This is a genomic window from Halomonas sp. IOP_6 (assembly GCF_021151565.1).
GTDB lineage: Bacteria > Pseudomonadota > Gammaproteobacteria > Pseudomonadales > Halomonadaceae > Vreelandella > Vreelandella alkaliphila.
On sequence record NZ_JAIRBO010000004.1, the window covers coordinates 56,579 to 114,249 of the forward strand.

Sequence of the window (57,671 nt, forward strand, 5' to 3'; positions counted from 1 at the left end):
TCCAAAGGGTCGGTTATCTCAGGCGTCAGTGCAGCAAGCTCAAACCGATTGGGCGTTACGATATCCACAAGCGGTAGCAAACGATCTATATAAAGTTGCTGCAAAGCGGGTGTGGATAACTTAGCGCCGCCACCTGCTTTTAATACCGGATCTGCGACGACGGGAATTCCTGGAAAACGGCGGATAATTTGTTCCGCTGCGCGCAGCGTCGCCTCATCAGCCAACAGCCCCAACTTAATAGCCGCAATTTGCATATCACCTAACGCTTCAGCCATTTGCCGCATTGCAGCAGGATCTGCAGGCAGGGTGCGTATCACGTTATGGCAATTTTGAACGGTCAGTGCGGTTGGAATGGTGACTGCCCAACCACCACAGGCAGCTATCGCTTCGCTATCAGCCACTAACCCAGCCCCCCCGGTGGGGTCATGGCCAGCTAACACTAAAACAACGGGAGGAAGAGGATGGCGCATCAAAAGGGCTTCACCACCGCCAGGATAATAATCGCGATTAACGCAATCACGGGCGCTTCGTTAAACCAGCGGAAAAACACATGGCTTTTGGTGCAGCGGGCTTGATCAAATTGCTTCAAATAAATTAAGCAAACGTGGTGGTAAGCGATTAATAGAGCGACAAGCGTCAGCTTAGCGTGCATCCAACCTTGGCTAAACCAAGCGGGCACGAGATAAAGCATCCAGCCACCAAAGATCAGCACAATGATCATCGATGGCGTCATAATTCCACGGTAAAGCTTACGCTCCATGGTTTTAAAGTAAGTGATCGCTTGCTCATCGCCTGTGTCCCGCGCCATGGCGTGGTACACATACAGTCGCGGTAAATAAAATAGCGCGGCAAACCAGGTAACAACCGCCATCAAATGAATGGCCTTTACCCATAAATACATGGTCTCTCCTTAGGCGTTGGGCTCATTGCTGGGAATCAGCACCGCGGGGGTCAGTGTAGTGATAATAACGTTCGATAGCGCCACGCGTAATGATACCTGAAATTCGCTGCTGCTTTGGCCGATAGCCATGCACGACATAGAGTGCACCTAGCGCATTGTCCTGAAGTTTTAGAAACGCTTCCGATAGCGTTGCTTGTAATCCGATAGGTGCCATTTCAAGCCGTTGCCCAGGGATCTCAAGCAAATCAATGAACTCGTCTTCTGGAGGGGCTTCGTCTTGCAGTGCTTCATCATGCTCCAGTAACCAACGCGCAAGCTCAGCGGCTTTAAGCGCCAGCACTGGTTTTTCTGCACTGGAGCGCTCAATCACTAGCCACACAGGATTCGTTTCCAACAGACGCCGTGCCTGATCAGGCGTAATCATTCGATCTGTGCGCACTAAGTGACGCTCCATTACCGCTGGCACCGATACCCGCGAAAGCGCCTGCATTAAAGGCTGCTGTAACGGATGCAAGCCGTAGCGCACCGAGCTAATAAAAAAGCCCTCACAGCCAGTAAGCTGACGAGATGTTAGGCAGGCAACCACCACAACGAGCATGCCAGGCAACATGATATGTGGCGAATGCGTTAGTTCAAGCAACGCCATCAAAGCGGCAAGCGGTGCTTGCAATACAGCGCCCATCATTGCCGCCATGCCCAACATGGCATAAATGCCGGGGTCTGCCGCTTTATCTGGCCATACCCAACCGCCCAGCATTCCCCCTAGAGCACCGGTGGCAGCACCGACCACTAGCACGGGGCCAATAATGCCGATTGGTACACCACCTGCCACGGTAATGGCAGTAATCAATAGCTTAGCGATCATCAACGCCAACAACACAGTAATCGCCAGCTGATTATTCAACATAGCCGCAACGCTGTCGTAACCAATGCCTTGTACTTCAGGAAACCACCACGCAACAGCGCCCGTTATCACCCCGACTGCACCTAACCTAAGCCATAGCGGCCACTGCTGTAAGTACTGGCTACGCGAAAGATGAATAAATACGCCCGCTAATAGGCCAATCACCAAACCAATAATGACCACCCAAGGCACATTCATTAACGAACCTAGCGCAACTTCAGGAATGCGAAACGCCGGTTCGTTGCCATACACCAATTGAGCGACCAATGCCCCCATGGTAGAGGCGAGTATCACCGGCATAAAGCTCATCAGGGTATATTCCATCATCACCACTTCCATGGCGAAAATCACCCCTGCGATTGGCGTATTAAATGATGCAGATATACCTGCCGCCGTGCCGCAAGCAACCAACACCCGTAAACTGTTATTGGGCAAGCGAAGCTTGAGACCTAAGCCGCTGGATGCCGCTGCGCCCAGATGAATGGCAGGGCCTTCACGTCCTGCTGAGAGGCCACCCAGCACAGAAACAACGCCTACCCACCACTGGTTAAGCCAGTTGCGCATAGGGAAACGTCCCTGATGATAGGTGAGACGCTCAATAACATGGCCAACACCTAACTTACGGGCAGCGGCCTTTTGCCGATAGAGCAGCGTGCCAATCAGCGTCACGGCAATTATCGGCAGCAGCGCACGAAGCCATGGCGCGAGCCCTTCAAAGGCCTCAGGATTGCCCTCAGGCATATAAAGGGCAGCACCTACCTCTAGCAATAAGCGAAAAGCCACCATCACCGCGCCTGTGATCACCCCAGACACTAACCCCAGCACACACAGCTGAGGCAGGGCATCAACATTCGCCAGCTGGCGACGAAAACTTTCCAAGGTGAAATCTGACCGGGAAAAACGTGCCACAACGTCCGTCCTTGCGCCTATTATTCGCTTTTACGCATCATGTTCGCGTTAGTGAACATATGCCTGTTTCCCTATAGCGCTCTTACGCGCCTGCTCTCTTGTGTATCATAGCTAGCTACAGTTCAACAGCCTGAGGTATCTCATTAGGCTGTTAATTATTGTTGGGTCTGACTGTGCGTAATGCGCAAGGAGTGGTTTGTGATTAAGGTTGGCATTGTAGGCGGTACCGGCTATACCGGCGTTGAGCTGTTACGGTTACTTGCCCAGCATCCCCAGGTAAGCGTAGAAGCCATTACCTCGCGCTCGGAAGCAGGCGTGAAGGTATGCGATATGTATCCCAACCTGCGCGGCCACTATGATGCGCTCACGTTTAGCGAGCCAGACGCCAAGAAACTGGGTGCAATGGATGCGGTGTTCTTTGCGACACCCCACGGGGTCGCCCATGCACTAGCAGGCGAACTGCTCGACAATGGCACGCGAGTAATCGACTTATCTGCGGATTTCCGGCTGCGCGACGCCGCCGAATGGAGCCAGTGGTACGACCAGCCCCACGGCGCGCCGGAACTGCTAAAAGAGGCTGTGTATGGCCTGCCAGAAATGCATCGTGAGAAAATCAAAAAGGCCCGCTTAATTGCCGTACCAGGATGCTACCCAACGGCTGTTCAACTCGGCTATCTGCCGCTTTTGGAAGCTGGTTTGATTGACGCAAGCCAGTTAATCGCGGACTGCAAATCAGGCGTTACCGGCGCAGGCCGTGGTGCCAAAGTTGCCTCGCTGCTAGCCGAAGCCAGCGAATCGATGAAAGCCTACGGTGCGTCCGGACATCGCCATTTGCCTGAAATTCGTCAAGGCTTGAGCGATATGCAGTCAAACGCCGTGGGGCTTACCTTTGTGCCGCACTTAACGCCTATGATCCGCGGCATTCATGCCACGCTCTATAGTACGCTGACTGAAGAGCCAGGCGATTTACAGGCACTCTTTGAGCAGCGTTACGCCCACGAGCCGTTTGTTGACGTCATGCCTGCAGGCAGTCATCCGGAAACTCGCAGCGTCAAAGGCAACAATACCTGCCGAATCGCTGTTCACCGTCCTGGCAATGGCAATACCGTAGTAGTGCTCTCGGTAATTGATAACCTCGTTAAAGGCGCATCAGGCCAAGCGATTCAAAACCTCAACCTCATGTTTGGCTTTGAAGAAAATATGGGCCTCAACGCCCCAGCGTTGATGCCTTGAATCACACCAAATACCAGCATGCAGAGGGCAGCTCAAAGAGGAGGTCATTTGCCAGGGAAGGCAAATGTAGCGTCCAAGGAAGGATTCAAAGCGCCTCCTCGGCGAGCTGCCCTCTGCTTGATACCCCAACACAATAGTTGACCATTTTGCTGGGAATTACCCATAATCACACTCCGATGCCGATTATTCGTTCTTAAAGCTCGCGGGAGGTACCCATGAGCGGTGCAGAAGCTTTTGTTCCAACGCCTCTACTATTGTCTGATAGTGCTCGGAAACGCATCCAAGCACTTATAGCAGAAGAGGCTAACCCTGCGCTGAAACTCCGCGTTTATGTCACCGGTGGTGGCTGCTCGGGGTTCCAGTATGGGTTTGATTTTGCTGAAAACGTGGCCGAAGACGACACATTAATTGAATTTGGCGATGCGATCCTCGTCGTCGATCCTCTCTCCTACCAATACTTGGTGGGTTCAACCATTGACTATGAAGAAGGGTTAGCAGGTGCCCGTTTTCGTGTTCAAAACCCCAACGCTACGACCACCTGTGGCTGTGGAGCTTCCTTCATGGTCTAACCAACGTTGGTAACAACCCCCTCCCCGTGACTTGACGCCTTGGTGGTTTCTCGCCAAGGTTAAAAGGTCAATAACGGTTGCAGACGGAATTTATAAGAGTAAATCTTCTTTAAATCGCGTCGCTAACCAAATAAAACACGGGGAAACGAATGAATTACCTACTAAAAAAATCTGTCATTGCTACCGCCCTTGCACTGGGCTTAGGCAGTACCACTGTCGCGTTTGCACAAACGCCTACTGTCAATGTGGCCACTGACCCAAGCTTTGTACCGTTTGAAATGATGGATCCAGAAACTGGCGAAATGATCGGTTTCGATATGGATATCATCAACGCAGTCGCCGAACGTGCAGGCTTTGAGGTTAACCTCACCACTATGGAATTCTCTGGCATCATTCCCGCCGTCCAAACCGGCAGCCAGGAAATCGCCCTTGCAGGCATCACCATTACAGATGAGCGTGCCGAAGTTGTCGACTTTTCCGCTCCCTACTATGACTCAGGTCTGCAAATTATCGTGCGCGCCGACAACGAAGAGGTCTCTTCGCTTGAGGACCTAGCGGGTCTCACCATTGCCACCAAAATCGGCTCTACCAGCTACGACTTCCTTCAACAGGAGCTCGGTGAAGATGCCGACATTACTCCCTATCCAGGCACCGCCGATATGTACATGGCGCTGTTAGGGCGCAACGTTGATGCCGTGCTGTACGACGCCCCTAACGTTGCCTACTTCTCACAAACCCGTGGCGAAGGCCGTACCAAAGTGGTTGGCCCGCTGTATGAAGGCCAGCAGTACGGTATCGTTTTCCATAAAGGCAGCGAGTGGGTAGAACCTACCAACGAAGCACTTGCTTCCATGCGCGAAGACGGCACCTATGATGAAATCTACACAAAGTGGTTTGGTGAAGCCCCCAGCGCTGAATAACATCGCTGTTCGCTATCACTAACGAGCGCTTTTCATCTCAGGGCCGGGCGGCTATACCCCCGGCCCTGTGTCGTTGTTTATTTTTCTGGAGATAACGCGTGGACGTTAACTTTCAGTTTGATTGGTCGGCCGCTTTTGGGTCGATCCCTTATCTGTTACCAGGTATTCCTTGGACGCTGCTTATATCATTCGGCGGCCTAGCGATCGGCTTCTTTATTGGCATATTCTTTGGTTTATTACGTATTAGCCCAGTGCGCTGGCTGCGCTGGCCAGCAGTTTTATACGTCGAAGTGTTTCGCGGCACGCCCATTTTAGTGCAGGTTCTGTTTATCTTTTATGGCTTACCCCAATTGCTGGGAGGCCCGATCAACGCACTCGTTGCTGGCATTGCCGCGATCGCCATTAATTCAGGGGCTTATATCTCTGAAATTGTACGAGGCGGCGTGCAGTCTATCGAACGTGGCCAGCGAGAAGCATCACTTTCGCTAGGCTTGTCTCGAACTCAATCTTTTCGCTACGTAATTTGGCCCCAAGCTCTACGGCGCATGATTCCTCCACTGGGTAACCAGGGCATCATCAGTATCAAAGATACCTCGCTATTTTCTGTTATCGGGGTCGGTGAATTAGTCCGCCAAGGGCAAATTTATATTGCCACTACCTTTACCGCACTAGAGGTCTATTTCATGGTGGCGCTGATGTACCTTGCCATCACCTGGACTCTCTCTTTGATTCTGCGCCAAATTGAGCGCAGAGGCCTCGCAGGACAATAAGGAACGTGCAATGACCTCTACCCAATCGCCAATTGTGCGTATGCAGCAGCTCAATAAGCATTTTGGCAGCCTGCACGTACTCAATAATGTTGATCTTGAAATTGTGCCTGGTGAAGTCGTCGTTATCATCGGTGCCAGTGGCTCTGGTAAATCAACGCTCATCCGCTGTATCAACGGCTTAGAAGAGTTTCAAGCCGGCTCTCTTGATGTTGATGGCAACCAATTACTGCCCAATGGTAAAAGCAGTAAAGCGCTGCAAACTATCCGTACTGAAGTCGGCATGGTGTTTCAGCAATTCAACCTTTTTCCCCACTTGAGCGTGCGCGACAACGTTACCCTTGCGCCCATGAAAGTGCGGGGATGGAGCCGCCAAGATGCCGAAGAGACCGCTGAACGACTGTTAGAGCGCGTTGGTATTGCCGACCAAGCAGATAAGTACCCAAGCCAGCTCTCGGGTGGGCAGCAGCAGCGTGTGGCATTAGCCCGGGCGTTAGCCATGGAACCCCGCCTGATGCTGTTTGACGAGCCTACATCAGCGCTTGATCCTGAAATGATTGGTGAAGTGCTGGATGCCATGCGTGAACTTGCAAAAGAAGGCATGACCATGGTGATAGTGACCCATGAAATGGGCTTTGCCCGTGAAGTGGCAGATCGCGTTATTTTTATCCATAAAGGCGAAATTGCCGAGCAAGGCCCTCCCGAGCAACTGTTCGATACGCCACAACATGAGCGAACACAATCCTTCCTTGCACGTGTTTTGAAGCATTAATGTCGGAATTAATCTGACTTTTTTGCCCATTTTTGCCCCGTAAAATGGTCTGTCATCGCGACAGGCCATTTTTTTTGCCTGTGGATACTATTTTTTACACGCTGCATCATATCGCGCTACGACGCCTAGCATGAGCGCTAACCAGGTCTTTATAAGATACCAATCGCACTTGTTCACAGGTGCGGTAACAAACTCGGTATGGGTCGGTGGATAACCCGTTGTCTGTCATGCCTGTGTGTAAGTTGCACTTTCATCCACAGGAGTAGCACCGCTTCTGCGCAGGTACTCCTCCGTTTAATCATGCAAAAACTAACAATTTAAGCAACTGAAATATAATGGTTTATTTAGGTTATCAACAGATTTTGTCCACACTAGTAGTTACAACATCAACAGAACTTCTCTTATATATTTTTATTTTGTTATTAATAATAGATTGATGCTTAGCTTGGGGTGTGGAAAAACCTGACGGTTACCCACAGGAGGTTTATACTGGCGGGCTTACTCAATCAGTGAACCAATACTGACTCACATCATCCGTGCCAAACGGCGCAAGACGAGGTGCCTCTTGAACTATCCCGACCGCTTTGACGTGATTGTCATCGGCGGTGGCCATGCGGGAACCGAAGCCGCATTGGCCTCTGCTCGTATGGGTTGTCAAACCCTATTGCTAACCCACAACATCGAAACGCTCGGCCAAATGTCGTGCAATCCAGCGATTGGTGGGATTGGCAAAAGCCACCTGGTAAAAGAAATTGATGCACTCGGTGGTGCAATGGGGCTAGCCACGGACTTAGGCGGCATCCAGTTTCGGGTATTGAACGCTCGTAAAGGTCCAGCCGTTCGAGCAACACGTGCTCAAGCAGACCGAATTCGCTACAAAGCTGCTATTCGGGGAATGCTGGAAAACCAGCCGAACTTAACGATTTTTCAGCAAGCCGCTGGCGATCTGGTTGTGGATAACAACACTGTTAGAGGCGTTGTGACCGAAACAGGCATCCGCTTCCATGCGGAGTCCGTTGTGCTGTCAACCGGTACGTTTTTGGGTGGCGTTATCCACATTGGGTTAGATCAAAGCCGCGGTGGCCGCGCCGGTGACCCGCCTTCCAACGCGCTAGCTGAACGCTTACGCGCACTACCGTTTCGCGTTGATCGGCTAAAAACCGGGACGCCTCCACGAATTGATGCCAAAACCGTTGACTTCACATCGTTGGAAGAACAGCCAGGTGACACCCCAACACCGGTCATGTCATACCTTGGTTCACGGGAGATGCATCCGCAGCAGGTGAGTTGCCACATAGCGCACACCAATGAGCGCACCCATGAAATCATCATGGCGAATCTTGATCGCTCGCCTATGTATTCCGGTGTGATCGAAGGTGTTGGTCCGCGATACTGCCCATCGATTGAAGACAAAGTTCACCGCTTTGCCGACAAATCAAGCCATCAGGTATTTATCGAGCCTGAAGGGTTGGATACCCATGAGCTCTATCCCAACGGAATCTCGACGTCGTTGCCTTTCGATGTTCAGTTACAAGTGGTTCGCTCAATTAAAGGGTTAGAAAACGCTCATATCACACGGCCTGGCTACGCTATCGAGTACGACTTTTTTGATCCCCGGGATTTAAAACACTCCCTGGAAACTAAATTTATCCACAACCTGTTTTTTGCCGGGCAAATTAATGGTACTACCGGCTACGAAGAGGCTGGAGCTCAAGGGTTGCTGGCAGGTTTGAATGCCGCTCGTCGCGCCAAACAGTTAGAGGCGTGGCATCCCCGCCGTGATGAAGCTTATCTCGGTGTGTTGGTGGATGACCTGATTACTATGGGCACCAAAGAGCCCTACCGCATGTTTACCTCGCGTGCGGAATACCGTCTTCTGCTACGCGAAGACAATGCTGATCTACGTTTAACGGAAAAAGGGCGTGAGCTTGGGTTAGTCGATGACAAACGTTGGGCGTTGTTTAGCCAGAAACGCGAAGCCATAGAGCGTGAAACAACACGGTTAGCTACTGTTTGGGTGCAGCCCAATACACCAGCCGCCGCGAAAATTGCTGAAAAAACCGGTAGGCCGCTTCCCCGAGAATACTGTTTAAGTGACTTGTTAAAGCGCCCAGAGCTTAGCTATTCAGATATTACATCGCTGCCTGGCATTGAAAGCGGTGGTGTTGACGATGAAGCGGTTGCCGAGCAAGTACAAATTCAAGCGAAATACCAGGGTTATATCGACCGTCAACAGGATGAGATCGATAAGCTCAAGCGCCATGAAGCAACACCGCTGCCAGCCGAGCTGGATTATCAACGGGTAGAAGGACTATCCAATGAGATCCGCCAAAAGCTTAGTGAAACGCGTCCTGAAACCCTGGCGCAGGCGGCTAGAATTTCAGGCGTGACTCCTGCAGCTGTCTCTATTTTGCTAATACATTTGAAAAAACGTCGCTTAGTCAGTATTACCGAGGTCGTTAACGGATGAGTCAATTAACGCCGTTGATTAACAGCTTGCCTGAAACCGTTGCCCCTCGGTTAGAAGAAGGATTAGCAGCACTAGGAGCCACTGTAACCCCACAACAGCGCGAACAGCTGCTAGGCTTGCTCGCGCTGTTGCACAAGTGGAATCAGGCTTATAACCTCACCGCTGTACGCGATGTTGAAGAGATGGTCTCACGGCACGTGTTGGATAGTGCTGCTGTCGCACCTTATGTTCATGGGCCACAGATACTTGATGTAGGCGCTGGCCCCGGTTTGCCCGGCCTTGTGCTTGCTATCATGAAGCCTGAACTGCAGGTAACGCTACTCGATAGCAATGGCAAAAAAGTTCGCTTTCAACGTCAAGCAGTGATGGAGTTAGCGTTGACCAACGTCACGCCAACTCAAGCGCGTGTCGAGCAATTCAATGGCCAGACGTTTGATCAAGTGATTTCCCGAGCCTTTGCCAGCTTGGTAGACTTTATCTCGCTAACCCGAGCGCTACCGGCAGCTCATGGGCAGTGGCTTGCTATGAAAGGCCCTGGCGCTGATGATGAACTGCGGGAGTTGCCTGACTATGTTGAGCTCCAGGCGCGTCACCTACTGCGTGTACCCTTCGAGACGGCCGAGCGGCAGCTGTTGATTCTGACCCCAAAAGGAGTTGAGTAGTGAGCCAGATCATTGCCCTGACCAACCAAAAAGGCGGTGTGGGCAAGTCCACTTCAGCCGTTAATCTCGCCGCCAGTTTGGCAGCACTTGATCGTCGTATCTTGCTGGTAGACTTAGACCCACAAGGGCATGCCAGCATGGGCAGTGGCATCGACAAGTACGCACTCGAAAAAAGTGTACTTGATGTGTTGCTGGGAGAAACAAGCGCAAGCGATGCCATTGTTCGCGGGCTTCCAGTGAAATACGACGTCCTACCAGGTAATGGCGACTTAACAGCCGCTGAAGTAGAGCTGCTCGATAGTGACCAGCGGCAAAGTCGTTTGTCGTTAGCACTGCAGACGGTGGCAGATGACTATGATGTCGTCCTCATTGACTGCCCGCCGTCGCTGAATATGCTTACCGTGAATGCGTTGACAGCCGCCAATGGTGTGCTTATTCCCTTGCAGTGCGAATTCTACGCATTGGAAGGGCTATCAGCGCTGCTGGATACTGTTGAGCAGATTAAACAGAGCGTTAATCCTGATCTAGCCGTTTCTGGCATTCTGCGTACTATGTACGATAAGCGCACCAGTTTGACGCGTGAAGTTGACAAACAGCTGAGAGATTTTTTTGGCGATGCGCTGTTAAAAACAACCATTCCGCGCAATGTAAAGGTTGCCGAAGCACCAAGCCATGGCTTGCCTGTTACTCAATACGCACGTTTTTCGCGGGGTAGCCAGGCTTATCGTGTGCTTGCAAAAGAGATGATTCGGCGGCTATCGCTGTAACGTAAAAAGTACGAGGGGAAGCGAATGACGCGTAAACGCGCGCTAGGACGTGGCCTGGATGCCCTGATTGGTGCGGGCGCCCGTCGTCGTGACAGTTTAGATCTTACCGGTGGCGTGACGCTGGATAGTGCAGACACGTCACTGTTGCCTGCAGCACCAACGGAAGAAGCGGCGGCTGAACGGCTAGAACGGTTACCTCTTGGCCAACTTACCCGTGGTAAATATCAGCCGCGTCGGGATATTCAGCCAGAAGCATTGGAAGAGCTTGCCGATTCCATTCGTGCACAAGGGGTAATGCAACCTATTGTGGTTCGCCCAGTGGGTGAAAACCGCTATGAAATTATCGCGGGTGAACGCCGCTGGCGTGCTGCTCAGTTGGCTGAATTAGATGTTATCCCCGCCGTTATCCGCGATGTCAGTGATGAAGTAGCACTTGCACTGGCGCTGATTGAAAATATCCAGCGCGAAAACCTTAATGCCATTGAAGAAGCACTTGCCTTAAAGCGCCTTGGCGATGAGTTTGAACTTACCCAGCAGCAAATTGCTGATGCAGTTGGTAAATCACGCACTCAAGTCGCCAATTTATTGCGCTTGTTAGCGTTAGACCCTGAGGTGCAAACGCTGCTGGAACGTGGCGATTTAGATATGGGGCATGCGCGAGCCCTGCTATCGCTTACCAGTACCCAGCAACGCCAAATTGCCCATGAAGTGGTCAATAATGATTTGACCGTTCGTGACACAGAAGCGTTGGTTAAAAAAGTCCAAGCTAACCAGACGCCTGCCCAGACACCGCCGCGTACTGCTAAAACACCGGATGTTGCACGACTTGAAACACATCTGGGGGAATTACTTGGCGCGCCCGTCTCTATTGATCACGGGCAAAAAGGTAAGGGGAAAGTTACAATTCGTTATACCAGTCTTGAAGAGCTCGATGGGATTCTAGCGCATATTAAATAGCAGGCTTACTAAATAGACGCTTATTTTAACCCTTTGGTCGCAAGTCGACACTGAATCGCGCGAAATCGGCGCAACTTCGGTTGAAGGTATGATAGCGCTTCCCTATAATCGCGCAAGATTTGTGCAGGTGACTGATGATTTATTGAGCAACAAGTTGTAAGCGTGACTCATTTATTGTGCTGGGGAATCATGTGCTGAAGATCTATCTGAAGAACTATGCAGCGACTTGAGACCCAACGACGAAAAGCTTACTTCTTCAGGCTGACAGCAATTCAGCTGCTAATGACGCTTGTCGGTATGCTATTGGCTTTCCCTGTTGCTCATATGGCAGGCGTATTGTCGGTAGTTACAGGAGCATTAGTGGCGCTGTTGCCGCACATTTTTTTTATACAGCGAATGGGAATTTTTCGAACAAGGCATCGCGCTCCGCGCGCAATGGACCTATTTCGCGCCGAAGCAGGCAAGTTTGGTTTGACGGTGGCACTTTTTTCATTGGTGTTCGTTGTAGTGCCCCCCTCAAACCCCGCTTTCTTTTTTTGCGCTTACGTTGCGATTGTTCTGACGCATTGGTTAGCACCATGGCTAATGCTAGGGAATCGCACAACTAATTGAGGTGACATGTCTATGGCCGCAGGAAACGAAGTCTCAACGACTTACTATATCCAGCACCACTTGCAGAACCTAACCTTTGGCAAGCATCCAGAAAATGGTTGGTCGCTGGCACATTCGGCAGAAGAAGCGAGTGAGATGGGCTTTTGGGCTATCCATCTGGATACCATGGGCTGGTCCATTGCGATGGGCTTGTTGTTTATCTGGCTTTTCCGTAAAGCTGGTAAAATGGCAACCACTGGCGTGCCAGGCGGACTGCAAAATGCCGTAGAGATGGTGTTTGAATTTGTTGAAGATATGATCAAAGGGGCTTTTAAAGGGCATAACCCGATTATTGCGCCGCTTGCATTAACGTTGTTCGTGTGGATTCTGTTCATGAACACGCTGAAAATTATCCCGGTCGACTATTTCCCAGTGTTGTTCAGTAAACTGGGCGTCGATTACATGAAGATTGTGCCGACTACTGATGTTAATGCCACATTGGGGTTAGCACTGGGTGTTTTCGGTCTGATTCTTTACTACAGCTTCAAGGTGAAAGGCGTTGGTGGCTTTGCCAAAGAGCTTTCATTGACACCTTTCAACCATTGGGCCTTGATTCCTTTCAATTTGCTGCTTGAAATCGTTGCCCTACTTGTTAAACCGTTCAGTTTGGCGATGCGTCTTTTCGGTAACATGTTTGCCGGTGAAGTTATTTTTATCTTGATTGCTATGCTGCCGTTCTGGGCGATCTGGGTACTCGACGTGCCGTGGGCGATTTTCCACATCTTGATTGTCGTTCTTCAGGCATTCATTTTTACCGTATTGTCAGTAGTGTATTTAAGCGCTGCGCACGAGCATCACTAAGACGTGCTGCTTGTTAGAAATTAACCCTTAACATCAACCCTCAACCTTGACCTTTAACTTGAAAAACTAGGAGCATTACCATGGAACTAATCTACATTGCTGCCTCCATCATGATCGGCTTAGGCGCTCTGGGCACCGGTATCGGTTTCGCTATCCTCGGTGGCAAATTGATCGAATCTACGGCTCGTCAGCCGGAGCTTGGTGACCAACTTCAAACCAAAACCTTCCTAATGGCTGGTCTGCTGGATGCTGTACCGATGATCGGTGTTGGTATCGCGATGTACCTGATCTTCGTTGTTGCCGGTTAATGACAGCTTAGCCGGGCGGCAGTCCCGCTCGGTTTTGTTTCACTCCGGTCGCCACGAACTTGTCAGAGGTACATCCCTGTGAATATCAACATGACGCTTATCGGGCAGACGATCGCCTTCGCGATCTTTGTCTGGTTTTGCATAAAGTATGTGTGGCCTCCGATCAGCAACGCGCTTCACGAGCGTCAAAAGAAAATTGCTGATGGCTTAGACGCAGCCAGCCGTGCTACTCGCGATCTTGAGCTTGCTCAAGAACGTGCAGAGCAAACACTGCGTGAAAGCAAGGAGCAGGCTTCTCAAATCCTCGAGCAAGCCAATAAGCGCTCTGCCCAAATGGTTGAAGAAGCACGCGAACAGGCCCGCGCCGAAGGCGAACGCCTCATGGTTAGTGCACGTTCTGAAATTGAGCAAGAAGTTAATCGTGCAAAAGACGAGCTTCGTGCCCAAGTTTCTCATCTTGCCATTATTGGTGCCGAGCGTGTGCTAGAAGCTTCGGTCGACGAGAAAGCACATCGCAAGTTACTTGATGAGCTTGCTGCTGAACTGTAAGGAGGTGACCCATGGCGGAATTACTTACCGTCGCTCGTCCTTACGCTAAGGCGGCGTTTGAATACGCGCGTGATCATAAGGCGCTTGATAGCTGGACCCAAGCGCTTGGTTTTTTAAGCGCTGCGGTAGCTAACAGCGATCTACGTCGTCTGTTGGGTAGTCCAAAACTTGAAAACGACAAAAAGGTAGCGCTGCTTTCGGATATGTTGCCCGAAAAGCAGGAAGACCTGTCGCGGTTTTTGGATACCCTGGCTGACCAAGGTCGTTTGTTAGCACTGCCCTTCATTGCTGAACAGTTCGAGTACTTACGTGCCGAATATGAACAGCGTGTTGATGTGACGGTTACGTCAGCTTATAAGCTGACTGCCGCACAGCAGACCAAGCTAGCGAACGCGCTTAAGAAACGTCTGAATCGCGAAATCTCCATTACTACTCAAGTGGACAAGACGCTTATTGGTGGTGTCATCCTACGTGCTGGCGATACCGTTATTGACGGTTCGGTACGTGGTCGATTGAACCGCCTTTCCGAAGCGCTGACCGCTTGAGTCTGAGGGACATGGCATGCAGCAACTGAATCCTTCCGAGATCAGCGACATCATCAAGCAGCGAATTGAGAAGCTTGACGTCGCATCCGAAGCCCGTAATCAGGGCACCATCGTCAGCGTTTCCGACGGTATCGTGAAAATTCACGGCCTCGAAGACGCGATGTTTGGTGAAATGATTGAATTCCCTAACAGCATTTTTGGCATGGTACTGAACCTGGAGCGTGACTCCGTTGGTGCCGTTGTCTTGGGTGACTACCTGCAACTTCAAGAAGGCATGACCGCTCAGTGTACGGGTCGTATCCTAGAAGTGCCGGTAGGCCCTGAGCTGGTAGGTCGTGTGGTCGATGCGTTGGGTAATGCCATCGACGGCAAAGGTGATATCAACGCCAAAATGACTGATGCGGTAGAAAAAGTAGCGCCTGGCGTTATTACCCGTCAGTCCGTTGACGAGCCGATCCAAACAGGTTTGAAGTCTATTGATGCTATGGTGCCAATCGGTCGTGGTCAGCGTGAGCTGATCATCGGTGACCGTCAGATTGGTAAATCTGCCATTGCTATCGATGCGATCATCAACCAGAAAGGCAAAGGCGTTACTTGTGTTTACGTGGCGATTGGTCAGAAGCAGTCGACCATTGCTAACGTGGTACGCAAGTTAGAAGAACACGGCGCTCTGGAACACACCATCGTTGTGGCTGCTGGCGCTGCTGATCCGGCACCGATGCAGTTCTTGGCCGCTTATTCTGGTTGCACCATGGGTGAGTACTTCCGTGACCGTGGTGAAGACGCACTGATCGTTTATGACGATCTTTCCAAGCAGGCTGTGGCTTACCGTCAGGTATCACTACTGCTGCGTCGTCCGCCTGGTCGTGAAGCCTATCCTGGTGACGTTTTCTATCTCCACTCACGTCTGCTAGAGCGCGCTGCGCGCGTTAATGCTGATTACGTTGAGAAGTTTACTAACGGTGAAGTAAAAGGCAAAACCGGTTCTTTGACCGCACTGCCGATTATCGAAACCCAAGGTGGAGACGTTTCTGCGTTCGTTCCGACCAACGTTATCTCGATCACCGATGGTCAGATTTTCTTGGAAACCAACCTGTTTAACTCCGGTATTCGTCCGGCGATTAACGCAGGTCTATCGGTTTCTCGTGTTGGTGGTGCTGCGCAGACCAAAATTATCAAGAAGCTGGGTGGCGGTGTTCGTCTGGCCTTGGCTCAGTACCGTGAGCTAGCGGCGTTCTCGCAGTTTGCTTCTGATCTTGATGAAGCGACCCGTAAGCAGCTTGAGCATGGTCAACGCGTTACCGAACTGATGAAGCAAAAGCAGTACTCGCCGATGTCAGTGGCGGAAATGGCGCTGTCTCTGTACGCCGCTAACGAAGGTCACCTGGATGATGTGAGCGTCGATAAAGTGCTGGACTTCGAACGTGCTCTGCACGATTACATGAAGTCTGAGCACAACGATCTGCTCGATAAGATCAACCAGACCGGCGACTACAACGGCGAGATTCAGGACGGCTTGAAGTCAGGTCTCGAGAAGTTCAAGGCGACTCAGAGCTGGTAATGTCCGGCCCGCCTGCGGGCGGGCTTGCATGCTTTCTGAGAGCCACGAACGAAGGGTAGATCGCTATGGCAGCTGCAAAAGAGATACGCACCCAGATCGGGAGCATTAAAAATACGCAGAAGATTACCAGCGCCATGGAAATGGTAGCTGCATCTAAAATGCGTAAAGCACAAGATCTGATGAAGGCTGGCCAGCCGTATGCCAAGCAGATTCGTAATGTGGTAGGCCACATTGCTGACGCAAACCCCGAATACAAGCACGACTACATGGTCGAGCGGAGTGAGGTGAAGCGCGTTGGTTATATTGTGGTATCTACTGACCGCGGTCTGTGTGGTGGCTTAAACGTCAACCTGTTTAAGGCAGTGGTGAAAGATGCCGTTGTCTGGAAACAGCAAGACGCTGAGCTAGACTTCTGCGCCCTCGGCTCTAAAGCCGGCGCCTTTTTCCGCAACTATGGAGGCAACCTGGTTGCTGCCAAGAGCGGATTGGGAGAATCGCCGTCTGTCGAAGGACTGATCGGTAGTATAAAGGTCATGTTAGAAGCGTACGACGCAGGACGTATTGACCGCTTGTTTGTGGTGTATAACGAATTTGTTAACACTATGACGCAGCGGCCCGTCGTACGTCAGCTTCTTCCGTTGTCGTCCGATATGGGCGAAGACGCGAAGCATGACGAAGAAAACGCCCGTCCCGGAAGCTGGGACTACCTGTATGAACCGGATGCCAAGGCGTTGCTAGACAGCCTGTTGGTTCGATTCATCGAATCACAGGTGTATCAGGCGGTAGTCGAAAACGGTGCGTGCGAACAGGCCGCCCGAATGATCGCTATGAAGAGTGCCACTGATAACGCGGGCAACCTGATCGACGATCTGGAGATGGTATACAACAAGGCCCGTCAGGCCGCCATCACCCAGGAAATTTCCGAGATCGTCGGCGGCGCTTCTGCCGTATAACGCCTAGGGGGCTAGCTATCGCAAAGGTAGCTCCCGGCAGACAGGTTTCATTTGCAGGTTTTTGAGAGGAACCAAGATGAGCGGACGTATCGTACAAATCATCGGCGCGGTGATTGACGTAGAGTTTCCGCGGGACTCTGTGCCCAAGGTCTACGACGCGCTGAAGGTCTCTAATGCTGAGACCATCCTCGAAGTCCAGCAACAGCTGGGCGACGGCGTGGTGCGCACCATTGCCATGGGCTCTACTGAGGGCTTGAAACGTGGCTTGGACGTGACCAACACAGGTACCGCGATTTCCGTACCCGTTGGTAAGGAAACGCTAGGTCGCATCATGAACGTGCTCGGTGAGCCGATTGATGAAGCTGGCCCGATTGGCGAGCAAGAACGCATGCCAATCCACCGTAAAGCACCAAGCTACGCTGACCAAGCAGCTTCCAATGAGCTGTTGGAAACCGGTATCAAGGTTATCGACCTCGTTTGCCCGTTCGCTAAGGGCGGTAAAGTTGGTCTATTCGGCGGTGCGGGTGTTGGTAAAACCGTTAACATGATGGAGCTTATCCGCAACATCGCCACCGAACACAGCGGCTACTCTGTATTCGCCGGTGTAGGTGAGCGTACGCGTGAGGGTAACGACTTCTATCACGAAATGACTGAATCCAACGTTATCGACAAGGTATCGCTGGTTTATGGTCAGATGAATGAGCCGCCCGGCAACCGTTTGCGTGTTGCGTTGACCGGTCTAACCATCGCTGAGAAATTCCGCGATGAAGGCCGCGACGTTCTGCTGTTCGTCGATAACATCTATCGCTACACCCTGGCTGGTACTGAAGTATCTGCACTGCTGGGTCGTATGCCATCTGCGGTAGGTTATCAGCCGACGCTGGCTGAAGAGATGGGCGTTCTGCAAGAGCGCATCACCTCTACTAAAACGGGCTCTATCACGTCTGTACAGGCCGTTTACGTACCTGCGGATGACTTGACTGACCCATCGCCGGCGACGACCTTCTCGCACTTGGACGCCACCGTTGTATTGGCACGTTCAATTGCAGAGCTTGGTATTTATCCTGCGATTGACCCGCTGGACTCTACGTCGCGTCAGCTAGATCCGCTGGTCGTTGGTGAAGAGCACTACAATGTAGCACGTGGTGTACAGAACGTTCTGCAGCGTTACAAAGAGCTGAAGGATATCATCGCGATTTTGGGTATGGACGAATTATCTGATGAAGATAAGTTGGCTGTATCTCGTGCGCGTAAAATCCAGCGCTTCCTGTCGCAGCCGTTCTTCGTCGCTGAGGTATTCACTGGTTCGCCCGGTAAGTATGTTTCTTTAAAAGATACAATTCGTGGCTTCCAGGGCATCCTCGCGGGCGAGTACGACAACCTGCCGGAACAGGCCTTCTACATGGTCGGCTCCATCGACGAAGCTGTCGAAAAAGCCAACCAGATGAAGAAGTAATCCCGTCCATTAGGGGGATTCGCTATGGCGAATAGCTTCACTTGCAATATCGTCAGCGCTGAAGATTCCATCTTCTCAGGTACTGTCGAGATGGTGGTAGCTGCAGGGATTATGGGTGACCTCGGCATTTTGCCGGGGCACACCCCGCTGCTGACCGAGCTTCAACCGGGCCCGGTTCGCGTGATCCACGATGGTGGCAAGGAAGAGAACTTCTTTGTCTCTGGTGGCTTCATGGAAGTACAGCCGACCATTGTTACGATCCTGGCAGATGCAGCGACGCGTGCTAGTGACCTCGACGAGGCCGCTGCTGAAGAAGCGCGTCAGCAGGCGTTGAAAGCCTTTAATGAAAAGTCATCGGAGCTGGATTATACCCGTGCTGCCGCTGAACTTGCCGAAGCCGTTGCACAGCTGCGAACGATTCAGCAGCTGCGCAAAAAGGCGGGTAAAGGCTAAGACACGCGCTAGCGTGCATAAAGCGCTCCTTGAACCCGAGAGGGTTTAAGGGGCGTTTTTTTTGTCTGGTACTATGAGAAAACGCATTCAGCGTAGGGATGCTCGTCTGTAACACTTCACCTGCACAATATGCGTCTGCACAAAGGGAGATAGCGATGTCATTGAACGATGAAGCCTTGCAGGAATTAAAAACCGAACTGCTCAACGAGTTGGCCAAGGAAGCGCCTAGTAAATCAGTACTATCTTTGCGTTTGGCCGAAACCCGCTCGGCGGATATCGGTGAAGTGCTTGAGGAGATGATTGAAGACGATGAGGAGTTGCCTGCGGCACTTTGTCTGTTGGATATTCTGTCTGCCGAGCGCGCTGCTAATGTCTTGGGTTATTTACCAGGAGAAAGCCAGCTTGAGGTAGTTGGTAAGCTGTCTGATACCCAAGTGCTTAAGCTTCTCGAAGAGATGGGGTCTGATGAGCGAGCGGATCTGTTTAATCTGCTTGGTGAGGACCGTCGCGAAGCGTTGTTGCGTCGTATGGCCCACCAAGAACGTGAAGATCTTAAACGCCTAGCAAGCTACGAAGAAGGCACGGCAGGCGCCATCATGACCTCTGACTATGTCGCCATAGCCAGTGGCATGACGGTGTCTCAAGCCATGATGCGGGTTCGCCAAACGGCCCCAGATGCGGAAACGGTGTATCAGCTTTATGTGCTCGACAGTAATGGCCAGTTAATAGGGACTATGTCACTGCGCCAGTTGATGGTGGCTCGTCCTGGTGCGTTAGTTGACGACATTATGATTAAAGACGTTATCAGTGCACCGGTCGATGAAGAGCAAGAAGAGGTGGCGCGCATTGTGGCTCGCTATGATCTGCTGGCATTGCCTGTGTTGGATGCTGATGGCCGTATGGTAGGCATCGTCACCCACGATGACGCCATGGACGTTGCCGAGTCGGAAGCTACCGAGGATATTCATAAAGGGATGTCTATCGGCCAGCTAGAGGATGGTGTTAGCCGTGTTCCGCTGTGGAGCCTTTACCGCAAGCGTGTTACCTGGCTGGTACTGCTGGTATTTGCCAATCTTTTTTCAGGAGCTGGCATTGCCTACTTTGAGGACACGATTGCAGCCCAAGTTGCGCTGGTGTTTTTCCTGCCGTTGCTGATTGGTAGTGGAGGTAACGCGGGGGCTCAGGCAGCCACGTTGATGGTACGCGGTATGGCGACTGGCGATATTGGTGTGAAAGACTGGAGTAAGATGTTAGGCCGTGAACTGCTGGTAGCTGGCTCGCTGGGCATCACCATGGCAATTGCAGTAGCACCTATAGGGATTTTTCGTGGCGGTGAAGCAGTCGCTATCATCGTGGCATTAAGCATGGTGACCATTGTTCTGTTTGGTAGCATGATCGGTATGTGCCTACCGTTTGTACTAGAGCGCTTTAAGGTCGATCCTGCTACTGCTTCAGCCCCATTGGTGACAACGTTAATTGACGCCTCTGGAGTATTGATTTACTTCACTATTGCCACCGCCATATTAACAAACGTATAGCTTGTTTTTGGGCAGCCAATTTTAACTTAGACAGTTTTAACGCATCGCACTGCTGGCAGCGCGGGTAATAAACATAACTTCCACGTGGCCTAGCCACTCAATATCGCTGGCGAGCGCCTTTAGTTGGCTGGCTAAGCACTGGGGGGGCTGGTGTACGGAATCGCCGATAATCAGCGATACCGACACTTTATCGTCTAAATAGTGGAGTTGCAGCTCGGTTAATGTGCGCCAGACAGGATGCATATACCAGCGCTCGTTCAGTGCGGCTTCCACTTCGGGCCGCAGCGGGAGGCCGGGGAGACGGCTGGGATCGCCTTCTCCAGCATCATCTTCGGGGTCAACGTGAAAAATAACATCGGTGAGCAATGGAAACTCATGCCGTAAACGTCGACTTACTTCGTTGCCGATTTCATGGGCTTCAGACACAGTGATTTTTGGCCCGACCACCACATGTAAGTCGACCATGACCCAGCCTGCAGACTGGCGGGTGCGTAAGTCATGAACACTGTCTACCCCTGGGACGCTTTGAGCAACATTATGCATTTGTCGTTGAACGCTTTCAGGTAGCGCGGTATCCACTAGTTCTCTTGCTGACTCCCAGAGTAAATCCCAACCTACTTTGCCAACTAGTAAGCCAACAATGATAGCGGCAACAGCGTCTAGCCAGCCCAAACCAAACTGTGCGCCAATTAATGCAACCAATACTACTGCGGTGGAGAGTGCATCGCTGCGGGAATGCCAAGCGTTTGCTTCCAATAGCTTAGATTTAACGCGTTTAGCAACGCGCATGGTATAGCGAAAAATCCACTCTTTACTGAACAAGGCAATGATTGTAATGACAATAGCCACCATGCCAGGGGCACTAACCTCAGTACCACTAAACAAACGATCAAGGCTAGACCAGGCGATACCACCTGCCACAAATATCAGTACGCTACCCAGCAGTAGCGTCGTTAGGGTTTCGATACGGCCATGACCGTAATGATGATCATCGTCTGGTTCCTGGCGGCCGTAGTGGATAGCAGCTAGTACAAAACCGTCGGTCACAAGATCTGAAAGTGAATGGATACCATCGGCAATCAGCGCCGCCGAGCCCACCCAAAAGCCTACCACGACTTTAACAATGCTCAACAAGCCATCCAGCCAAGCGCCAATATAAGTAACACGCTTGGCCTCTCGGCTATCTAGCTCATGCTTGGGAACCACTGGCGATTCTACGGTCTGAGTCATGAGGAACCTTGCTGGGGCACATACTTCCAATAGATGTCTATTGTAGCGCACAGTGTCTAAGCTCTATACCTTCTTGTGAATTTGCTCGTATGCTGGATGCGGACAATGAATTAAGGGATGTGTATCCTTAGCGCCATTGCGAGCGCATGAATGTCACAAAGCACATAAATATCATTAATAGTTAAGCACAGGATAACCCATGGATTGGTTACAGGTAGTTGTGTTAGCGGTAGTTCAGGGGCTCACCGAGTTTTTACCTATATCGAGTTCAGCCCACCTTATATTGGTACCTGTTTTGACTGCCTGGGAAGATCAGGGCCTTGCCTTCGATGTGGCGCTGCATCTTGGCAGTTTAAGCGCTGTTGTGATCTATTTTAGGCATGAAATTGGCAGAATGATCGCTAGCAGCTTGGCCGCACTTCGCGGCCAAGCGGTTAATGATGATGCCATGTTGGCGTTTTGGGTCGTTATTGCCACGTTGCCAGTGTGTATCGTCGGTTTTTTGCTTCACGATGTGATCTCAGGTTACATGCGCTCTACGCTAATCATTGGTGCCAGTTTGATTGTTTTTGGTCTGCTACTTGGTTACGCAGACTGGAAAAAACGCGGCACGCGTAGCGAATACCAGATGACGTTAAAAGATGTGCTCATCATTGGTGGCGCTCAAGTATTGGCACTTATTCCTGGTACCTCGCGCTCAGGCATCACCATTACGGCGGCATTAATGGTGGGGATGAGCCGAGAGGGCGCAGCACGGTTTTCATTTCTACTGTCAATTCCTGTCATTGTGCTGGCAGGTGGCCTTGAGGCAATAAACTTACTGAAAGACCCTCAGCTTATCGATATACCGGCCATGCTGGTAGGTACTTTACTCTCGGGCATTAGCGCCTATGTGTGTATCCACTACTTCCTGGTTGTGATTAAAAAGCTGGGCATGCAGCCATTTGTGGTGTATCGGGTGCTGTTTGGGGCTTGGTTGCTATGGTTTTTCCACTTCTAGTTCTTTCAGCGATAGAGGTTTTCCATTGTTAACCCAGTGCGTTTTATTCAAGGAAAAATAAAATGAAGATTAATTCTCGGTGGTTAAAATGTTCGGGACTATTGCTCATTGCTGCTGGGGCATTAATGGGGTGTTCAGAAAATGATCGGCCTTTAGATACTCCTGTTCGCTTTGAAGGCGGTATTTTTGGGACGTTTTATCAAGTCACCATTGCGGACCCGCTAACCCAAGGCGAAGCGAATGCATTGGAAGAAGGTTTCCTAGCGGAACTCAACGACGTTGATCAAGCGATGTCGACTTACCGCGATGACGCCGAGCTTGTGGTCTTTAATGATGCTCCCCTTAATGAATGGCAACCGCTTTCTAACGAGTTAATTGAAGTGCTTGCGATTAGCCATTCGGTATCAGAAGCAAGCAACGGCGCGTTTGATATTACCGTTGGCGATGTGGTCAATTTATGGAGTTTTGGCCCTGAAGCACGCCCTGAAGAGGTGCCTTCAGACGCGGAGCTTAGCGAACGCATGGCCACGATTGGCTATGATGCGGTTGAAATCGATACTCAGCTTATGCAGGCGCGGCGCTCGCGGGATGTATTTGCTGATTTGTCGGGTGTGGCTAAGGGGCATGGCACTGACCGCGTTGGGGCATATCTGGATCAACAGGGGATTGAAAACTACCTCGTTAATATTGGTGGCGAATTAATTGCCCGTGGATACCGTGACTTAGAAGAGCAAAGCCCTTGGCGTGTTGGGATTGAGGTACCACATAACGGCGTACCAGAAGCACAGCATGTTATTCCTCTTGAAAGTATGTCGGTTGCAACATCTGGGGATTATCGCAACTATTTTGAAGTAGATGGTGAGCGTTTTTCCCACACTATCGATCCTCGCACCGGTCGGCCGGTTAAGCATCAGTTAGCGTCCGTGTCTGTTTTTCACCCCTCTAATGCATGGGCCGACGCGTGGTCCACGGCTATCTCAGTCGCAGGTAGCGAAGAGGGGATGCAGATGGCAATTGAGAATAACCTCAATGTATTGATGTTAGTGAAAGAGAACGATCATTGGCGAAGCGTGGCCAGTCCCGCCTTCGTGGAATACTTCGATGAAGCGCTTATAGATGAACTGGGTATTGAAGCCTGGGAAGCTCCCGCCGCCAACCGTTAAACCGTTACAGGTGACTAAAATGCAAGACCTTGATGTCGTTATCCTTGCCGCTGGAAAAGGCACACGTATGCGCTCACAAACACCAAAAGTGCTGCATACGCTGGCAGGCAAATCTATGGTGCAACATGTGTTAGATACTGCCAGTGGTCTTACACCTACTCGTACGCATGTCGTGATTGGCCATGGTGCAGACCAACTACGCGAAGCGCTAGCAGAGAGCAATGTAACGTTTGCGGTTCAGGAAGAGCAAAAAGGTACTGGCCATGCAGTTGCTCAAGCGCAGTCTCAATTAGGTAATGGGAACGTGTTGGTTCTGTATGGTGATGTTCCTATGATCCGCCGTGAATCACTGATGGCACTTCTCAGCCAGGTTGATGAGCAGCACATGGGGCTACTGACCGTTACGTTGGAAGATCCGTCTGGTTACGGACGTATTGTTCGTAATGATGACGGTGAGGCAGTGGCTATTATTGAGCAAAAAGATGCCAGTGCCGACCAGCTTGCCATTACCGAATGCAATACCGGCATCATGGCGATGACCAGTGCTCAGCTTAAACGGTGGCTACCACAGCTTTCTGCCGAAAATGCCCAGGGCGAGTACTATTTAACTGATGTGATTGCGATGGCGGCAAACGAAGGCATCAAAGTGTGTACTGCCCAGCCAGCCAGTGCAGTAGAAGTTGAAGGCGTGAATAACCGTTCACAAATGGCTCGTTTAGAGCGCGCTTATCAACTGCAGCAAGCTGAGGCGTTAATGGCCCAAGGCGTTGCATTGGCCGACCCGGCAAGAATTGATATACGCGGTAAGCTCACCTGTGGTCATGATGTGTTTATCGACGTGGGCTGCGTGTTTGAAGGTGACGTAGAGCTGGGTGAAGGGGTGCGGGTTGGGCCTTACTGCGTGATTAAAAACAGCACGATTGGCGCTGAAAGCGTTATCGACAGCCATAGTGTGATCGACACAACAGTCGCTGCTGGATTGAACCAAGTTGGCCCCTTTGCACGGCTGCGCCCCAGCACACGCCTAGCAGTCAAAGCTAAAGTAGGAAATTTTGTTGAAACCAAAAATGCAGATGTCGGTGAAGGAAGTAAAATCAATCACTTAAGCTACGTTGGTGATGCTCGCCTGGGGCGGGATGTGAACGTGGGCGCGGGCACTATTACCTGCAACTACGACGGCGTGAACAAACACCGCACCGAGATTGGTGATAACGCCTTTATTGGTTCTAACACCGCCTTAGTAGCCCCTGTCACGGTGGGTAAGGGAGCCACTGTTGGTGCGGGCTCAACGATTGCTAAAGATGTTGCTGAGCACGCATTAGCGGTAACCCGCAGCCGACAGTTAGAAAAACCAGACTGGCCTCGCCCGGTTAAAAAAGCTAAATAAACCGGTAATTGGTATCGTCAGTTATCGACATAAAAATGCCCCAACGGTCAGATAGTTGTCTGACCGTTGGGGCAATAAGCGAGCATACCGATCAATATTGTCGTTAAATCTGCCTACCTATTAACGCGTACCGAGCCCAGAAAGCGGCGAGAGAATATCCTTCCACACCCTTTCTTCCAAATGCGGCAACTGACGTTTCTCCAACTCAGTCAAGCCGTACCCATCCGGGTTTCTCAGAACGTCATCGAGCTTGACGATACGGCAATCGTAGCGCTTACCGCTCAGATGCTGATTAACAATATAAATGGGTAAGGCCTGAAGGTTTGTTAGGGAAACACTACCCATGCCAATTCCGGAGAGTTTCACGATGTTGAACTTCACAATATAGGAAAGCTTTGAATTGCGGCTTTCTGGGTGATAACTGACGAAGTCACCGAACGCGTAAACCACCAGTGCATCTTGCTTGCCTTCGCGCGGGATAAGTTCCGCTGGCTGGCTGACATGAGCGTGATTGCCAAGAATAGTGTCAACGCCGCAGTCAATCACCTTATGGGCGGCTTCCCTGATATTCTCATGGGGGTACATCTCAAACTCCCACCCCCAGTGGCAGTAAGCGATGATCCAGTCCGCGCCCTTCGCTTTTGCCGCCGCTACCTGCTTCTCAATAAGAGAGTAATTGGGCTTTGGCTTGGCATCGTTGAAGCGAACGACATTCACCAGATAGGGCATGTCGGCGGGGATCTCTTTTTCGTAGCCGTTGAGGTCGAAGGTGTACGCCAGCATGGCAACCTTGATGCCGTTTTTCTCGATAATGACGACATCATCCTGCTCAGCCTGGCTCTCGGAGGTGCCAGAAAAGTAGGCGCCCGATGCTTTAAGCACCTCAAGTGTTTCCTCTACACCGCTGACGCCCCAATCCATGGCGTGGTTGGTTGCCGTGCTGAAGTAGTTGATTTTCGCTTCATTGCGGAATTTATCAAACATCGCCTGTGACGTATTCATTTGGGCTGGCTGGCCTGCATTCTCTCCATCGTCTCCATTGTAGCGTCCTATTGGTCGACGCTCATCGACAGTTGACTCCAGGTTAGCACTGACAATGTCGGCGGTACTGTAGAAATCGGTTATTTCATCAAACAGGTGTGGCGTGTTTTCCGGCGTTAGAACGTCGACGGCGAGCAGATCCCCTGCACATGAAATAGAGGTGTATTGACTAACGGGAACGCGCGTATCACTGTCCACCAGTTTGAATATGTCGAGATATTGTGATGCAAAGAAGTCCTCTAACCCTGCCCCTTGTTCGGCCACTTCAAGCTGATTGAACCAGTAACGGTAGAGCCACTTGAGTTTATCGAAGTCATTACCAGCTATATCATACTCTCCAGTCTCAGGTTGCGGGTAGTGGAACTCATCGTAGAAGATATAGCTTGTCAGTAGTACTGCTTGTCGGGTTAGAGTTCGTCCATTAAATTGTTTAAGACGATTAACTAAGTCAAGTCGTTTAATTATCTCCATCTCAGGAATATCATCAAGCGTAATACCTCTAGTTAAAATACTAGGGTCATTTAGCACTGGCTGAGCAATCGCCAAAAACTGTTCCAGTCCAATTGAAACAATCCAGCCGCACAGGGCTCGAAAATGATTCTCTTCCTCAGGGCTAATGGTTTCGGGCATCTCCAGTTCACCGCTTGCCACGCTTTGCAGCGTTGCTGTTACCTCTTCTTTATTCTCCCCAATGTAATTTTTAAGTAACTGAATAATTTTTTTAATACTTTCTTCATTTTCTTTATATTTTTTATATATTTCTTGTAAAGTCATCATAATATCCTTTGTTGTTTGAGATGTATTTCACAGGTGAACATCCGGGTTACATACACATGGATGCCCTTATCTGACGGGCTATTGCGTGAGAAGACCACGCCGAGTCAGTTCCATCACTTCCCTGGCCTGCTCCAGTACCTGTTGCTTCCATTCGTTAGTGTCGATGTAGAACGCATCGCGCAGCTGGCGCTTTATCCTCGAGCGTTGCGCATCGTCTACGCCGGGGTGATTCTGCAGCCATTGGTCGGCGCGCAGTGCCTTGAGCACCGCTGGCCCAGGTTTGGTGCCATATTCCAGCGTCATCCCGTTGTATTCAGCCTGCGGGCATTCATTCATCACGGCTAAATCCAAGGTGCCGTTAAGTACCGTGGATGAGGAAGTTCCATCGGTATTGGTGGTTACCTCTTCGCCCCACCAGCGCCGTGCCCGTGCAATATCGTCAGGGGTAGTGCGTCCTTTATAGATGCGCTCTCCCACACCACATGGGCCAAGCCCGGTATGTACGTCTATCCAACCGATGCGCTGGCATTGACTGCCCAGGCGGCGAAGAATCTGGCGTAACTGCAGGTTGCTCCAGGAGGCTTCGGTACCTGCGAAAAACAGCCCATCAGGATGGCTGTGCTGACCACGTGAAATGGCCGTTTGCAGGGCTTTAGTGCCGTGACGCAGGGCGTAACCCGCCAGGCCAAGCGTGCTGTAAAGCGTTGGCGGTTGACGTGTTGGCAGAAGCAGCGAGGCGATGGAGCGGTAGTCGGGGTTGTCGGGTAGCGGTTGGCTGAAGTCAATAAAGTTACGGTTGAGATCGACATTGTCTTCATTGACCCGGCGCAGCCAGGAGAATCCGTAGGGATTGATGGCATGCAGAAAAAGTACGGCCAGATCCTGATGGCGACAGCTCTCCATCCAGTCACTATTGCGCAGGTGGTCTACCTGAATGGCTGAGCCGCAGAAGCCTTCTACCCCGTGAACACCGCTGCTCAGTACCAGCAGGTTGACGGCTGTCGGTGACCCTAATAGCGCCACATCAAGGGCCAGTTCTTCACCCTCACTGCCGGGTAATGGATGCGGGTGAGACTCAACATCCAGGCCTGCGTCTGCGCAGGCCTGGAGAAACTTTTGACGCGCCGCTGTGTAGCTTTGTGAGAAGCTGGATACGTCCATCAAGGGATCCCTGTTAATCAATGGTACAAGTTGAAATCACTTGATTAAGCCTGGCTGGCAGACGGTGATTCGATGGGAGAAGGTGCGCTGTCATTAAGCTCACGGCGGCTGTGTTCCGGGTCGATCAAGATAAGACCGATCAGAGTGAAGGCCAGAAGAACGACACCAAAGAAGCCGATGGCCATTTCAAAACCGGCGGCCAGGTTATCGTTCTGCCAACGGATTGCCTGAGCAACGACAAGCGGTGCGAGCATGCCGGACGTCGTTAAAAGAGAGATATGAATAGCCAGCATGCTGCCACGCTGCCTGGCTGGAGAGATAAAGGCGACAATGCTGAATCCAAACGCTGAGAGTAGATTGAGCAGTATGCTTCCCGTCATGAAGAGTCCCAGTGTCATGGCGAGACTGGTGGCTGTGAATCCCATGGTGATATAGGCAGCAGCAGCCACCAGGCAGGCCAGTAGGGGAGGAATGACCATGGCATTTCGATCGTTGGCACCACGCTTTAAGGCACGCTGGGAAAAACTGGAGACCACCAGATTGATCACAATAATGCCAACCGTTGTTGCCAGCACCAGATAACCGGATTGCATAGGGGTTAGGCCTAGCCCGCGTTGCAGGTAAGTGGGTAACCAGCTATAGATCAGCGCATTGGGGAGGTAGCTGCAGAACGCCACCATGGTGATGCACAAAAATGTACGGTTGAGCAGTAATTGGCGGTAGGGCAAGGTCGGCATGATACTGCCGTCAGCAGTTTGCGTATCATCATGCTGTCCTTCGCGGCCGTAAAGTAACCACAGTATCAACCAGATCAAGCCAATACCTGCGATGATAAAATAGCCTGTTCGCCAGCCGTGCTGTTCGATAAGACTTGGTAAGGCAATGGCACCGATGATAGCGCCGAGCATGATGGCAACCTGAATCAAGGCCGCTGGCAACACGCGTTCACGGGGGGCATACCACTTGAAACAGGCATGCTGAGTGACCGCCGTACTTGGCCCGCAGCCGATCCCTAACAGCATGCGGCTGGCGAGCAAAGCGTAGAAGCTGGCAGACAAAGCAGCCAGTAATTGAGCCACCATGGTGATGGCCGATATTGCTGTCAGTAACCAGCGGCTTGACATCCGATTGGCTAGAAAACCGACCAGCACACCGGAAATGGAATAAAGAAAGAAAAAAGCACTGCCGATAAAGCCGAACTGTTCTGGCGTGAGCTGAAGTTCATCAATAATCTGTGGCCCGGCAAAGGCAAAAATGGTTTTTTCCAGGACGGTGATGGTGACAACCGCCATCAGCATCATCACTATCAGTAATCGCCGTCGGTCAAATGAAGTGTGCATGATTATGGCCTTTTATAGCGTTAGTTAGCAGTGCCAGGTGTTAGAAGCGAACGCCGACACTGGCCTGGAACATGCTTCGATCTGCGACGAGGTTGTAATCCCCACCGCCGGTTCTCAGATAGCTGATATCGAAGAGGTAATGTTCCTGAAAGACCCCTTCCAATCCAAAGATGGCGCCGTGGCGCCCTTCGGAAAAGACTCTGTCGTAGGAATACCCTTCGACGTCATAACCGAGTGATAACGACGGAGTCAGGTTAAGACCTGGCAATACATTGGTATATTCGCTGGCCAGCTTGAAGCGTGTTCCCCAGGAAAATGGCGTGTCAAAACCTTCTACTGCACACTTTTCTGCGGAGCCTGTGCACGACGCATAGCTGTCATGGGCCGCGGTACCGAAGCCGGGTCGCCCATAACGGCGCTCGTCCGTACTGGGCAGGTTGTGCACGTACTTCATGCCCACTTCTGCCGACAGTTTCATTTCGCCGCCTAATACATTCCCCAATGGGTGGCTGGCGCCGAGGTTAAGCTGGCTGACGCGGAAACGATCGTAGCCGGGGGCCACATAGCCGGCCGGCGTGTCGGCCAAGTGGCCCAGAGGGCCGGTGCCACTGAGAAGGCCGGTGACGAAATCCGACCCGTTCCAGGCAATCGGTTGGTTCGGGCGAACACTATATTCCGCATAAATACCGGTACCCGCTGGAAGTCTCGTTTTGAAGTTAACGGCAACCATATCGATGTCGGTCGGGAAGGCACGCTCATAAACGGCTGCTATTCCGGTGGGGACAGCCTGCCCAAGGTTGGCAGCGGCGGGTGTCAGTACCCCTGGGCCAGTGCGAACGACGTGGGTAAGAGGGTTTCGGCTGGTGTAGTTGGTGTAATACAAGCCGAATAGCCCGACGTCTTCCCATAAATAATGCAGGCCGATACCGAACTGATTGTCATCCGGGTAACGGTCCGGGCCACGGGCCACATAATCCAGAGGATTGGCGATGGCCTGGCCGTCAGTGGTATGAATCCGCTGACCTGAGATCGCGCTTAATACGCTTCCGTTAAGCGTTAATTTATCGCAGCCGGGTTGGGCGTAATCACTGGTCGAGAGGAAGGTGCCGCAGCCGGGTAAGACGTCAGGACGGAAGCCAAACTGAGTGAAAGCATCAACTTTCAGGTTGTCAGTCAGCGCCAATTTGGCATACAGCGATGGCATCGCGATGGTACGGGTTTCAGCAATGGCACTTGACCGGCGTACGGACGCGATATCAAAGGCGTTGACGGTATGCAGACCACCCGCGATGGTGGTGGGCGTTACCCAGGGAATCGACTGGTTACCAAGGCGGACATGAAGATCATGTCCTGCTGGTTGGAAGTCGCCGTAGACATAAGCATCATCGATGACTGCATTGGAAAATCGTCCTAGAGAGACAAACCCATCGTCGCTGAGAGGCTCATCGGCACGATAACCATTATTGACGCTGCCGTGGAGAACATCCTGGTGCTTTTGCGTATAGTCGTACCAGCCTTTTGCACTGACCCTAATGCCGACATTATCGTGGCTAAGGTCGGCTTGCAGATAAGCATCCGCTGATGTCGATACCGCATCACCGCGTTCGTAATTGAGGTTACCGTCATTGACGATACTCATGCCATTTTCGGGACTTGTCAGACGTTGGCTTGGGTTATCCGCGCGCCGAATGGCACCTATGGACACTGCTCCCTTTACACGCAGACGCGTATCGTCTTGCTGCCATTCGATGCCCTCACCTAGTCCGGACTCAAGGTCACCGAAAACAAGCTCTCCAGCAATCACCGGTGCTGTTATAACTGCGCTGAACAGTGAGGAAGTCAGCCCGACGACGACCGGTTTGCTGACTATTTCCCATGTACTATTTGTTTTAGTTTTCACTGATATCTGCCTTTCTAATATTTATCTCAGGTGATTTCAGTCTAGCGTTGAAGTTGTTATGTTGATGAGGCAAATGCCGACAGCAATAAAGCTGATATCGCCAAGAAAAAACGGTGTGTTGTATCGTTTAACATCCAATAAAAACGCTGTTTTGTTACTTTTTATAGAATTTATGATGTTTTTATGTCGACTGCTAGGATGGCACGCCTGGAAGGAAACGCATAAAAGTGGAATGTTAAATAAAAGCCGATACTGCCAATAATAAAGCCAATATCGTCAGGAGAGCCTATGACAGTCCGCATTGATTTATTACATGGCCCGCATAATTTTTCGGGTACGCTGTTTAGCGTCATCGATATTTTGCGTGCTTTTAACAATCTTTGGCAGTTACGCAATCCGGATAAACGAGGTGCTTTTTTTCACTGGCGGTTGATTGATGCAAGGGGTAATGAGCTGCCACTTCCCGATTGGCTATCGAATATGGAATCGCCCACCCGGGGGCGTAAAACGTTGCCGCCTTCGCAAACCGCGCTTTTTGTTCCTGGAGTACAAATGAAAAGCGTGCCTGATCTAAATCGTGTTCTTGATCAATGCACTGATGAAATAGACTGCATTGCGCGTTATCACTCGCAGGGGCGTTTAATAGCCGCTGGTTTCAACGGTGCTGTGATGCTGGCCCGAGCCGGTGTGTTGGATGGACGACGTGCCACAGTAACCTGGATGATTGCTAATTGGTTTGCTTCTCACTTTCCGCAGGTGCAGTTGGCAATGGAGGGACCGGTCGTGGTGGACGGACCGATATTGACAGCCGGTGCGCCAGCAGCAGTGTTCGATCTGGTGGTGGAATTGATTCGTCATTTCGCTGGCCAAGAACTGGCTCAAATCGCCACCAATGGGTTGCTTTATCACTCATTGCGTTTTGAGCATTCCAGCCTGCATGCCTCTGGAATTTCGATGAAAACCCGGGACAGCGTGGTATTCCGAGCGAAGCATTGGCTCCTTCAGCATATTCAGGCACCTTACAGCCTGGATCGGGTAGCTCATGAAGTGGCCGCTAGCCCGCGCACGCTGCTGCGGCATTTTAAAGAAGTCGAGGGAATGACACCGCTCGACTATCTACATCGATTGCGCGTTGAGCGGGCGAAACAGTTATTAGAGGTGACCAATATTGAACTAACGGAAATAATGGAATATTGCGGCTATCAGGATCCCAGTGCTTTTCGACGGCTGTTCCGGCGTGCAACGGGTGTCACACCGTCAGAGTATCGTCGTCGATACACTATGCGGATCTCCAGACGTTGGTGGCGAGCCGATGAATCTGGCCTGGGAGAGAGCGCTGATGATCTGATTAAGCAACTGGGTATTAGCCCCGCCGAAAAACCGAGTAACAGCAACTAGTGCGGCTTTGAACTGCCCACTGGCGCTCGAAAAGAAGCGCTGTTGTAGATCAACCTCATCACCTAGCCAAGCGTTTTATGGTCGAGCAAAGCACTTACTAGAGTAAATTTTTCGGGCAGTATAAAACTGCTTTACAAGATGCGGCTATTTACCGCATCTTTACCTTGATCGCTGCGTTGCAGCACGTAATTAGTGTGCTTATCATCGTGGCGGTCTTTCTTAACCCTGCCAGGATCACTTCACTATGAAACCACCTAACGTCCTTGCAATGCGGCAGTCTACTTGCCGGTTTGCTTGGTTGTTGATCGCGCTATGTTTGTTTGCTTTTCCCACCCTCTCCTATGCCGCTTCTGGCCCTTTAGACCTTACCGTTTCGTTTGCTGGTATCGCCTCTGTTGTCATCTTCGTTCTTGCCTATGCCTTAGTGATGAGCGAAGAATTGATTCATATGCGCAAATCTAAACCAGTCCTGGTGGCCGCTGGGCTTATCTGGGCCCTGGTGGCGTGGGTCTATGTACAAGCGGGCATGCCTCATGAAGCGGAAGCTGCTTTTAAAGAAACGCTGCTTGAGTACACCGAGTTGTTACTGTTCTTGCTGGTAGCGATGACCTATATCAACGCCATGGAAGAGCGCCGTATCTTTGATGCCCTGCGGGCATGGCTTGTTCGCAAAGGCTTTAGTTACCGTAGCCTGTTTTGGATTACGGGCTGTCTTGCCTTTGGTATTTCTGCCATTGCCAACAACATGACCACGGCGATGTTGATGTGCGCGGTTGTGTTGAAGGTGGCCGAAGGCGATAAAAAGTTTATTAGTCTGTGCTGTGTCAACGTGGTGGTAGCATCAAACGCAGGCGGCGCGTTCAGCCCGTTTGGTGATATCACCACGTTGATGGTGTGGCAGGCGGGCCAGGTACCGTTTGGTGGTTTCTTTGCACTATTGATGCCTGCCATCGTCAACTTTATGGTGCCTGCGGTGATCATGAATTTCTTCATCGTTAATCGCCAGCCTGCATCGCTCAAAGAGAATGTCTGGCTCAAACGTGGGGCGCGGCGAATTATCGTACTGTTTTTGATTACTGTGGCGATCTCAGTGCTGTGCCACTCGGTGCTTTATTTGCCCCCGGCGATGGGCATGATGTTTGGCCTTGGCCTACTGCAATTCTTTGGTTACTACCTACGCCGCAGCCTGCCACGCTCCCTGGAGCGCAAGCGTGAGCGTTACTCACGTCGCGGCGACTGGAAGAAGCTGGAGCAACTGGGAAGTGTTGTTCCTTTTGATATCTTCAGCCGTATTGCCCGCTCAGAGTGGGATACGTTGTTATTCTTCTATGGGGTCGTGATGTGTGTTGGCGGCCTGGGTTTCATGGGCTATTTAAGTCTATTGTCAGAAACCCTTTACGGTAGCTGGAACCCGGTGTGGGCCAACGTGGTGCTGGGGATGATTTCAGCGGTCGTCGATAATATTCCGGTGATGTTTGCGGTACTTTCCATGGCTCCGGATATGTCGGAAGGCAACTGGCTGCTGATTACCTTAACCGCCGGTGTGGGCGGCAGTCTGCTTTCGATGGGATCTGCAGCGGGTGTGGCGTTAATGGGCCAAGCACGGGGTATTTATACCTTTATGGGGCACATACGCTGGGCGCCCGCTATTTTGTTGGGCTATGCTGCCAGCATTATGGTTCACCTATGGATTAATGCAGCGCTGTTTTAAATTAGCGGCTAATTCAGATAGGTAAAACAAACGCCCCTTATCAATTGATAAGGGGCGTTTTGGTAAATGCTAGCGGTAGACTTGACCAGTTTGTCTTCGAGACTATAAATCGTGCCCGGTAATGACTTTGCAAATATCGGCAAAGCTACTGGCCGTTGGCACTGCTGAAGAGGTGGCCTGCATCGTGGTTTTATTGCCCATGGCGTGTTGTATATCGGTGGCAGAAATAATACCGCGTACGCTTAATGGTTGATTTTGTTTATGCTCAGTAATCAACAAGTGCTGTTCTGTAAAACGCTCCATGGAAAGCACAAGGTCTTCAATCGTTAATGAGTTAAGTTGCTCAAAGGGCATCGCACTAAGTTTTTGCCAGGGCGTCATAATCATATCGGCTGTAATTTCCGTACGATCAAGGTTTCTCTGCTGCATCGCCAAGTTAATGCGCCGTGTTCCGATGACTTCTTTGGCGGTGAGCACGCCAATGCAGTGGTTTGCTTTGTCGAGAACAAACAATAGGCGAACACCGCCATGGCGCATTTTTAAATGGGCATCGTCGATGGGCGTATCAGCGGATACTGACTGAGGCGTGACCTGAGTAAAATCTGTTAGCACCGATAACGCAGGGCTTTCAGGTGTTAACTGTTTTGCTGTTGGCGTAATAAGCAGTGGCGTTTCACCAAACTGGATCAGTGGTTTGGGGGAGTGGACGAGCATATTCATTCAGGGAATCTCCGTTATGTAAATAGATAGGTCGTTAATGGCATTGCCTATCTTGTACTTTCACACTTGCACGGAATTCTTATGGGAATCTTAACAGCTCTCTTATGGCCGATTATTTTTTGGCTGACGCTGTGTTAGGGCGTGCCTGCCCAACGTTACTCGCACGCGAAGCCCGCCGCTAGGGGCATGATCGAGCTGTAAGACGCCTTGATGGCGTTTGACTAAGCGCTCGACAATGGATAGCCCCAAGCCCGCGCCAGCACTAGTCCCTGCACGTTGGAAGCGCTCCATCACCCGGCTGCGTTGCGCTGCAGGAATACCGGGTCCTTGATCATCAACAGTGACGATAACGTCTCTTGTCGATGCCTCAAGCGTGACCGTGATAGCACCTTGCGCAGGCGAGTGTTGAATGGCGTTACCCACTAGATTTTGTACCAGTGTTTCGATAGCGCCGGGTTCTTCTTCTATTGCCCAGTTAGCTGAGTCATCCGCGTCCAGTAACAGCTGTTGATGTCGCTCTGCGGCTAGCGGAGAGAGCTTTGCCAAGGTTTCGCGCGTTTCATGTAATACATCGGAACAGCGATACTCTGGTAATGGTTCTTCTTCGGGGTCTAGGCGTGCCAGGGTTAATAGCTGAGAGACTAGCCGCGTTGAGCGGGCCACGCCGCTGCGTAAGTGGTGCAGGGCTTCCTCTCGGTCATCGGCGTTGTCAGCAGTGAGCGCATTTTGCGCATGCAAATCAAGTACTGCTAAGGGGGTGCGCAGCTCGTGGGCCGCATCGGCAATAAAGCGCTTTTCGCGAATACGCAGTTGGCGGAGCCGTTCCAACAGCCGGTTTATGGCGCCAGAAATGGTCTCCAGTTCTAGGGGAAGTGGATGAAGCGTCAGCGGTTTTAGGTGGTGGGGATCGCGGGTACGGATTTGCTCTGCCATACGCGATAAAGGAGCGAGCCCCCAGCCGATCGACCACCAGAGTAATAGTGTCAGTAACGGTAGACCAATGAGATCAGGTAATAAGGTGCGTAGTGCCACTGAACTGATCAGTTCACCACGCGCGTCCTCTCGCTCGCCCACCACCACGCGTTTGTCTGTGCCAGTAATTTCCAGGACGTAAATGCGCCAGTCATGCTGATTCACCGACAGCGTTGAATAACCCGGTGGTTGCTGGGTAAGCGGTGTATCGGGGGCGCTGGCGGAACGCAGCAGAAGACGGTCGCCTTCCCAAAGCTGAAACGCCAGCTTGGTTTCATAGCGATGGCCTGCAAAACGGTTATCGGATTGCTCTGCACGTAGCAGCGCATCCTCCACGCTATTTAATAAAAGCGTACGGTCGCTATCAGGCAGTGGTGCCTGTAGTAGCCCTTCTAGCAAACGGGCATTTTGTGCCAGGCTAGCATCATGAAGTTCTTCAATCTCATGGGCAGCATAGCGATAGCTAATAAAGCCAATCACTAGCATGCTCGCGCCAAACACAAGCAGCGCAAGCCCCAGGGTGCGCTGACGAATAGAGCTCATAGGCTTGCCTGGTGCCATTTAATCATCACGATTTATCCATGACATAGCCGATCCCTCTTACGGTGCGGATGACCTCAGGAAACAGCTTTCGCCGTAAATGGTGGATATGCACTTCGATAGCGTTGCTTTCGACATCTTCCTCCCAGCCGTAGACTAATCGCGTTAAGGTATCGCGGGTGAACACACGGCCTGGATGGCTCATAAACTCCTGCAGTAGCGTTAGCTCACGGCGCGAAAGTGTGATCACTTGATGTTGATAACTCACCTGTAAGGTCTGCGGGTCCAGGCTAATCTCACGACAGGTGAGCAAGCCGCTGGATTGTCCTTGGCTACGGCGTAACAAAGCACGCAGACGCGCTTTTAATTCTGCTACTTCGAAAGGTTTAGTGAGGTAGTCGTCGGCACCCGCATCCAATCCCTCGATGCGGTTATCCATCGCATCGCGGGCGGTCAGAACCAAAATCGGCAGTTGGCTGCCATGCTGGCGAATAGCGCGCAGCACTTCCATGCCATCAATCGTCGGCAAACCAAGGTCTAGGATGACCGCATCAAAGGGTTCATTTTTAAGCGCATGAAGCGCGTTATTGCCATCGGCTAAATGATCTACCGTATAGTGCTCAGGTTTCAGCGCCATACGAATCCCCAACGCCAAACTAGGGTCGTCCTCAACCAGTAAAATGCGCATATCGATGGATGACTCCTTTCATTCACGGCGGGCTACTCAGGAACGTAACATGACACGTCATTCTTCTTTCGGCCACCGCTCCTTAGCCTGCGCAGTAATGCAGTGCCCACCTGAACAACGGCGTGAAGCATTACTGCATTTAGCTGCGGTGCATGATCCTACGCAGCAGCCTGCATTACAGCATGCCTTATCAACGATAAAAGCTGGCTCTGACGCTGTTTGGCAGGGCCTTTGGATAGCTACCCAAGCGGGCCATATCGAAGCCGCCGCCTGGGTACAGCCATTGGCTAATCAAACGGCTCAGCTTTGGCTGCCCAGGCAACATAATTCGGCAACTGATGCGCTGTTGAAAGCCTTGCAGAGCTGGGTAAACGAGCAGCCGATAGCGCTATGTCATGTGGTGTTAACTGATGATGCAACCAACTGGGAAACGGCACTAGTCGCCCACAACATGCGGGTACTTGCCACTCTGGAGCACCTTATGTGGCAGTGCCAAACCGTTCAACCGCTCGCTAACATGCTAACGCTAAGCCTCTTTGCTGAATTGTCTCCCGCGCAACAGCGGGCGCTGGTAGCGAACGTCAGTGAAGGCTCGTTAGACTGCCCAGGGCTTCGCGAAGCGCTCACCATTGACACCTTGCTTGCTGGATTTTATGACCAAGCGCCGCAGGCACCAGAGCACTGGTATCAAGTGCGGCATCAGGGGGAAACCGTCGGCGTGCTATTACTTGCTCCTAACCATACGACCCAGCGCTGGTCATTGCAGTTGATGGGGCTGTTGCCTGAGTGGCGTGGCGGGGGAATGGGCAAGGCAATTATTCAGCAAGCGCAGGCGTTGGCTAGCCAGGCGGGAGCCAGTGACATCACGCTCACCGTTGATGCGCAGAATATCCCCGCAAAGCGTGTATATGCTCAGGCAGGGTTTACGCGTTATGCTCAGCAGCGTTTACTGGCTTGGTGTTGACTAGGGATCGTTGGCACCTTTTTTAAACTGCTGAATAAAGCACAGAGTACGGCATAGGTTGAATTGCCGCGCTTAGTAGCATTTTCTTACGCTTAGCGTTCTCGGTATACTAATGCGATATGCACGTCTTGGCGTCTCGGTTGCCGCAGGTTGATGATGTCGCTGCCGCGCGCAGGGGTTAAGCACAAAACGTTTTATGACAAAACTCAAGAGGTGGTGAGAGTGAAATCTAAGCTGATCATGAGCGGGCTGGCGGCCCTAGGCGTCATGGCAGGCACATCCGGTGCTTATGCCCAAGACGCAGCACGTGACGCAATCGCTGAGCGCCTAGCGCCGGTAGGTCAACTTTGCTTGCAAGGCCAAGACTGTGGTATCGCAGCAGCACCAGCCGCCGCTAGTGGCGGTGGTGAGATCGACGGCGAAGGTATCTATAACCGTATTTGTATGGCGTGCCACGAAACCGGCGCTGCTGGCGCTCCGATTCGCGGTGATGAAGCTGCTTGGTCAGCCCGCGTTGAAAAAGGTTTTGCCACACTGCTTGATCATTCCATTAACGGCTTCAATGCGATGCCAGCGCGTGGTGGCAACCCCAATTTGTCTGATGAAGAAATGGAAGCAGTAACCAAATATATGGTTGAGCCTGTCATGGATGTGTCTGACATAGGCAGTGCTGCCAGTGAAGAAGATGCAGTACCTGCAGCAGAAGAAACCGCCGCAATAGAGGAAAGTGAAGCCGCAGGGGCAGAAGAAACGATGGCGTCTTCTTCTACCGAAGAAGCGGCAGCAGGTACACAGGAAGCCGAAGCTTCTACCGCCAGCAATGGCCTGGATGGTGAAGCCCTTTACACCAGCCTTGGCTGTGTAGCTTGCCACGCCAGCGGTGTGGCGGGCGCCCCTTTGTTTGGCAGCGCTGAAGCCTGGGCGCCTCGTATTGAGCAAGGTAAAGAAGCGCTTTACCAGAGTGTTTTTAACGGCAAAGGCGTGATGCCACCACGGGGTGGCAGCCAAGGGTCTGATGAAGAAATCATGGCCGTTGTCGATTACATGGTGTCTCAGGCACAGTAATTATTGCCGTTGCTGAATGATGTATCCACAGGCGGGTTGCTAACCCCCCCTGTGGATATTTTTTTGCTTATGATTTGTTTCTTCAGCCTAACAGTGAGCGAATGCCTGCCAAGGCATCTTTGCCACGCGCCTGCTTTTTCTCGGGGTCTTCTTTATCGGCGCGCCCCTCCCACTCCAAATCATCAGCGGGCAGTTCGTCTAAAAAACGGCTGGGCTGGCAGTCCATCAGCTCACCATACGCTTTACGCTGGCGGGCTAGCGTGAGTGTTAGCGTGCGTCTTGCCCGGGTGATGCCGACATAAGCCAAGCGGCGCTCTTCTTCTACCGTCTCCATTTCAATAGCGTTACGGTGGGGCAGCAAGTCTTCCTCTAAGCCCATCAAATACACATGGGGAAACTCCAGCCCTTTCGAGGCATGCATAGTGAGTAGTTGCACACGGTCGGAGTCGTCTTCTTCGGCCTGTTGCTCAAGAATATCCCGAAGCACTAAACGCGAAATAGCAGCTTCGACGCCATCGGTTTCCGTCGCAGTGGAATCATCAGCATCTTCGGGATCGCGGTTTAGCGACTTTTCTAGCTGATCAATCAAAATCCATACGTTGGCCATGCGTCGTTCGGCGACGGTCGGGGCACTGGCGTTTTGGTACAGCCAGGCCTCGTAATCCATATCGCGCAGCATGTCGCGAATGGCCGCGATGGCATCGTCTTGATCCATGCGTTTGCGCACGCCATCAATAAAGTGCGTAAAGCGTGACAGGCGCTCCACGGCCCGAGTCGGCAGCGTTTGCTCTAACCCCAGTTCGTGGCAGGCAGCAAACAGCGAAATAGAGCGTTCTGTTGCATAGTTGGCCAGCTTTTCCAGCGTGCCGGGGCCGATTTCACGGCGGGGCACATTCACAATGCGTAAAAAGGCATTGTCATCAGCGGGATTAATTAACAGCCGCAGATAGGCCATGGTGTCCTTGATCTCATTGCGAGAGAAAAACGACGTACCACCGGAAAGCTTGTAGGGAATTTGGTAATGCTGCAGCTTGAGCTCTAATAAACGTGCCTGAAAATTACCCCGATAGAGCACCGCAAAATCTCGCCATTCTGCCTTCTCTTTGATGCGCCGAGTCAGCATTTCGCTGGCTACCCGCTCTGACTCCGCCTCTTCATGGCGGTTGACGATGACCCGAATAGGCGCGCCATCGCCCATATCCGACCACAGGGTTTTATCGTAAACGTGCGGATTATTGGCAATTAACGTGTTGGCCGCGCGCAAAATAGTGCCGGTCGAGCGGTAGTTCTGCTCCAGCTTAACCACTTTTAGGCGTGGGAAGTCTTCGCCAAGGGTCACTAAATTTTCAGGCCGTGCGCCGCGCCACGCGTAGATCGACTGGTCGTCGTCGCCAACCACGGTAAAGGTCGCCCGCTCCGCCATCAGCAGTTTCACCAACAGATACTGGGAAACGTTAGTGTCCTGATACTCATCCACCAGCATGTAGTGGATTTTGTTCCGCCAGCGGGCCAGTGCCTCTGGGTCGCGTTGCAGGAGCACCACCGGCAGCAGAATCAGGTCGTCGAAATCCACCGCGTTATAGGCTTTCAAGTGGCGTACGTAAGCTTCATAAACCCGTGCGGCAAAGTGCTCGTCATCATCCGCGGCAAACGAAAGCGCGTCACTGGGCAGCACTAAATCGTTCTTCCACGTGGATATTTTGGCTTGCACGGCGTTGATCTGCTCAGCGTCTACCTGAGCGTCTTTGTTCATCAAATCGCGCAGCAGTGCTTTGGCATCTTCCGGGTCGAACAACGAAAAGCCCGGCTTGTAGCCCAGGGTTTTCAGCTCGCCACGAATAATATTCAGGCCCAGATTGTGAAACGTCGACACCGTTAGCCCGTGGCCCTCTTTGCCCTTCAGCATTTGCCCAACGCGCTCTTTCATCTCCCTGGCGGCTTTATTGGTAAAGGTAACCGCCGCTATTTTGCGCGCGCTCATGCCGCACTCTTGCACTAGATAGGCAATTTTGGTGGTAATAACGCTGGTTTTACCAGACCCGGCGCCCGCCAAGACCAAACAGGGGCCATCGATATAGCGCACCGCTTCTTGCTGGCGCGGGTTTAGCCCTTTGATGCGGCTAAGAATGCTCTTTGGCGGTTGGGGCGTCATGGTTAAGGGTGACCTCTGCAAGTGTTTCTGGAAAACCTCTGATTAACTATTACGCTTGGCCATACTGCGTTAAAAATCGCCTCGTGCGCGAGTCCGATCAAAATGCTCATTTACAACCCGTAAACTCCGCTTTTTCGTTGATTTTTGCCTTGTCTGGCCTGCGCTCATCACATTAATCAAAGGCTTCCTAGGCAAATTCCATTACAATCAGCGGCGCTGGGCGAACGCACAATGAGTTAATAATAGGCAGGTGGTAATGTTTGAAGTAGCGCTATTTGAACCGCGTATGGCACCCAACACGGGTAACATTATGCGCCTGGTGGCTAACAATGGCTGCCGACTACATTTAATTGAACCGCTGGGCTTTGATCTCGAAGAGAAAAAGCTGCGGCGCGCCGGGCTAGATTACCGCGATCTAAACAATGTTACCCGCCATGCCGATTTTAGGGCGTTTCAAGCGGCGATGCAGGGGCGCACACTATGGGCGATTACTACCAAAGGCACCCGTGCTCACAGTGACGCGACCTTCGCCCCGGGCGACGTACTGTTGTTCGGTTCAGAAACCGCAGGGCTTTCACCCCAAGTGCACGCTGCGCTGCCTGAAGAACAGAAGTTGCGTATCCCCATGCAGCCCAATAACCGTAGTTTGAACCTTTCCAATGCGGTGGCCATCGTTAGCTATGAAGCGTGGCGCCAGCAAGGCTATGCTGGCGCATTAGGCAGTGAGCGATAGATGCAGTGACTAGCCTGTGATGCCGTAGCGGTCGCGATAAGCGCGCACGGCCTCGGCGTAAGCCAGCATTTCGCCTCCAGCATGCTCTTCAAGGTAAGTAAGCACTTGCTCTAAGGTGACAATACTGACAACCGGCATGCCGTACTGAGCCTGCACTTCCTGGATAGCGCTTTGCTCGCCCTGGCCGCGCTCTTGACGGTCAAGTGCAATAATCACTCCGCCCGCGCGGGCACCGCTTTGCTCAATCAGGTTCATCACTTCACGGATAGCCGTACCGGCCGTAATCACGTCATCAATGATCAAAATATCGCCGGCCAGTGGTGCGCCGACAATATTGCCGCCTTCGCCATGGGTTTTGGCTTCTTTACGATTAAACGCGTAGGGCATATCGCGGTCGTGGTGGTCGGCTAAGGCCGCGGCGGTGACCGCTGCCAGCGGAATGCCTTTATAGGCTGGGCCGAACAGCACATCCGCCTGCAGGCCGCTATCGACAATCGCCTGGGCGTAAAATCGGCCTAACTTGGCCAAGGCACGGCCGGTTTGAAACAGGCCCGCATTGAAAAAGTAAGGGCTTACTCGCCCCGACTTAAGCGTGAACTCGCCAAACTTGAGCACGCCCTGCTCAATAGCGAAGGCAATGAAATCGCGCTGATAGGGTTGTAGAGTGGTGGCCACGGTGGTCTTCTCTTGTCGATAGGAATGTAAGTAATAGGAATCTAAGTAAACGCAACAATAAAACGGGGTTAAATAGCAAGATTTGGTTTGTCTATTTACCCAAACGTCTAAACGTCGGGTATCATACAGCAGCGACGCAAAAGGGACGATTTATGAAAATTGCCAGCATCAATGTCAATGGTATACGTGATGCCGTCGACCGTGGCTTCCTGGACTGGCTGGCTCAGCAGGATGCCGACGTGATCTGCGTGCAGAACATCAAGGCAAAAAGCTTTGAACTGGACGACCATATTCTCTATCCGGAAGGCTACGAAGGCTACTTTCTGGATGCAGAAGAAGATGGTTTCTCCGGTGTGGCACTTTATTGCCGCAAAATTCCCAAGGCGATTATGTACGGCCTTGGGTTCCCTCAGTGCGATCACGAAGGGCGCTTTCTGCAGGCGGATTATGACCGCTTCAGCATCGCCACCTTCTTGATGCCTGATGGAAGTGATCAAAAAGCCAAACAGGCGTTTATGGAGCAGTATCAAGAGTACCTGACGAAGATGTCGCGCAAACGCCGCGAATACATCATCTGCGGTACCTGGCACATTGCCCATAAAACCATTGATTTGGCCAACTGGTCGGACAATCAGCTTACCTCTGGTTTCCGCCCTGAAGAGCGTGCCTGGATGGATCAGGTACTTGGCCCAACCGGCTTTATCGACACCTTCCGCGAAATTAATCGCGACGCTGGTGAATATACCTGGTGGCCAAAGCTCGACCAAGACGTGCCCCGTGAGCGCCAAGAAGGCTGGCGGATCGACTACCAGCTGGTCGGCCCCAACTTCCGTCGCCATGTGGTCGACGCGTGGATTGATTACGATGCGACCTTCTCTGAGTTCGCACCGCTGATCGTTGAGTATGACTTAGCGCTGTAAGCGCTCACTTTCCCGCGTCGCGTTACCCGTCTCAGCAACAGGCCAGCTTAAAAGCTGGCCTGTTTGCGTAAGCGCGTAAGTTATTTGCCAGGTAACGCCTTAGCCGCGAATACCCAGTGCTTCGCGCTGTTTTTCGCGTAGCTCGGAGCCCGCTTTCTCCGCCAGATCAAGCATCGCATTCAGCTCAGTACGGTTAAACGCCCCCGCCTCTGCAGTACCCTGTACCTCGATCAGCTCGCCGCTTTCAGTCATCACCACGTTCAGGTCGGTGTCGGCTTTGCTATCTTCCGGATAATCTAAGTCTAGTACCGGCACGCCTTTATAAATACCCACCGAAATCGCGCTAACCAGCTGTTTAAAGGGGTCACCTTTGATCTTCTTCTCACGCTGTAGGTAGCGAATGGCATCCACCAGCGCCACGCAGCCACCAGTAATCGACGCGGTACGGGTGCCGCCGTCGGCCTGGATCACATCGCAATCCACGGTAATGGTGAATTCACCCAACTTCTTCAAGTTCACAGACGCGCGCAGGCTACGGCCTATCAAACGCTGAATTTCCAACGTCCGGCCACCTTGTTTACCACGCGTCGCTTCACGGCCACTGCGGGTGTGCGTGGCACGGGGCAACATGCCGTACTCAGCGGTGATCCAACCCTGATTTTTGCCACGCAGCCAGCGTGGTACGCCCGCTTCCACGCTTGCATTACACAGCACCTTGGTATCGCCAAACTCCACCAATACCGAACCTTCTGCATGGCGGGTGTAATCGCGGGTTATGCGAATTTCACGAAGCTGGTCTGCTTCACGACCGCTCGGGCGAACAACATCAGGACGCATAGCACCTCACATCAATTTAACAGTGGGAAAGCCCTCTATTGTACACGTCTGTGAGTACGCTGATTCGCTTAACGTCTAGCGTTAGTCGAGACGTCCGGCGTATAGCTTCTTGAAAGCGGCATAACGCGACGTGTGCAGCTCGTGCATTGCTATATCAGGCTCTAATACGTGTTCACCTGGGGTGAGGCCATTGGCAACGCTAAGAACCTCACCATTGGCCTGGGCAGCCAGGGCCGCCACGGCTACCCCAAGGAGTACGGGTTCCGGCGCATCCGCGAGTACAACCCGACAACCGGTACCGTCGGCATAGAGCTTGCGTATCAGTGGTGAACGTCCATGACCACCGCTGAGGTGCAGGGTATCGATGGCATAACCATGGGCATTCATACGTTCTATGATGGCGCGGGTGCCGTAAACCAGTGAGGTGGCTGCCGCCCAATAGACCTTGATGAAGCTCTCGCGAGGCGTATCAAGGGTCAAACCAGTGATGGTGCCGCGAATGTCTGGATCCGCCAAGGGCGAGCGGTTGCCAATAAAGTCAGGGCAAACATGGGTATCAGGAGCTGGGTCGCCGGATGCCAAGCGCTCGAGCAGCGTTGCCGATAACGCGCCGTGAAGGTCGTCGCCAAATTCGCTGCTGGCTGAAAATAGTGCTGCGAGGTGATCCAGAAGAGCACCGGTAATGCTTTGCCCCCCTTCGTTGGCGACAAAACCATCGCATAGCGCCCCCGGATAGGGACCCCACACACCGGGTACCTCGCGGCGTTCGGGCAGGGCGCCGATATGACAGGTGGAGGTGCCGCCAATCACGGCAAGGCGGCGTTCGGGAGCATCCGTGAGGCTTCTGCCTAGTGTGCCAAGCGCACCGGCATAGGCATCAATCATGCCCACTGCGAAGGTACATCGAGTCGTTAGCCCCAAGTCATTGGCGGCTTCTTCGGTCAACTGCCCAAGTGCTACGCCCACCGGAAGGGCTTGTTCAGGCAGGCGGGCGCACTCGATTACATCCTGCATATCAATCTGTTTTAGAAAGTCGTGGTCCCAGCCATGACCAGGGCGAGGGTCAAACGTCCACTTGCAGGAGAGCATGCAGACCGAGCGCTCAACAGAACCGGTGCACTTAAAGCCAAGCCAGTCGCCTAGATCACCCGCGTAGCCAATCTGGGCGTAAAGCTCGGGGCGGTGCCGCTTCAACCACATGAGCTTAGGCATCTGCATCTCGGGAGACATGACGCCACCCAGGTTACGTAGCGGCGCTGCGTGGGTAGCCGTGCACTCAGCGGCTTCTGCGGTGGCTCGGTGATCCATCCATACAATGATATTCCATGCTTCATCACCTGGAGAGAGCGCTAGCGGCTTATCCTGCTTATCAAGGAGCACCAACGAGCAGGTGGCGCTTACTGACATACTGGTGATGGAATCGGACGTCACACCGGCTGACTCGCGGGCGCGCTGGGTTGCACTGCATACCGCGCGCCAGATATCCGTTGAGCTCTGCTCCACGTGATGATCGGCAGGGCGATGCATTGCAATCGATGTTTTTGCTTCGGCTAGCATCACACCATCCGAGGTGAAAATGCCCGCCCGGGCGCTGCCAGTACCAATATCGATGCCTAGAACGTGTTCTTGATGACTCATGGGAAAACCTTACTCAAGACTGTTTGATAAATGGCATACGCAGTGCCATTACAATAATTAGAAAAGCCCCCCATACCGCGGTGGCCAGATGCTGGCTGGCACCCATCAGGTTCATTCCCGAGGCGATTACCTGCAGGCTCATCAAGCCCAACACCAGTGGCAGTACGCGGCCAAAACCGCCAAAGGGGTTCGCCCCAGCCAGGAAACAGGCCAGCACCGTAATCAGTAGGTAACTCTCGCCATGGCCGACACGTACAGAGTTAAAGCGGGCGAGCATCACCATGCCTGCTAACCCTGCCAGAATGCCGGAAATCGTGTAGACGGTGATCAGCACACGCTTGACGTTAATGCCTGAGTACTCCGTCGCGCGAGGGTTGGAGCCCAGCATATAAATTGAAAAGCCAGTGCGGGTGAAATGCATGATGTAGATCAATCCTGCGGCAGCGGCGAGAAAGATCAGCATGGGGATGGGGATGCCTAAAAAGCTGCCGCTGCCGATGGTTTGAAATACCTCTGGCATGCCTGAAATACCGCCACCGCGGGTTAAAAACTCACCTACCCCTTGGAGAAAAATCATCGCGCCTAGCGAGACTAAAATAGGATGTGCGCCAACATAGGCAACGATAACGCCAATCAAAAAGCCTGCTGCCGCGCCAACGGCAAGCCCGGCGATAATCGCCATGGGAACGCTCAGTATGCCCATGCCCGCCAGTAACCCCTGTACCAGCCAGGCAGTCATCAATCCTGCGATATTGGCGGTAAAGGTCACTGAGAGATTCAAGCCGCCAGAAATAATTGGCAGTAGCATTGCCAGTGAGAGTAGCCCCAACTCCGGTAACTGCATCGACATCGAGCCAAAATTGGTGGCGGTCAGAAAGCCCGGTGCCAGTAGCGAGAAGAGCCCAATACTGCCGATGAGCAGAGCTGTCATGGCGATGACCTCGATGGTATCGCCTCCCAGGCGGAGCCCGGCCGTGGAGTGTTGCTTATTCAGGCGCTTATTCATACGTTCCTCGCCTTGGTAGTGCGGGGCAATAGGTTGCCAAGGTTGCTGGTGGTGATTGCAATCAAGATGATCAGCCCGACAATCATGCGGAAGGCATAGGGAGTGACACCCAGCAGGTTTAAGCCGTTTTGGACAACGGCGAGAAGCAGTACCCCGAGTACGGCACCGAGCACTGAGCCGCGCCCGCCACCCAGGGTCGCGCCGCCAAGTACGACCGCCGCTAGAATCGGCAACTCCTGGCCGATCAAGGCGTTGGGCACGACCTCTTGTACGATATGCGCTTGCATCAGACCCGCCATTCCCGCGCATAGCCCCAGCCAGCCGTAGGCAAAGGCATGAATTTTCCAGGAGCTCACGCCAGAGCGGCGAGCTGACTCGGGACTTGAACCGAAACCGTAGAGAGCACGCCCAAAACCGGTACGGGCCAGCATGAACCAAGTAAAGATCACCATCACCATCATCACTGCCGCGGGTAAGTAGAGCGTGGCTGATCCGCGTTCGGCAGGTAGGTCAAGCATCGGAACGGAGTAGTAGAGCCAATCGGGAATATCGTAGATGGAGACTCCACTGGTGAAGTACATCAAAAGGCCGAAAAACAGGTTAAATGTGCCGATGGTGACGATGATCGACACGATTCGGAAGCGATGGATTAGCAGCGCATTGAAGAGTCCCAGCAGCATGCCAACCAACATCGAAAGTAGGATGCCAAGTAACCAGTTGCCCCCGCCCAGGTAATTCATCAGCAGTGACAACACTACGTACTGCACCACGGATGCCGCCACTGCGAAGGAAATATCTATCCCTCCCGCAATCAGAACGACGACCAAGCCCACTGCAAAGATGATATTGACCGACTGATTGTTAAGCAGGTCGAATAGGTTCTGAAAGCTGAGAAAGCTGTCGGTGGCTAGTGCCAACACCACGCACAGCAACATGAGAATACAAAAGAGCGTCCCCTCTGTGCCGAGCCTTCTGTTGAGCAGTCGTTTATGCATTGATGATCGCCTCCAGCGCTTCTTCCGTGGTCTCCGCAGGTATGACCTCGGAGTAGATGCGCCCCTCGCGCAGTACAAGCGCCCGGTCAGCGTTCATCCAGATTTCCCCCGCCTCATCTGAAATCAGAATGATGGCCATGCCCTGATCGGCAAGATCCCTAATGATGTCGAAAATACCGGCTTTAGCGCCGACATCGACACCGATAGTGGGACAATCAAGAATGAGAATGTCGGGTTCAGTGGCCAGCCATTTAGCGAGCGCGATACGTTGTTGGTTACCACCGGATAGTGAAGAGACCGCAAGCTCGGCGTCACTCACCTTGGTTTTAAGCTGTTCGATCCAGTGAGCGGTCAGCGCCTTGATGCGTTGAGGGGAAAGAAAAAAGCGTGGTTTTTCCAGACTTGGTAGTACGGTCACTGCGGTGTTCATAGAGATGGACTGATTTTGCACCAAGCCAAGATTGAGTCGATCTTCAGAGAGATAGGCAATTCGATGGCATACGGCATCGCGGTTGGAGTGAAGCGTCAGCGGCTGCCCCTCTTTTAGCAATTGCCCTGAAGTGGGTTGTGTCATCCCGAAAATTGTATGGGCTATTTCGGTACGTCCTGCACCCAGCAAACCCGTCAGGCCGAGAATTTCACCGCGATGCAGGGTGAAAGAGATGTTTTCAAACTCCCCTTCACGACTTAAGTTTTTAAGCTCCAGTACCGGGGCGCCTTTGTGTGTTTCAGCACGAGGGGTCTGTTCAAGTTCAAGCCCGGTCATCAAGGTTGAAAGTCTTGCTTGGGTCATTCCTTCGGTGGGGTAGGTGCCGACCAGCTCCCCGTTGCGGAGCACGGTGACGCGTTGGCACACCTCCAGCACTTCCACCAGCCGGTGGCTGACCAACACAATGGAAATGCCTTTCGCCGCTAGTGAGCGGGTAATGCCCAGCAGTGTCTGCACCTCTTTATAGGTAAGCGAGGCGGTAGGCTCATCCATAAAAATAATACTGGCCCCAGCACGCAACACGCGACAAATCGCAACCAGTTGACGATGGGCAATCGAAAGGTCTTCAACACGAGCCATGGGATCCAGATCGAGGCCAAACTGCAGAATGATCTCGTGGGATTGGGTCAGTGCAGCTTTATAGGAAATAGGCCGCCAAGGCTTAGCAACGTAATCATCAAAGACGATATTTTCAGCGACGGTCAGGTGCGGAAACAGCGCAAGGTCTTGCCAGATAACATGAATACCCCGGCTGCGTGCCTCTTTCGGACTAATGGCAGAGAGGGTTTCATCGCCAAATGTGAACTCTATACCGGGTTCAGGCTTGTAAACACCGTTGATAATTTTAATGAGCGTACTTTTGCCACAACCGTTTTCACCCGCAAGGCAAAGCACCTCACCCCGGCGAAGTTCGAATTCGACATCGTCGAGGACTCGGCTTTGTCCGAAAACTTTGCTGACGTGGCGCGCTCGAATCGCGATATCGCCCATTGGAGGCTCCTTTCTTAGCATCACTGCCGCGCTCTTCAGGAGCGCGGCAGTCTCTACACGATCAAGCAGGGCGGTTTTACAGGCCGAGTTCTGCCAACTCATCTACGCTATCTTTGCTCAGCTTGAGTGGCTGTGAGGCAAAGATGGTTTTGCCATCCAGGGTAACTTCACCCAGTACCGGCAAGTCGGCACCATCGGTAATCTCTTCGCCGTTATAGAGCATCTCGCCCAAGGCAACGAATGCTTTGCCTGCCTCCAAAGGACTCCACTGGAAACCACCAGTAATCACGCCTTCATGCACTAAGCGACGGCCCTGACCCGGAGAGAAAAGGCCCATGACGGCTACGTCCCCTTCCAGGCCACGCTCTTTCACGGCCCGCGCCGCACCGATGGTTCCCTGGCTGCCAAACGACATGATACCGGCCAAGTCTTCGTGGGCACGCAGTAAGTCCAGGGTGGTATTGCGGCTATCGTCGACGCTTTCGGCAACGCCGAAACGATCAGCAGCTTGGGTCAAGCCCGAGCAGTTATCATCAAGCCAGTTCACGGCCGCATCGGCCCAGGCGTTGTGAGCGGGCACACTGAGACCGCCGACGTAAACGGCATAAGAGCCTTCGCAGCCGGTAGTGTCAGCCAATAGCTTGGCGTGCTCTTCACCTAACTGCTGCGCTGAAATCATTTCAAAGTCGTAGTCGATGTTGATCGATTCAGGGCTTTCATGGGTCAGGACGATAATTCCCTGATCACGTGCCCGTTCCAATACCGGCTCAAGAACCTCACGATCATTTGGGACAACACCGATGACATCAACGCCACGGCTGATTAGATCCTCTATTGCGCGTACCTGCAGGGCGGGGTCAGCACTGGTGGGACCCACCATATAGGCTTCTACGCCAAGCTCTTCACCCATTTGTTCAATGCCCATTTCCATAGCATTGAACCAAGGGATGCCACCGACCTTGGCGACCACGGCAATTGTAGGAGACTCCTGAGCCATTGCGCCGGTGCTGCCGATAATGCCTGTTAGCGTAGCTGCGGTAAGAAGTGCTTTGTATTTCATTGTGATTTCCTGCTTGCTGTTGGCTGACCCAATCAGTGGAATAGAGTGCATTGAAGCGCTTTAATAATGCTGCTGTACGTTGCGCCATGGTCAAATGAAATGGCGCAGGTTCTTCATAGCGTCACAATACATAGGGATTTAATGCATAAAAACGTTACACAGTGCTGGATACGTTGAGTGATACCTAAGCGATGCGTCATCGCTATTGTCATTTAATCGAAAATGCACAATCGGTTGTGCATAGCGTAGGATTGATCTAATGCATCATCACGTCAATGCTACTTTTATCTAATTGCAAGGAGCTGCCACGTGGTTAGCAATTCTTCATCCAAGCGGCTGACTATTTACGACCTAGCGAGGTTGGCAGAAACATCGCCCAGTACCGTCAGTGCCGTGCTCAATGGCACATGGCAGCGCCGTCGTATCAGTAAGAAGCTGGCCAGCAAAATTCTTTCGCTCGCCCAGTCGGAGGGCTACTCTGCCAACATGCAGGCCCGTGCCTTGCGGCGCGAGCGCTCAGGTATCATTGGCATGATCCTGCCGCTGTACGACAACCGCTATTTCAGCTCGATAGCCCAACACTTCGAATCGGAAGCGCGTCGGCGGGGGCTGTTTGCTATTGTTTCGTGTACGAATCGAGATCCCAAGCAAGAGTGTGAAGCCGCCCGTATGATGCTTGGTTACCGTGTCGAGTGCTTGGTATGCACCGGGGCAACGGATCCAGATACGATTGCGCAGATGTGTGCCGAGAGCGGCGTGCAAAGCATTAATCTCGACCTTCCTGGCAGTAAAGCACCATCGGTGATTTCCAATAACCGTGAAGGCGCGCGACAGCTTACCCACGCCATCCTCAACCGCCTTGCCAAAGAGAAGCGCAGTGATGACCCTGTACTATTTATTGGCGGTCGTGATGAGGATCACAATACCCGCGAGCGTATTGCCGGCTTCAAGCAAGCCAGAGCGGAAATGGGGCTGGCGACGGCGGAAGAGCATATCCTCCCCTGCGATTATGCTGCCGATAAGTCCCAGGCTGCGCTGGAAACATACATGCGTAATTGTTCTACTCTGCCCAGTGCTATGTTCGTCAACTCGACGATTTCTCTTGAGGGCGTCGTTCGTGGGTTGCAGCTAAATGGCTATTATCTAGATGACATTATTTTTGGATGTTTCGACTGGGATCCGCTTGCCGCTGCCTTTCATCCGCGCTTGATGATGGTTCGGCAAAATGTAATTGAGATGATTGACCGCGTTTTCGAGCTGATTGATACCCCACCGCGGGATCCCTGTCTGCTCATAGTGGTCCAGCCAGAAATAATAGGTGTTTGATGCGCTCTTTTGCACAGCATTTACTTAATCAAATGAATAGGCTAGCCATTTAGGGCAATGCTTTATACACCATTATTCACTACTAGGATGAAACATGGCCACTTCCAGCCACGTACACAGCATGACCGCCTTTGCTCGTACCGAGCAGGCCGCCCCGTTTGGCACCCTGCAGGTGGAAATCCGCTCGGTGAATCAGCGCTATCTGGAACCGCACTTTCGCCTGCCCGACGCTCTACGCGAGCTAGAACCGATGCTGCGCGACGCCTTACGCACGCGCCTAGCGCGGGGCAAAGTAGAGTGCAGCCTGCGTTTTGAAGCCGCCGAAGCCAATCAAGCCCCTGCGGTTAACGCCCAGCGCTTAAAAGAAATAGCCGATGCCCTGGCCGCCATTCAGCAACAGGTGCCCAGTGCCGTGCCGCCCACCACGCTGGCGTTGCTTAACCAACCCGGTGTTATGGAAACCCAGCATCTCGACCAAGATGCCATCAAAGCCGCCGCCAAAACGCTATTTGATCAAGCACTGAACGAGTTGATCGACGCCCGCGCCCGGGAAGGCGAAAAACTCGCTGAGATGATCACCACTCGCCTGACGGCTGTGAGCGAACAAGTCGCCACCGTGCGCAGCCTGCTGCCGCAAATTTTAGAGCGCCAGCGCGCTCAACTGCTGGAACGCTTAGAAGTCGCCAAAACCGAACTCGACCCCCAGCGCCTGGAAGCCGAACTGGTTCTGGTAGCGCAAAAAGCCGATGTAGATGAAGAGCTAGACCGCCTCACCGCACATATCGAAGAAGTGAGCCACCAGCTCGCTCAGAAAGGCCCCAAAGGCCGCCGGCTAGACTTTCTAATGCAGGAACTCAACCGCGAAGCTAACACCCTGTCATCAAAATCCGTGGTGGCTGAGACCACTCGCTGCGCGGTGGAGTTAAAGGTGCTGATTGAGCAGATGCGGGAGCAGATTCAGAATATTGAGTGAGGAGACCTAACCGTTGGCTTGATGAGCTGCATTATCCAAGCTATCACCAAATGGACTGGGAGCACCCGGTCGGCGTCTAAACCTCGGTGAGTGCATCGGGGTTTTTCGCTTTTATGCAGTGCCATTTAATTTAAAGGTCAATAAAGCCAGTGGTTATGTGCCAACGGCATGCTATTGAGCAGGTTTCTGCGTTCGCGCCAGTTGGGTAAATATTTGTCCATATACGCCATAAAGCGTTCGTTGTGGTGGCGTTCCAATAAATGTACTAACTCATGCACCAAAATGTACTCAAGGCACTCAGGTGGCTTTTTTGCCAATTCAAGGTTCAGCCAGATGCGTTTTGCGTCGGTGTTACAGCTGCCCCATTTAGTTTTCATCTTTTTGACGCCCCAGCCAGACGCTTCAACACCGATCTTATCTTGCCAATAGGTGAGTAGCTCGGGGATGAGGGATTTGATTTCTGCCCGGTAAAATTCGATTAGTACCCGATGTTTATTATCGAGTGAGGTGTTTGGATTTACATGCAAATGAATCTTGCGCCGGCTGGCTTTGATATCATGCTTGCCGCTTCGCTCAACAATATTCAGACGATGTGCTTTGCCCCAAAGGTAATGGCACTCACCGCTGACCATTTCTCGTTCGGATTGACGTGGTTGTTTCGCAAAATCGCGCTGCTGCTGTTTGATCCAGGGGATGCGGCTGATGACCGCCATGCGTATAGACGTGTCTGACATGGCGGTGGGCGCAGACACTCGCACACGGCCGTCCGGCGGCAGCACGCTGATATGCAAATGCTTGATCGCTTTACGGTTGAGCTGCATGGCTATCGTGCCAATCTCGATGTTTGCCATCAGGTTGCGTCTCGACTCATAAGTAATCTTTCTGGGCTTTGGCAAGTTCCAGTACGCTTTGGATATCTACCTCATAACCGGCGGTTTCTTGGCGTACGGCATTGGCGATTTCGCGTTCTTTAAAACGATCTCCCACCCAATCCGCTTTTTTGGTATGGCGAATCGCTTCATCGATTTTCGTGGCAAGTTGTTCATCTTTGCCGAAGTTATCATACAGTGCGCGCTTAGCATTCGAATCAATGGTGGCTGGATAATCCGCGGTACTTTGTTCAGGGCGAATGACTCTTCGGGATAAATCACGAATGCGCTGCAGGTATTCCTTATAGGTTATGGCCTGTTGCCTGCGCTGTTTGATGAGTTCATCCAGCAATACCGACATCTGTTCGTAATACCTTGGGTTGACCGGGTTTTCATCAACAATCGTTTTGCGTACGTTGTTTTCGATGGTTTCCGCCATGGCCTCGGTATTATTGCGAATATTTTCCGGCAATGCCTTCACCGCATCCTCGCCTTTCTCGACGATCAGCTCAATCAATCCTAGCTCTTCAAAATCCATCAGCACTTCGCTGTCATCTGCACGGATATACATATCCAGCAGGTGGCGCATGGCCGGTTCAAAACGCTTCATTTCGACCAGGTCACCGCTGGCCAGCTTCACTTCATCGCGCACATGTTCAAAATGCGTGACTTCCTGGCGTACAGCGTCAATCTCAGCGCTGGAGTAACCCGCATTAGGCATTTCATTGGCGATATTGGCAAACGCGCGCAACAACTTAGCAACGTACTGATAAAGGCTTAAGCGCAGCGCCTCTTTTTCCGTTAGCTCATCCTGATTACTGCCAGACTCACCGCAGAAGTAGTGGATATAGTCTTGGGTATGGCGAGGGGCTTTCACCGGTTCGCACAGAGCGCGCACCATTTCCAGTGCGTTATCGAGATCCTCTCTGGCCTGCTCTAAACGGTCTTTGAGCAAGCCCGCGACATCTTCTTTGTCGTAGCCGTCGAACGCCTCCTGGGTGTAATCAGTAATCGCTTTATCCAGGGAGCGGAACAGGTCTTTGTAGTCGATAACGTAGCCGTACTCTTTGTCATCGCCGTCCAGCCGGTTGACGCGGCAGATGGCCTGGAACAGATTGTGATCGGCCATGTGCTTATCAATATAGAGATAGGTAGCTGATGGGGCATCAAACCCTGTCAGCAGCTTATCGACCACAATCAGCAGGCGCATCTGTCCTGGCTCATCGACAAAACGCTTCTTCACTTCTTTTTCAAACGTTTCTACTTGGCTAGCCGCTTTATCCTCTGGCAGCTCGAAGTAGTCCGCCAGCATCTTGCGGTAGGTGTCGTATTTAAAAAGCTTTTCGGTCAGGCCTTCACCCGTTGCCTCGCCTTTAATGCTGGCCGCCGTGGGCTGAAAACTGGTGACAATGGCGACTTTACCCGCCAGATCTGACTGATTGAACATTTCAAACGCTTTACAGGCTTGGTAGACGCTGGCGCACACCAGCATGGCGTTGCCGCGACCGTCCATCAGCCGGGGTTTGGTGTCCATATCCAGCAAAATATCGTTAACGATCTGCTGTAAGCGGGACTTGCTGGAGAGCACCTTTTGCATAGTGCCCCACTTCTGTTTGAGCTGCGTTTTGGCAATATTGGATAAGCCGCGCGTTTTGGCCTCAAACCAATCATCCACCTTTTTCTGCGAGGTAATGGTCTGGTCGATATCACGCGCTTCATAGCGCAGATCCAGCACAACGCCATCGGCCACCGCCTCATCAAACTTATAGGTGTGAATATAGGCGCCAAAGACCTCGATGGACTTTTTCTTATCCTTTTTCATCAATGGCGTGCCGGTAAAACCGATAAACAGCGCATCCGGCAGAAGCACTTTCATTGCCTCGTGCAGCTTGCCGGTTTGGGTGCGGTGGCACTCATCCACAAACACGAACAGGCCGCCCTTGGCACGAAAACCTTGCGGCAATGACTGCTTCAGCTCTTCGATAAACGCATCGGTGGCCGCATCGCTTTGCGACTCAGAGTGATGACCAAATTTGTGTACCAGAGAACACACCAGCCAAGGGTTCGGCTGGTTGAGGGTGGCGATCAAATCTGAACCGCTTTTGGTGCGGTAAATATCCTCATCTACGCCGGTAAACACCTTCTCGATTTGCTCATCTAGCTCCGTGCGGTCGGTCACGATCAACACACGGCTATCTTGAATATGCTCGCGAATCCATTTGGCCAGCCACACCATGGTGAGGCTTTTACCTGAGCCTTGGGTGTGCCAAATAATGCCGCCTTCACGGCGGGCAATATGCTGTTTCGAGGCTTCAACACCGAAGAATTGGTTATGGCGGCAGGTCTTTTTCACCCCGGCATCAAAAACGATAAAGTCATGGATCACTTGCAGGAAGCGCCTTTTGTTACAAAGACGACTTAGGTGAAAGTCCAAGGTGTAATCAAAAGGGTTGGGGGTATCTTCTTTCCACTCCAGGTAATACTTTTCCGGGGTTTCGATGGTGGCGTAGCGCAGCCCTTGGGTGTCATTACCCGCCATCACCAATTGAATTGTGCTGAAAAAATCACGGATAAAGGCTTTTTTCTGGTTATCCAGGTTCTGACGAATGCCTTCCGCAACCGACACCGACGAGCGTTTAAGCTCAATCACGCCCAACGCAATGCCATTCACATACAGCACAATGTCCGGGCGTTTTTTGTTCTCACCCTTGATGGAGACTTCTTCAGCAAGGGCAAAGTCATTGGCTTCTGGGTATTCCCAATCAATTAGCCAAACGGTCTGGTTCTGTTCGCCCGCGCCTTCCTTGCCCTTTACGCCATAGCGCAGCAGCCGGTAGACCTCTTTATTGGCGTAGTAGAGCTTTTTGCCTTCGCCTAGCGCCGCAGCGATCTCCAGTTGGCGCATCGCCCGCGTAATCAACATTTCACTGGTGCCACGCTGCCTTAGCCAGGTACTGAGCTGCGCCACATCGATATTTTTGTTGTCCTGATCATGCTTGTCGCCCAGGTAGCGATAGCCCAGCTCGGAATGAAAAAAATCAACGATACGCTGTTGGGTGGCGCGCTCACGCTGGCCGACGTTGCTCATAACCCTGTTCCCTTTTTATCTTTTACACAAGCCTGCTAAATCAGCCTGTGTATTGACGACTTAAGCGGCTGGCACCACCAAGCGCGTTTTGCCCGTTAGCAGCTCTTGCATCATACCTTGCTTAATTTGGCGGGTTTTGCCAAGGCGTTGTTCCAGTGCCTGAATTTCCTTGTCCATATCGGAAAAAATTGTGGCGATGGCGGCTTGTTCTTGTTC

General features: G+C 52.2%; 52 protein-coding genes (2 of these 52 running past the window's edge). 30 read left to right on the top strand and 22 right to left on the bottom strand.

Translation table 11 applies throughout. The features are described 5' to 3' along the window. The 3 genes in view from thiD to K7H08_RS08665 are tightly spaced (at most 22 nt apart) and all read right to left on the bottom strand, a layout consistent with a single transcriptional unit that may run on beyond the window. A protein-coding gene (gene thiD, locus K7H08_RS08655) for a bifunctional hydroxymethylpyrimidine kinase/phosphomethylpyrimidine kinase (protein ID WP_038479901.1) crosses the window boundary here: on the bottom strand, window positions 1-470 show its 5' portion. Its footprint begins 340 nt before the window's first position; only the first 470 of its 810 coding nucleotides appear in the window; the start codon lies at window positions 468-470; the stop codon falls past the left edge of the window. Next, window positions 470-901, bottom strand: a complete 432-nt coding sequence (gene hemJ / locus K7H08_RS08660; RefSeq protein ID WP_038479899.1) for a protoporphyrinogen oxidase HemJ — start codon at window positions 899-901, stop codon at window positions 470-472. The genes thiD and hemJ overlap by 1 nt, the downstream gene beginning before the upstream one ends. Before the next feature lie 22 nt (window positions 902-923). Then, entirely contained in the window at window positions 924-2,714 is a 1,791-nt protein-coding gene (locus tag K7H08_RS08665; protein WP_231657705.1) for a chloride channel protein, read from the bottom strand. A gap of 198 nt (window positions 2,715-2,912) precedes the next feature. On the opposite strand from K7H08_RS08665, the gene argC reads away from it, so the two are divergent. The 19 genes from argC to mgtE all read left to right on the top strand — a co-directional run bounded on the left by argC (window position 2,913) and on the right by mgtE (window position 20,646). Then, entirely contained in the window at window positions 2,913-3,947 is a 1,035-nt protein-coding gene (gene argC / locus K7H08_RS08670) for an N-acetyl-gamma-glutamyl-phosphate reductase (protein WP_120386005.1), read from the top strand. 215 nt (window positions 3,948-4,162) lie between these two features. Next, entirely contained in the window at window positions 4,163-4,516 is a 354-nt protein-coding gene (gene erpA / locus K7H08_RS08675) for an iron-sulfur cluster insertion protein ErpA (protein WP_038479889.1), read from the top strand. Between the two features lie 149 nt (window positions 4,517-4,665). After that, the gene (locus tag K7H08_RS08680) at window positions 4,666-5,436 is read left to right on the top strand and encodes a transporter substrate-binding domain-containing protein (protein WP_038479887.1); all 771 of its coding nucleotides are present in this window, start codon (window positions 4,666-4,668) and stop codon (window positions 5,434-5,436) included. A gap of 98 nt (window positions 5,437-5,534) precedes the next feature. Next, on the top strand, window positions 5,535-6,206 hold the full coding sequence (locus K7H08_RS08685; protein ID WP_038479884.1) for an amino acid ABC transporter permease: 672 nt from the start codon (window positions 5,535-5,537) through the stop codon (window positions 6,204-6,206). Window positions 6,207-6,216: 10 nt separating this feature from the next. Continuing rightward, window positions 6,217-6,975 (top strand): amino acid ABC transporter ATP-binding protein, encoded by a 759-nt coding sequence (locus K7H08_RS08690; protein ID WP_038479881.1) that lies wholly within the window; start codon window positions 6,217-6,219, stop codon window positions 6,973-6,975. Between the two features lie 565 nt (window positions 6,976-7,540). Further along, window positions 7,541-9,445 (top strand): tRNA uridine-5-carboxymethylaminomethyl(34) synthesis enzyme MnmG, encoded by a 1,905-nt coding sequence (gene mnmG, locus K7H08_RS08695; RefSeq protein WP_231657706.1) that lies wholly within the window; start codon window positions 7,541-7,543, stop codon window positions 9,443-9,445. Further along, on the top strand, window positions 9,442-10,107 hold the full coding sequence (gene rsmG / locus K7H08_RS08700) for a 16S rRNA (guanine(527)-N(7))-methyltransferase RsmG (RefSeq protein WP_038479877.1): 666 nt from the start codon (window positions 9,442-9,444) through the stop codon (window positions 10,105-10,107). Before mnmG ends, rsmG begins: the two co-directional genes overlap by 4 nt. Further along, on the top strand, window positions 10,107-10,874 hold the full coding sequence (locus K7H08_RS08705; protein ID WP_095603362.1) for a ParA family protein: 768 nt from the start codon (window positions 10,107-10,109) through the stop codon (window positions 10,872-10,874). Before rsmG ends, K7H08_RS08705 begins: the two co-directional genes overlap by 1 nt. A 24-nt stretch (window positions 10,875-10,898) precedes the next feature. Next, entirely contained in the window at window positions 10,899-11,831 is a 933-nt protein-coding gene (locus K7H08_RS08710) for a ParB/RepB/Spo0J family partition protein (protein ID WP_095603363.1), read from the top strand. A gap of 297 nt (window positions 11,832-12,128) precedes the next feature. Beyond that, window positions 12,129-12,443 carry an ATP synthase subunit I gene (locus K7H08_RS08715; RefSeq protein WP_231657884.1) on the top strand — a complete coding sequence of 105 codons (315 nt, stop codon included), beginning with the start codon at window positions 12,129-12,131 and terminating at the stop codon, window positions 12,441-12,443. 12 nt (window positions 12,444-12,455) lie between these two features. After that, window positions 12,456-13,283: a F0F1 ATP synthase subunit A gene (gene atpB / locus K7H08_RS08720; RefSeq protein WP_038479865.1), complete on the top strand. Its 828-nt coding sequence runs from the start codon at window positions 12,456-12,458 to the stop codon at window positions 13,281-13,283. 80 nt (window positions 13,284-13,363) lie between these two features. Next, window positions 13,364-13,591, top strand: a complete 228-nt coding sequence (gene atpE / locus K7H08_RS08725) for a F0F1 ATP synthase subunit C (RefSeq protein ID WP_038479860.1) — start codon at window positions 13,364-13,366, stop codon at window positions 13,589-13,591. A 78-nt stretch (window positions 13,592-13,669) separates the two neighbouring features. After that, window positions 13,670-14,140 (top strand): F0F1 ATP synthase subunit B, encoded by a 471-nt coding sequence (locus K7H08_RS08730; protein WP_038479857.1) that lies wholly within the window; start codon window positions 13,670-13,672, stop codon window positions 14,138-14,140. Window positions 14,141-14,151: 11 nt separating this feature from the next. After that, window positions 14,152-14,685, top strand: a complete 534-nt coding sequence (locus K7H08_RS08735) for a F0F1 ATP synthase subunit delta (RefSeq protein ID WP_038479854.1) — start codon at window positions 14,152-14,154, stop codon at window positions 14,683-14,685. 16 nt (window positions 14,686-14,701) lie between these two features. Continuing rightward, complete coding sequence (gene atpA / locus K7H08_RS08740) at window positions 14,702-16,246, top strand: F0F1 ATP synthase subunit alpha (protein ID WP_038479851.1); 1,545 nt, start codon at window positions 14,702-14,704, stop codon at window positions 16,244-16,246. 65 nt (window positions 16,247-16,311) lie between these two features. Next, the gene (gene atpG / locus K7H08_RS08745) at window positions 16,312-17,199 is read left to right on the top strand and encodes a F0F1 ATP synthase subunit gamma (protein WP_038479848.1); all 888 of its coding nucleotides are present in this window, start codon (window positions 16,312-16,314) and stop codon (window positions 17,197-17,199) included. 76 nt (window positions 17,200-17,275) lie between these two features. Next, complete coding sequence (gene atpD / locus K7H08_RS08750; protein WP_038479845.1) at window positions 17,276-18,655, top strand: F0F1 ATP synthase subunit beta; 1,380 nt, start codon at window positions 17,276-17,278, stop codon at window positions 18,653-18,655. A gap of 24 nt (window positions 18,656-18,679) precedes the next feature. Continuing rightward, the gene (locus K7H08_RS08755) at window positions 18,680-19,108 is read left to right on the top strand and encodes a F0F1 ATP synthase subunit epsilon (RefSeq protein ID WP_038479842.1); all 429 of its coding nucleotides are present in this window, start codon (window positions 18,680-18,682) and stop codon (window positions 19,106-19,108) included. A 155-nt stretch (window positions 19,109-19,263) separates the two neighbouring features. Then, entirely contained in the window at window positions 19,264-20,646 is a 1,383-nt protein-coding gene (mgtE, locus tag K7H08_RS08760) for a magnesium transporter (protein ID WP_038479839.1), read from the top strand. A 36-nt stretch (window positions 20,647-20,682) separates the two neighbouring features. On the opposite strand, the gene K7H08_RS08765 is transcribed toward mgtE, so the two are convergent. Then, window positions 20,683-21,876, bottom strand: coding sequence for a cation diffusion facilitator family transporter (locus K7H08_RS08765; protein WP_038479836.1), 1,194 nt, complete (start codon window positions 21,874-21,876; stop codon window positions 20,683-20,685). Window positions 21,877-22,075: 199 nt separating this feature from the next. Between K7H08_RS08765 and K7H08_RS08770 the strand changes: the two genes are divergently transcribed. The 3 genes from K7H08_RS08770 to glmU all read left to right on the top strand — a co-directional run bounded on the left by K7H08_RS08770 (window position 22,076) and on the right by glmU (window position 25,426). After that, window positions 22,076-22,876 (top strand): undecaprenyl-diphosphate phosphatase, encoded by an 801-nt coding sequence (locus tag K7H08_RS08770; protein WP_038479832.1) that lies wholly within the window; start codon window positions 22,076-22,078, stop codon window positions 22,874-22,876. Between the two features lie 62 nt (window positions 22,877-22,938). Continuing rightward, window positions 22,939-24,039, top strand: a complete 1,101-nt coding sequence (locus K7H08_RS08775; protein WP_038479829.1) for an FAD:protein FMN transferase — start codon at window positions 22,939-22,941, stop codon at window positions 24,037-24,039. Window positions 24,040-24,058: 19 nt separating this feature from the next. Next, the gene (gene glmU, locus K7H08_RS08780; RefSeq protein ID WP_231657707.1) at window positions 24,059-25,426 is read left to right on the top strand and encodes a bifunctional UDP-N-acetylglucosamine diphosphorylase/glucosamine-1-phosphate N-acetyltransferase GlmU; all 1,368 of its coding nucleotides are present in this window, start codon (window positions 24,059-24,061) and stop codon (window positions 25,424-25,426) included. 120 nt (window positions 25,427-25,546) lie between these two features. Here the strand turns inward: glmU and K7H08_RS08785 are convergent, their stop codons facing one another. The 4 genes from K7H08_RS08785 to K7H08_RS08800 form a co-directional block, all read right to left on the bottom strand. Then, window positions 25,547-27,241, bottom strand: a complete 1,695-nt coding sequence (locus K7H08_RS08785) for a CapA family protein (protein WP_231657708.1) — start codon at window positions 27,239-27,241, stop codon at window positions 25,547-25,549. Between the two features lie 81 nt (window positions 27,242-27,322). Next, the gene (locus tag K7H08_RS08790; RefSeq protein WP_231657709.1) at window positions 27,323-28,405 is read right to left on the bottom strand and encodes a M14 family metallopeptidase; all 1,083 of its coding nucleotides are present in this window, start codon (window positions 28,403-28,405) and stop codon (window positions 27,323-27,325) included. Between the two features lie 44 nt (window positions 28,406-28,449). Beyond that, window positions 28,450-29,745 carry an MFS transporter gene (locus tag K7H08_RS08795; protein WP_231657710.1) on the bottom strand — a complete coding sequence of 432 codons (1,296 nt, stop codon included), beginning with the start codon at window positions 29,743-29,745 and terminating at the stop codon, window positions 28,450-28,452. A gap of 40 nt (window positions 29,746-29,785) precedes the next feature. Continuing rightward, window positions 29,786-31,645: a DUF1302 domain-containing protein gene (locus K7H08_RS08800; protein WP_231657711.1), complete on the bottom strand. Its 1,860-nt coding sequence runs from the start codon at window positions 31,643-31,645 to the stop codon at window positions 29,786-29,788. Between the two features lie 288 nt (window positions 31,646-31,933). Between K7H08_RS08800 and K7H08_RS08805 the strand changes: the two genes are divergently transcribed. Continuing rightward, window positions 31,934-33,043 carry a GlxA family transcriptional regulator gene (locus tag K7H08_RS08805; RefSeq protein WP_231657712.1) on the top strand — a complete coding sequence of 370 codons (1,110 nt, stop codon included), beginning with the start codon at window positions 31,934-31,936 and terminating at the stop codon, window positions 33,041-33,043. A gap of 244 nt (window positions 33,044-33,287) precedes the next feature. Beyond that, window positions 33,288-34,754, top strand: a complete 1,467-nt coding sequence (gene nhaD, locus K7H08_RS08810; RefSeq protein WP_231657713.1) for a sodium:proton antiporter NhaD — start codon at window positions 33,288-33,290, stop codon at window positions 34,752-34,754. A gap of 102 nt (window positions 34,755-34,856) precedes the next feature. On the opposite strand, the gene K7H08_RS08815 is transcribed toward nhaD, so the two are convergent. From K7H08_RS08815 to K7H08_RS08825, 3 genes are all read right to left on the bottom strand, one after another. Beyond that, a complete protein-coding gene (locus K7H08_RS08815) occupies window positions 34,857-35,474 on the bottom strand; it encodes a CBS domain-containing protein (RefSeq protein WP_120386009.1) in 618 nt (205 codons plus the stop codon). Between the two features lie 102 nt (window positions 35,475-35,576). Beyond that, a complete protein-coding gene (locus tag K7H08_RS08820; RefSeq protein WP_231657714.1) occupies window positions 35,577-36,989 on the bottom strand; it encodes an ATP-binding protein in 1,413 nt (470 codons plus the stop codon). 25 nt (window positions 36,990-37,014) lie between these two features. Beyond that, window positions 37,015-37,674, bottom strand: a complete 660-nt coding sequence (locus tag K7H08_RS08825) for a response regulator transcription factor (protein WP_038479814.1) — start codon at window positions 37,672-37,674, stop codon at window positions 37,015-37,017. Window positions 37,675-37,723: 49 nt separating this feature from the next. Here K7H08_RS08825 and K7H08_RS08830 point away from each other — a divergent pair, with 49 nt between their 5' ends. Continuing rightward, the gene (locus K7H08_RS08830; RefSeq protein WP_231657715.1) at window positions 37,724-38,638 is read left to right on the top strand and encodes a GNAT family N-acetyltransferase; all 915 of its coding nucleotides are present in this window, start codon (window positions 37,724-37,726) and stop codon (window positions 38,636-38,638) included. A 222-nt stretch (window positions 38,639-38,860) separates the two neighbouring features. Further along, on the top strand, window positions 38,861-39,703 hold the full coding sequence (locus K7H08_RS08835) for a c-type cytochrome (protein WP_231657716.1): 843 nt from the start codon (window positions 38,861-38,863) through the stop codon (window positions 39,701-39,703). An 82-nt stretch (window positions 39,704-39,785) separates the two neighbouring features. On the opposite strand, the gene rep is transcribed toward K7H08_RS08835, so the two are convergent. Further along, the gene (gene rep, locus K7H08_RS08840; protein ID WP_038479809.1) at window positions 39,786-41,855 is read right to left on the bottom strand and encodes a DNA helicase Rep; all 2,070 of its coding nucleotides are present in this window, start codon (window positions 41,853-41,855) and stop codon (window positions 39,786-39,788) included. Between the two features lie 256 nt (window positions 41,856-42,111). Between rep and K7H08_RS08845 the strand changes: the two genes are divergently transcribed. Further along, complete coding sequence (locus tag K7H08_RS08845; protein WP_231657717.1) at window positions 42,112-42,588, top strand: tRNA (cytidine(34)-2'-O)-methyltransferase; 477 nt, start codon at window positions 42,112-42,114, stop codon at window positions 42,586-42,588. A gap of 9 nt (window positions 42,589-42,597) precedes the next feature. Here the strand turns inward: K7H08_RS08845 and pyrE are convergent, their stop codons facing one another. Next, a complete protein-coding gene (gene pyrE / locus K7H08_RS08850) occupies window positions 42,598-43,263 on the bottom strand; it encodes an orotate phosphoribosyltransferase (protein WP_231657718.1) in 666 nt (221 codons plus the stop codon). A 152-nt stretch (window positions 43,264-43,415) separates the two neighbouring features. Between pyrE and K7H08_RS08855 the strand changes: the two genes are divergently transcribed. Further along, window positions 43,416-44,183 (top strand): exodeoxyribonuclease III, encoded by a 768-nt coding sequence (locus K7H08_RS08855; protein WP_198348741.1) that lies wholly within the window; start codon window positions 43,416-43,418, stop codon window positions 44,181-44,183. A gap of 99 nt (window positions 44,184-44,282) precedes the next feature. Here the strand turns inward: K7H08_RS08855 and rph are convergent, their stop codons facing one another. The 6 genes from rph to K7H08_RS08885 all read right to left on the bottom strand — a co-directional run bounded on the left by rph (window position 44,283) and on the right by K7H08_RS08885 (window position 51,199). Next, window positions 44,283-45,020, bottom strand: a complete 738-nt coding sequence (gene rph, locus K7H08_RS08860) for a ribonuclease PH (RefSeq protein WP_083007767.1) — start codon at window positions 45,018-45,020, stop codon at window positions 44,283-44,285. An 81-nt stretch (window positions 45,021-45,101) separates the two neighbouring features. After that, window positions 45,102-46,658 (bottom strand): FGGY family pentulose kinase, encoded by a 1,557-nt coding sequence (locus tag K7H08_RS08865; RefSeq protein WP_231657719.1) that lies wholly within the window; start codon window positions 46,656-46,658, stop codon window positions 45,102-45,104. A gap of 13 nt (window positions 46,659-46,671) precedes the next feature. Then, complete coding sequence (locus K7H08_RS08870; protein ID WP_231657720.1) at window positions 46,672-47,664, bottom strand: ABC transporter permease; 993 nt, start codon at window positions 47,662-47,664, stop codon at window positions 46,672-46,674. Beyond that, a complete protein-coding gene (locus K7H08_RS08875) occupies window positions 47,661-48,659 on the bottom strand; it encodes an ABC transporter permease (RefSeq protein WP_231657721.1) in 999 nt (332 codons plus the stop codon). Before K7H08_RS08875 ends, K7H08_RS08870 begins: the two co-directional genes overlap by 4 nt. Next, a complete protein-coding gene (locus tag K7H08_RS08880; protein ID WP_231657722.1) occupies window positions 48,652-50,139 on the bottom strand; it encodes a sugar ABC transporter ATP-binding protein in 1,488 nt (495 codons plus the stop codon). The genes K7H08_RS08875 and K7H08_RS08880 overlap by 8 nt, the downstream gene beginning before the upstream one ends. A 76-nt stretch (window positions 50,140-50,215) precedes the next feature. Beyond that, a complete protein-coding gene (locus tag K7H08_RS08885) occupies window positions 50,216-51,199 on the bottom strand; it encodes a substrate-binding domain-containing protein (RefSeq protein ID WP_038486436.1) in 984 nt (327 codons plus the stop codon). A gap of 309 nt (window positions 51,200-51,508) precedes the next feature. Here K7H08_RS08885 and K7H08_RS08890 point away from each other — a divergent pair, with 309 nt between their 5' ends. Both K7H08_RS08890 and K7H08_RS08895 read left to right on the top strand, forming a co-directional pair. Then, window positions 51,509-52,525 (top strand): substrate-binding domain-containing protein, encoded by a 1,017-nt coding sequence (locus K7H08_RS08890; protein WP_231657723.1) that lies wholly within the window; start codon window positions 51,509-51,511, stop codon window positions 52,523-52,525. Window positions 52,526-52,619: 94 nt separating this feature from the next. Beyond that, complete coding sequence (locus K7H08_RS08895) at window positions 52,620-53,498, top strand: YicC/YloC family endoribonuclease (protein ID WP_231657724.1); 879 nt, start codon at window positions 52,620-52,622, stop codon at window positions 53,496-53,498. Between the two features lie 137 nt (window positions 53,499-53,635). On the opposite strand, the gene K7H08_RS08900 is transcribed toward K7H08_RS08895, so the two are convergent. The 3 genes in view from K7H08_RS08900 to K7H08_RS08910 are tightly spaced (at most 60 nt apart) and all read right to left on the bottom strand, a layout consistent with a single transcriptional unit that may run on beyond the window. After that, a complete protein-coding gene (locus tag K7H08_RS08900) occupies window positions 53,636-54,349 on the bottom strand; it encodes a M48 family metallopeptidase (protein WP_231657725.1) in 714 nt (237 codons plus the stop codon). 16 nt (window positions 54,350-54,365) lie between these two features. Further along, window positions 54,366-57,455 carry a type I restriction endonuclease subunit R gene (locus tag K7H08_RS08905; RefSeq protein WP_231657726.1) on the bottom strand — a complete coding sequence of 1,030 codons (3,090 nt, stop codon included), beginning with the start codon at window positions 57,453-57,455 and terminating at the stop codon, window positions 54,366-54,368. A gap of 60 nt (window positions 57,456-57,515) precedes the next feature. Next, window positions 57,516-57,671, bottom strand: the 3' portion of a protein-coding gene (locus tag K7H08_RS08910) for a restriction endonuclease subunit S (RefSeq protein ID WP_231657727.1). The gene runs 1,206 nt beyond the window's last position; the window shows 156 of its 1,362 coding nt (coding positions 1,207-1,362); the start codon falls outside the window, past its right edge; it ends in the stop codon at window positions 57,516-57,518.

Excerpts from the sequence above, each read along its gene's own strand:
- erpA (WP_038479889.1), top strand. The coding sequence starts at position 4,163 with ATGAGCGGTGCAGAAGCTTTTGTTCCAACGCCTCTACTATTGTCTGAT.
- K7H08_RS08885 (WP_038486436.1), bottom strand. The coding sequence starts at position 51,199 with ATGAAATACAAAGCACTTCTTACCGCAGCTACGCTAACAGGCATTATC.
- K7H08_RS08795 (WP_231657710.1), bottom strand. The coding sequence starts at position 29,745 with ATGCACACTTCATTTGACCGACGGCGATTACTGATAGTGATGATGCTG.
- K7H08_RS08815 (WP_120386009.1), bottom strand. The coding sequence starts at position 35,474 with ATGAATATGCTCGTCCACTCCCCCAAACCACTGATCCAGTTTGGTGAA.
- K7H08_RS08905 (WP_231657726.1), bottom strand. The coding sequence starts at position 57,455 with ATGAGCAACGTCGGCCAGCGTGAGCGCGCCACCCAACAGCGTATCGTT.
- K7H08_RS08875 (WP_231657721.1), bottom strand. The coding sequence starts at position 48,659 with ATGCATAAACGACTGCTCAACAGAAGGCTCGGCACAGAGGGGACGCTC.
- K7H08_RS08895 (WP_231657724.1), top strand. The coding sequence starts at position 52,620 with ATGGCCACTTCCAGCCACGTACACAGCATGACCGCCTTTGCTCGTACC.
- mgtE (WP_038479839.1), top strand. The coding sequence starts at position 19,264 with ATGTCATTGAACGATGAAGCCTTGCAGGAATTAAAAACCGAACTGCTC.
- K7H08_RS08680 (WP_038479887.1), top strand. The coding sequence starts at position 4,666 with ATGAATTACCTACTAAAAAAATCTGTCATTGCTACCGCCCTTGCACTG.
- K7H08_RS08770 (WP_038479832.1), top strand. The coding sequence starts at position 22,076 with ATGGATTGGTTACAGGTAGTTGTGTTAGCGGTAGTTCAGGGGCTCACC.
- K7H08_RS08790 (WP_231657709.1), bottom strand. The coding sequence starts at position 28,405 with ATGGACGTATCCAGCTTCTCACAAAGCTACACAGCGGCGCGTCAAAAG.
- hemJ (WP_038479899.1), bottom strand. The coding sequence starts at position 901 with ATGTATTTATGGGTAAAGGCCATTCATTTGATGGCGGTTGTTACCTGG.
- atpG (WP_038479848.1), top strand. The coding sequence starts at position 16,312 with ATGGCAGCTGCAAAAGAGATACGCACCCAGATCGGGAGCATTAAAAAT.
- K7H08_RS08775 (WP_038479829.1), top strand. The coding sequence starts at position 22,939 with ATGAAGATTAATTCTCGGTGGTTAAAATGTTCGGGACTATTGCTCATT.
- K7H08_RS08870 (WP_231657720.1), bottom strand. The coding sequence starts at position 47,664 with ATGAATAAGCGCCTGAATAAGCAACACTCCACGGCCGGGCTCCGCCTG.
- K7H08_RS08830 (WP_231657715.1), top strand. The coding sequence starts at position 37,724 with ATGACACGTCATTCTTCTTTCGGCCACCGCTCCTTAGCCTGCGCAGTA.
- atpB (WP_038479865.1), top strand. The coding sequence starts at position 12,456 with ATGGCCGCAGGAAACGAAGTCTCAACGACTTACTATATCCAGCACCAC.
- K7H08_RS08865 (WP_231657719.1), bottom strand. The coding sequence starts at position 46,658 with ATGAGTCATCAAGAACACGTTCTAGGCATCGATATTGGTACTGGCAGC.
- K7H08_RS08765 (WP_038479836.1), bottom strand. The coding sequence starts at position 21,876 with ATGACTCAGACCGTAGAATCGCCAGTGGTTCCCAAGCATGAGCTAGAT.
- K7H08_RS08715 (WP_231657884.1), top strand. The coding sequence starts at position 12,129 with ATGCTATTGGCTTTCCCTGTTGCTCATATGGCAGGCGTATTGTCGGTA.
- K7H08_RS08690 (WP_038479881.1), top strand. The coding sequence starts at position 6,217 with ATGACCTCTACCCAATCGCCAATTGTGCGTATGCAGCAGCTCAATAAG.
- rep (WP_038479809.1), bottom strand. The coding sequence starts at position 41,855 with ATGACGCCCCAACCGCCAAAGAGCATTCTTAGCCGCATCAAAGGGCTA.
- rsmG (WP_038479877.1), top strand. The coding sequence starts at position 9,442 with ATGAGTCAATTAACGCCGTTGATTAACAGCTTGCCTGAAACCGTTGCC.
- nhaD (WP_231657713.1), top strand. The coding sequence starts at position 33,288 with ATGAAACCACCTAACGTCCTTGCAATGCGGCAGTCTACTTGCCGGTTT.
- K7H08_RS08820 (WP_231657714.1), bottom strand. The coding sequence starts at position 36,989 with ATGAGCTCTATTCGTCAGCGCACCCTGGGGCTTGCGCTGCTTGTGTTT.
- K7H08_RS08710 (WP_095603363.1), top strand. The coding sequence starts at position 10,899 with ATGACGCGTAAACGCGCGCTAGGACGTGGCCTGGATGCCCTGATTGGT.
- K7H08_RS08735 (WP_038479854.1), top strand. The coding sequence starts at position 14,152 with ATGGCGGAATTACTTACCGTCGCTCGTCCTTACGCTAAGGCGGCGTTT.
- atpD (WP_038479845.1), top strand. The coding sequence starts at position 17,276 with ATGAGCGGACGTATCGTACAAATCATCGGCGCGGTGATTGACGTAGAG.
- K7H08_RS08785 (WP_231657708.1), bottom strand. The coding sequence starts at position 27,241 with ATGACTTTACAAGAAATATATAAAAAATATAAAGAAAATGAAGAAAGT.
- K7H08_RS08755 (WP_038479842.1), top strand. The coding sequence starts at position 18,680 with ATGGCGAATAGCTTCACTTGCAATATCGTCAGCGCTGAAGATTCCATC.
- K7H08_RS08845 (WP_231657717.1), top strand. The coding sequence starts at position 42,112 with ATGTTTGAAGTAGCGCTATTTGAACCGCGTATGGCACCCAACACGGGT.
- rph (WP_083007767.1), bottom strand. The coding sequence starts at position 45,020 with ATGCGTCCTGATGTTGTTCGCCCGAGCGGTCGTGAAGCAGACCAGCTT.
- K7H08_RS08900 (WP_231657725.1), bottom strand. The coding sequence starts at position 54,349 with ATGGCAAACATCGAGATTGGCACGATAGCCATGCAGCTCAACCGTAAA.
- atpE (WP_038479860.1), top strand. The coding sequence starts at position 13,364 with ATGGAACTAATCTACATTGCTGCCTCCATCATGATCGGCTTAGGCGCT.
- glmU (WP_231657707.1), top strand. The coding sequence starts at position 24,059 with ATGCAAGACCTTGATGTCGTTATCCTTGCCGCTGGAAAAGGCACACGT.
- K7H08_RS08880 (WP_231657722.1), bottom strand. The coding sequence starts at position 50,139 with ATGGGCGATATCGCGATTCGAGCGCGCCACGTCAGCAAAGTTTTCGGA.
- K7H08_RS08855 (WP_198348741.1), top strand. The coding sequence starts at position 43,416 with ATGAAAATTGCCAGCATCAATGTCAATGGTATACGTGATGCCGTCGAC.
- atpA (WP_038479851.1), top strand. The coding sequence starts at position 14,702 with ATGCAGCAACTGAATCCTTCCGAGATCAGCGACATCATCAAGCAGCGA.
- K7H08_RS08805 (WP_231657712.1), top strand. The coding sequence starts at position 31,934 with ATGACAGTCCGCATTGATTTATTACATGGCCCGCATAATTTTTCGGGT.
- K7H08_RS08825 (WP_038479814.1), bottom strand. The coding sequence starts at position 37,674 with ATGCGCATTTTACTGGTTGAGGACGACCCTAGTTTGGCGTTGGGGATT.